The organism is Carboxydothermus ferrireducens DSM 11255 (assembly GCF_000427565.1).
Lineage (GTDB): Bacteria > Bacillota > Z-2901 > Carboxydothermales > Carboxydothermaceae > Carboxydothermus > Carboxydothermus hydrogenoformans.
In genome coordinates, this window is the sequence record NZ_ATYG01000023.1 from 1 (window position 1) to 55389 (window position 55389).

At 43.2% G+C, this 55389-nt stretch carries 62 protein-coding genes, 1 pseudogene and 2 riboswitches; of the genes and pseudogenes, 5 read left to right on the forward strand and 58 right to left on the reverse strand.

Annotated elements, in window-relative coordinates; genetic code table 11:
- Nucleotides 1-585 precede the first annotated feature (585 nt).
- From CARFE_RS0109180 to CARFE_RS0109350, 32 genes are all read right to left on the reverse strand, one after another.
- Entirely contained in the window at nucleotides 586-771 is a 186-nt protein-coding gene (locus CARFE_RS0109180; RefSeq protein ID WP_034541980.1) for an aspartyl-phosphate phosphatase Spo0E family protein, read from the reverse strand.
- Between the two features lie 103 nt (nucleotides 772-874).
- Nucleotides 875-1636: an acyl-[acyl-carrier-protein] thioesterase gene (locus tag CARFE_RS0109185; RefSeq protein WP_028052553.1), complete on the reverse strand. Its 762-nt coding sequence runs from the start codon at nucleotides 1634-1636 to the stop codon at nucleotides 875-877.
- A gap of 46 nt (nucleotides 1637-1682) precedes the next feature.
- Nucleotides 1683-2909, reverse strand: coding sequence for an MFS transporter (locus CARFE_RS0109190; RefSeq protein WP_245570775.1), 1227 nt, complete (start codon nucleotides 2907-2909; stop codon nucleotides 1683-1685).
- Between the two features lie 69 nt (nucleotides 2910-2978).
- Nucleotides 2979-4580 (reverse strand): MDR family MFS transporter, encoded by a 1602-nt coding sequence (locus tag CARFE_RS0109195; protein ID WP_028052555.1) that lies wholly within the window; start codon nucleotides 4578-4580, stop codon nucleotides 2979-2981.
- A gap of 1 nt (nucleotide 4581) precedes the next feature.
- Entirely contained in the window at nucleotides 4582-5040 is a 459-nt protein-coding gene (locus CARFE_RS0109200; protein WP_028052556.1) for a MarR family winged helix-turn-helix transcriptional regulator, read from the reverse strand.
- A gap of 132 nt (nucleotides 5041-5172) precedes the next feature.
- On the reverse strand, nucleotides 5173-5583 hold the full coding sequence (locus tag CARFE_RS0109205; protein ID WP_028052557.1) for a copper chaperone Copz family protein: 411 nt from the start codon (nucleotides 5581-5583) through the stop codon (nucleotides 5173-5175).
- A 368-nt stretch (nucleotides 5584-5951) separates the two neighbouring features.
- Entirely contained in the window at nucleotides 5952-6443 is a 492-nt protein-coding gene (locus tag CARFE_RS14870; RefSeq protein ID WP_257020431.1) for a methylated-DNA--[protein]-cysteine S-methyltransferase, read from the reverse strand.
- Between the two features lie 30 nt (nucleotides 6444-6473).
- A complete protein-coding gene (gene cysK / locus CARFE_RS0109220) occupies nucleotides 6474-7394 on the reverse strand; it encodes a cysteine synthase A (protein WP_011343738.1) in 921 nt (306 codons plus the stop codon).
- 123 nt (nucleotides 7395-7517) lie between these two features.
- Nucleotides 7518-9140: a chaperonin GroEL gene (groL, locus tag CARFE_RS0109225; RefSeq protein ID WP_028052558.1), complete on the reverse strand. Its 1623-nt coding sequence runs from the start codon at nucleotides 9138-9140 to the stop codon at nucleotides 7518-7520.
- A 26-nt stretch (nucleotides 9141-9166) separates the two neighbouring features.
- Nucleotides 9167-9451, reverse strand: a complete 285-nt coding sequence (groES, locus tag CARFE_RS0109230) for a co-chaperone GroES (RefSeq protein WP_028052559.1) — start codon at nucleotides 9449-9451, stop codon at nucleotides 9167-9169.
- Between the two features lie 374 nt (nucleotides 9452-9825).
- Nucleotides 9826-10317 carry a MogA/MoaB family molybdenum cofactor biosynthesis protein gene (locus tag CARFE_RS0109235; RefSeq protein ID WP_028052560.1) on the reverse strand — a complete coding sequence of 164 codons (492 nt, stop codon included), beginning with the start codon at nucleotides 10315-10317 and terminating at the stop codon, nucleotides 9826-9828.
- Entirely contained in the window at nucleotides 10310-10747 is a 438-nt protein-coding gene (locus CARFE_RS0109240) for an MOSC domain-containing protein (protein WP_028052561.1), read from the reverse strand. The genes CARFE_RS0109235 and CARFE_RS0109240 overlap by 8 nt, the downstream gene beginning before the upstream one ends.
- Nucleotides 10748-10749: 2 nt before the next feature.
- A complete protein-coding gene (gene moaC, locus CARFE_RS0109245) occupies nucleotides 10750-11223 on the reverse strand; it encodes a cyclic pyranopterin monophosphate synthase MoaC (protein WP_028052562.1) in 474 nt (157 codons plus the stop codon).
- Between the two features lie 4 nt (nucleotides 11224-11227).
- Nucleotides 11228-12193 (reverse strand): GTP 3',8-cyclase MoaA, encoded by a 966-nt coding sequence (gene moaA / locus CARFE_RS0109250; protein ID WP_028052563.1) that lies wholly within the window; start codon nucleotides 12191-12193, stop codon nucleotides 11228-11230.
- 38 nt (nucleotides 12194-12231) lie between these two features.
- Nucleotides 12232-12351: riboswitch (molybdenum cofactor riboswitch) on the reverse strand.
- Nucleotides 12352-12392: 41 nt separating this feature from the next.
- A complete protein-coding gene (gene fdhD, locus CARFE_RS0109260) occupies nucleotides 12393-13172 on the reverse strand; it encodes a formate dehydrogenase accessory sulfurtransferase FdhD (protein WP_028052565.1) in 780 nt (259 codons plus the stop codon).
- A gap of 4 nt (nucleotides 13173-13176) precedes the next feature.
- Nucleotides 13177-15081, reverse strand: coding sequence for a molybdopterin biosynthesis protein (locus tag CARFE_RS0109265; protein WP_028052566.1), 1905 nt, complete (start codon nucleotides 15079-15081; stop codon nucleotides 13177-13179).
- Between the two features lie 14 nt (nucleotides 15082-15095).
- Entirely contained in the window at nucleotides 15096-16325 is a 1230-nt protein-coding gene (locus CARFE_RS0109270) for a molybdopterin molybdotransferase MoeA (protein WP_028052567.1), read from the reverse strand.
- A gap of 13 nt (nucleotides 16326-16338) precedes the next feature.
- The gene (locus CARFE_RS16375) at nucleotides 16339-16512 is read right to left on the reverse strand and encodes a hypothetical protein (protein ID WP_011343727.1); all 174 of its coding nucleotides are present in this window, start codon (nucleotides 16510-16512) and stop codon (nucleotides 16339-16341) included.
- Between the two features lie 48 nt (nucleotides 16513-16560).
- Nucleotides 16561-17295: a formate dehydrogenase accessory protein FdhE domain-containing protein gene (locus tag CARFE_RS0109280; RefSeq protein WP_028052568.1), complete on the reverse strand. Its 735-nt coding sequence runs from the start codon at nucleotides 17293-17295 to the stop codon at nucleotides 16561-16563.
- Nucleotides 17296-17352: 57 nt separating this feature from the next.
- Nucleotides 17353-18048 (reverse strand): formate dehydrogenase subunit gamma, encoded by a 696-nt coding sequence (locus CARFE_RS0109285; RefSeq protein ID WP_028052569.1) that lies wholly within the window; start codon nucleotides 18046-18048, stop codon nucleotides 17353-17355.
- Nucleotides 18041-18823: a 4Fe-4S dicluster domain-containing protein gene (locus CARFE_RS0109290; RefSeq protein WP_028052570.1), complete on the reverse strand. Its 783-nt coding sequence runs from the start codon at nucleotides 18821-18823 to the stop codon at nucleotides 18041-18043. Before CARFE_RS0109290 ends, CARFE_RS0109285 begins: the two co-directional genes overlap by 8 nt.
- Nucleotides 18823-21831, reverse strand: coding sequence for a formate dehydrogenase-N subunit alpha (fdnG, locus tag CARFE_RS0109295; protein WP_084138894.1), 3009 nt, complete (start codon nucleotides 21829-21831; stop codon nucleotides 18823-18825). The genes CARFE_RS0109290 and fdnG overlap by 1 nt, the downstream gene beginning before the upstream one ends.
- A gap of 367 nt (nucleotides 21832-22198) precedes the next feature.
- Complete coding sequence (locus tag CARFE_RS14875) at nucleotides 22199-23020, reverse strand: HesA/MoeB/ThiF family protein (RefSeq protein ID WP_051250262.1); 822 nt, start codon at nucleotides 23018-23020, stop codon at nucleotides 22199-22201.
- Nucleotides 23021-23245, reverse strand: a complete 225-nt coding sequence (locus CARFE_RS0109310; RefSeq protein ID WP_028052573.1) for a MoaD/ThiS family protein — start codon at nucleotides 23243-23245, stop codon at nucleotides 23021-23023.
- Between the two features lie 16 nt (nucleotides 23246-23261).
- A complete protein-coding gene (locus CARFE_RS0109315; RefSeq protein WP_051250263.1) occupies nucleotides 23262-24359 on the reverse strand; it encodes a tungsten cofactor oxidoreductase radical SAM maturase in 1098 nt (365 codons plus the stop codon).
- Between the two features lie 67 nt (nucleotides 24360-24426).
- Entirely contained in the window at nucleotides 24427-26220 is a 1794-nt protein-coding gene (locus tag CARFE_RS0109320) for an aldehyde ferredoxin oxidoreductase family protein (protein ID WP_028052575.1), read from the reverse strand.
- A 296-nt stretch (nucleotides 26221-26516) separates the two neighbouring features.
- Nucleotides 26517-26654, reverse strand: coding sequence for a helix-turn-helix domain-containing protein (locus CARFE_RS16855; RefSeq protein WP_084138896.1), 138 nt, complete (start codon nucleotides 26652-26654; stop codon nucleotides 26517-26519).
- On the reverse strand, nucleotides 26651-26962 hold the full coding sequence (locus CARFE_RS16745) for a sigma 54-interacting transcriptional regulator (protein WP_028052576.1): 312 nt from the start codon (nucleotides 26960-26962) through the stop codon (nucleotides 26651-26653). The genes CARFE_RS16855 and CARFE_RS16745 overlap by 4 nt, the downstream gene beginning before the upstream one ends.
- A 3-nt stretch (nucleotides 26963-26965) precedes the next feature.
- Nucleotides 26966-27748: a sigma-54-dependent Fis family transcriptional regulator gene (locus CARFE_RS15660; RefSeq protein ID WP_456064303.1), complete on the reverse strand. Its 783-nt coding sequence runs from the start codon at nucleotides 27746-27748 to the stop codon at nucleotides 26966-26968.
- A gap of 302 nt (nucleotides 27749-28050) precedes the next feature.
- Nucleotides 28051-29028: a class II fructose-bisphosphatase gene (glpX, locus tag CARFE_RS0109340; protein ID WP_028052578.1), complete on the reverse strand. Its 978-nt coding sequence runs from the start codon at nucleotides 29026-29028 to the stop codon at nucleotides 28051-28053.
- Nucleotides 29029-29149: 121 nt separating this feature from the next.
- Nucleotides 29150-29329 carry a 4Fe-4S dicluster domain-containing protein gene (locus CARFE_RS0109345; protein WP_028052579.1) on the reverse strand — a complete coding sequence of 60 codons (180 nt, stop codon included), beginning with the start codon at nucleotides 29327-29329 and terminating at the stop codon, nucleotides 29150-29152.
- 141 nt (nucleotides 29330-29470) lie between these two features.
- On the reverse strand, nucleotides 29471-30139 hold the full coding sequence (locus CARFE_RS0109350; RefSeq protein ID WP_011343716.1) for a manganese catalase family protein: 669 nt from the start codon (nucleotides 30137-30139) through the stop codon (nucleotides 29471-29473).
- Between the two features lie 236 nt (nucleotides 30140-30375).
- Here CARFE_RS0109350 and CARFE_RS0109355 point away from each other — a divergent pair, with 236 nt between their 5' ends.
- The 4 genes from CARFE_RS0109355 to CARFE_RS0109370 all read left to right on the forward strand — a co-directional run bounded on the left by CARFE_RS0109355 (nucleotide 30376) and on the right by CARFE_RS0109370 (nucleotide 34183).
- Nucleotides 30376-31239 (forward strand): phosphate ABC transporter substrate-binding protein, encoded by an 864-nt coding sequence (locus tag CARFE_RS0109355; RefSeq protein ID WP_011343715.1) that lies wholly within the window; start codon nucleotides 30376-30378, stop codon nucleotides 31237-31239.
- A gap of 32 nt (nucleotides 31240-31271) precedes the next feature.
- Complete coding sequence (pstC, locus tag CARFE_RS0109360; RefSeq protein WP_028052580.1) at nucleotides 31272-32141, forward strand: phosphate ABC transporter permease subunit PstC; 870 nt, start codon at nucleotides 31272-31274, stop codon at nucleotides 32139-32141.
- Nucleotides 32138-32995 carry a phosphate ABC transporter permease PstA gene (pstA, locus tag CARFE_RS0109365; protein ID WP_028052581.1) on the forward strand — a complete coding sequence of 286 codons (858 nt, stop codon included), beginning with the start codon at nucleotides 32138-32140 and terminating at the stop codon, nucleotides 32993-32995. Before pstC ends, pstA begins: the two co-directional genes overlap by 4 nt.
- Before the next feature lie 171 nt (nucleotides 32996-33166).
- Nucleotides 33167-34183, forward strand: a complete 1017-nt coding sequence (locus CARFE_RS0109370; protein ID WP_028052582.1) for an asparaginase — start codon at nucleotides 33167-33169, stop codon at nucleotides 34181-34183.
- Between the two features lie 18 nt (nucleotides 34184-34201).
- Here the strand turns inward: CARFE_RS0109370 and CARFE_RS0109375 are convergent, their stop codons facing one another.
- The 25 genes from CARFE_RS0109375 to CARFE_RS0109500 form a co-directional block, all read right to left on the reverse strand.
- Nucleotides 34202-34969 carry an adenosylcobinamide-GDP ribazoletransferase gene (locus CARFE_RS0109375; protein WP_028052583.1) on the reverse strand — a complete coding sequence of 256 codons (768 nt, stop codon included), beginning with the start codon at nucleotides 34967-34969 and terminating at the stop codon, nucleotides 34202-34204.
- 7 nt (nucleotides 34970-34976) lie between these two features.
- Nucleotides 34977-35735, reverse strand: coding sequence for a uroporphyrinogen-III C-methyltransferase (gene cobA, locus CARFE_RS0109380; RefSeq protein WP_028052584.1), 759 nt, complete (start codon nucleotides 35733-35735; stop codon nucleotides 34977-34979).
- 10 nt (nucleotides 35736-35745) lie between these two features.
- Nucleotides 35746-36474 (reverse strand): hypothetical protein, encoded by a 729-nt coding sequence (locus CARFE_RS0109385; protein WP_028052585.1) that lies wholly within the window; start codon nucleotides 36472-36474, stop codon nucleotides 35746-35748.
- 2 nt (nucleotides 36475-36476) lie between these two features.
- Nucleotides 36477-36950: an ECF transporter S component gene (locus CARFE_RS0109390; protein ID WP_011343705.1), complete on the reverse strand. Its 474-nt coding sequence runs from the start codon at nucleotides 36948-36950 to the stop codon at nucleotides 36477-36479.
- The gene (locus tag CARFE_RS0109395) at nucleotides 36951-38021 is read right to left on the reverse strand and encodes a pyridoxal phosphate-dependent aminotransferase (protein ID WP_028052586.1); all 1071 of its coding nucleotides are present in this window, start codon (nucleotides 38019-38021) and stop codon (nucleotides 36951-36953) included.
- Nucleotides 38014-38877: a GHMP family kinase ATP-binding protein gene (locus CARFE_RS0109400; RefSeq protein ID WP_028052587.1), complete on the reverse strand. Its 864-nt coding sequence runs from the start codon at nucleotides 38875-38877 to the stop codon at nucleotides 38014-38016. The genes CARFE_RS0109395 and CARFE_RS0109400 overlap by 8 nt, the downstream gene beginning before the upstream one ends.
- Nucleotides 38874-40208, reverse strand: a complete 1335-nt coding sequence (locus CARFE_RS0109405; protein ID WP_028052588.1) for a cobyrinate a,c-diamide synthase — start codon at nucleotides 40206-40208, stop codon at nucleotides 38874-38876. Before CARFE_RS0109405 ends, CARFE_RS0109400 begins: the two co-directional genes overlap by 4 nt.
- Entirely contained in the window at nucleotides 40208-41167 is a 960-nt protein-coding gene (cbiB, locus tag CARFE_RS0109410; protein WP_028052589.1) for an adenosylcobinamide-phosphate synthase CbiB, read from the reverse strand. The genes CARFE_RS0109405 and cbiB overlap by 1 nt, the downstream gene beginning before the upstream one ends.
- A 1-nt stretch (nucleotide 41168) precedes the next feature.
- The gene (locus CARFE_RS0109415; protein WP_028052590.1) at nucleotides 41169-42662 is read right to left on the reverse strand and encodes a cobyric acid synthase; all 1494 of its coding nucleotides are present in this window, start codon (nucleotides 42660-42662) and stop codon (nucleotides 41169-41171) included.
- Nucleotides 42662-43168 carry a bifunctional adenosylcobinamide kinase/adenosylcobinamide-phosphate guanylyltransferase gene (gene cobU, locus CARFE_RS0109420; RefSeq protein WP_011343698.1) on the reverse strand — a complete coding sequence of 169 codons (507 nt, stop codon included), beginning with the start codon at nucleotides 43166-43168 and terminating at the stop codon, nucleotides 42662-42664. Before cobU ends, CARFE_RS0109415 begins: the two co-directional genes overlap by 1 nt.
- Before the next feature lies 1 nt (nucleotide 43169).
- Nucleotides 43170-43784 carry a precorrin-8X methylmutase gene (locus tag CARFE_RS0109425; protein WP_028052591.1) on the reverse strand — a complete coding sequence of 205 codons (615 nt, stop codon included), beginning with the start codon at nucleotides 43782-43784 and terminating at the stop codon, nucleotides 43170-43172.
- Entirely contained in the window at nucleotides 43774-44136 is a 363-nt protein-coding gene (locus CARFE_RS14885; RefSeq protein WP_011343696.1) for a sirohydrochlorin chelatase, read from the reverse strand. Before CARFE_RS14885 ends, CARFE_RS0109425 begins: the two co-directional genes overlap by 11 nt.
- Nucleotides 44121-44897, reverse strand: a complete 777-nt coding sequence (gene cobK, locus CARFE_RS14890) for a precorrin-6A reductase (RefSeq protein ID WP_051250264.1) — start codon at nucleotides 44895-44897, stop codon at nucleotides 44121-44123. Before cobK ends, CARFE_RS14885 begins: the two co-directional genes overlap by 16 nt.
- A complete protein-coding gene (cobJ, locus tag CARFE_RS0109440; RefSeq protein WP_028052592.1) occupies nucleotides 44894-45616 on the reverse strand; it encodes a precorrin-3B C(17)-methyltransferase in 723 nt (240 codons plus the stop codon). Before cobJ ends, cobK begins: the two co-directional genes overlap by 4 nt.
- Nucleotides 45604-46614, reverse strand: a complete 1011-nt coding sequence (locus tag CARFE_RS14895; RefSeq protein ID WP_051250265.1) for a cobalt-precorrin 5A hydrolase — start codon at nucleotides 46612-46614, stop codon at nucleotides 45604-45606. The genes cobJ and CARFE_RS14895 overlap by 13 nt, the downstream gene beginning before the upstream one ends.
- A complete protein-coding gene (gene cobM / locus CARFE_RS0109450) occupies nucleotides 46607-47362 on the reverse strand; it encodes a precorrin-4 C(11)-methyltransferase (RefSeq protein ID WP_028052593.1) in 756 nt (251 codons plus the stop codon). Before cobM ends, CARFE_RS14895 begins: the two co-directional genes overlap by 8 nt.
- Nucleotides 47363-47364: 2 nt before the next feature.
- A complete protein-coding gene (locus CARFE_RS0109455) occupies nucleotides 47365-48024 on the reverse strand; it encodes an SAM-dependent methyltransferase (protein WP_028052594.1) in 660 nt (219 codons plus the stop codon).
- Nucleotides 48017-48592 carry a precorrin-6Y C5,15-methyltransferase (decarboxylating) subunit CbiT gene (gene cbiT / locus CARFE_RS14900; protein WP_051250266.1) on the reverse strand — a complete coding sequence of 192 codons (576 nt, stop codon included), beginning with the start codon at nucleotides 48590-48592 and terminating at the stop codon, nucleotides 48017-48019. The genes CARFE_RS0109455 and cbiT overlap by 8 nt, the downstream gene beginning before the upstream one ends.
- On the reverse strand, nucleotides 48579-49184 hold the full coding sequence (gene cbiE / locus CARFE_RS15665; protein ID WP_051250267.1) for a precorrin-6y C5,15-methyltransferase (decarboxylating) subunit CbiE: 606 nt from the start codon (nucleotides 49182-49184) through the stop codon (nucleotides 48579-48581). Before cbiE ends, cbiT begins: the two co-directional genes overlap by 14 nt.
- Nucleotides 49172-51088, reverse strand: a complete 1917-nt coding sequence (cbiD, locus tag CARFE_RS15670; protein ID WP_051250268.1) for a cobalt-precorrin-5B (C(1))-methyltransferase CbiD — start codon at nucleotides 51086-51088, stop codon at nucleotides 49172-49174. Before cbiD ends, cbiE begins: the two co-directional genes overlap by 13 nt.
- Nucleotides 51073-51816, reverse strand: coding sequence for a cobalt ECF transporter T component CbiQ (cbiQ, locus tag CARFE_RS0109480; protein ID WP_028052595.1), 744 nt, complete (start codon nucleotides 51814-51816; stop codon nucleotides 51073-51075). Before cbiQ ends, cbiD begins: the two co-directional genes overlap by 16 nt.
- On the reverse strand, nucleotides 51770-52090 hold the full coding sequence (locus tag CARFE_RS0109485) for an energy-coupling factor ABC transporter substrate-binding protein (RefSeq protein ID WP_011343686.1): 321 nt from the start codon (nucleotides 52088-52090) through the stop codon (nucleotides 51770-51772). The genes cbiQ and CARFE_RS0109485 overlap by 47 nt, the downstream gene beginning before the upstream one ends.
- A complete protein-coding gene (locus CARFE_RS0109490) occupies nucleotides 52090-52812 on the reverse strand; it encodes an energy-coupling factor ABC transporter permease (RefSeq protein ID WP_028052596.1) in 723 nt (240 codons plus the stop codon). The genes CARFE_RS0109485 and CARFE_RS0109490 overlap by 1 nt, the downstream gene beginning before the upstream one ends.
- Nucleotides 52813-52908: 96 nt before the next feature.
- Nucleotides 52909-53095, reverse strand: a riboswitch (cobalamin riboswitch).
- Between the two features lie 57 nt (nucleotides 53096-53152).
- Nucleotides 53153-53767, reverse strand: a complete 615-nt coding sequence (locus CARFE_RS14915) for a precorrin-2 dehydrogenase/sirohydrochlorin ferrochelatase family protein (protein ID WP_051250269.1) — start codon at nucleotides 53765-53767, stop codon at nucleotides 53153-53155.
- A 12-nt stretch (nucleotides 53768-53779) separates the two neighbouring features.
- Nucleotides 53780-54190 (reverse strand): hypothetical protein, encoded by a 411-nt coding sequence (locus tag CARFE_RS0109500; protein ID WP_028052597.1) that lies wholly within the window; start codon nucleotides 54188-54190, stop codon nucleotides 53780-53782.
- Between the two features lie 180 nt (nucleotides 54191-54370).
- Here CARFE_RS0109500 and CARFE_RS0109505 point away from each other — a divergent pair.
- Nucleotides 54371-54787, forward strand: a pseudogene (locus tag CARFE_RS0109505) (IS1182 family transposase); the annotation flags it as partial.
- Here the strand turns inward: CARFE_RS0109505 and istB are convergent.
- Nucleotides 54703-55332 (reverse strand): IS21-like element helper ATPase IstB, encoded by a 630-nt coding sequence (istB, locus tag CARFE_RS14920; RefSeq protein WP_245570776.1) that lies wholly within the window; start codon nucleotides 55330-55332, stop codon nucleotides 54703-54705. The pseudogene CARFE_RS0109505 and the gene istB overlap by 85 nt on opposite strands.
- Nucleotides 55333-55389: the final 57 nt, after the last annotated feature.

Consider the following 55389-nt stretch of genomic DNA (forward strand, 5'->3'; position numbering starts at 1 on the left):
GTCTTCGGTAAGGGGAGTGTCAGCTCCGTAAACCTTACTCGAAGACTTTTCCTTTTTCTCCTTCTTTAGATTTTTTCTCCAATTATTCGCCATTATCTAAACAAATTCCTTTTCTATTTGGCCACGAAATCTGAGCATTGGACGGTTATTTTATGTGAGTAGAAACATTCATATTTACTCGCATTCCTCCTGCACCAAACACACTAAATTTTTTAATCGAAGGGCTTCCAATTCTTTTATGGTAAGTTTTATTTTATCAATCTACTTTAAAGGAATTCCTGTCGGTTTAAAATACGTTATTTTCAGCATAAACAGCTTTCATCGCCATTTAGATGTTCTTGGTAACTCTTATCTCACCTTTGTTATTTTTGACATATGTTCATAATTATCATCTTTTATTATAATCTTATTATGAACATATGTCAATAATATTAATACTTATTTCCGTCCTCAAGCAGCACCAATACCAGGTATACAAAAAAGCTTCCGGGATTTTACCCGGAAGCCTTTTTTGCGCATACGTTGTGCACCTATTATCCAGAAAAGAATAAAGCTTAAAAAGCCCGGTTAAACCGGGCTTATCTTTTAAGTATTTTCTTTATTCATACTTTTTAGAAGCTTATAATATTCTATTAAAATCCTGTCTAACTCCTGACTTTTCTTTACCACTTCTGGATTGGTTAATTCCGCTGCCTCGTCTACTAATTGAGCCAGTTCTGCCTTTAATAACTCAATTGTTTTTAGTAAAATTTCAATTTTTTTATTTTGCAAAAATACCACCTCCGGGCTTATCCTGCCCAAACGGAGGTGGTTTGATTCCACTTTTTCAGACAAATTTTATGTCCGAAGAAAGTCTTATTAAGCTTGAAGCTCGTTAGCTCAATTTCTCATTTAAAAACCAGACACTTTCCAAAAAGCATAGTTCCGTTTCATCTTCATCTACAATCTTATGGAGAATTACAATGGTTTTCTGTTCAGAAAGAATTCCGGTTAATACTCTTACAGTTTTACCATATGTTACTTCTTTCTCGTATTTAACTTTAAGCCTTTGGAGACTATAATTTGAGATAATTTCCAGAGGCACAGTATCTAAGGCCCATACCACATATTTTACATTATTGACATGACCATTAGAGTCCAGGTCACTGTACCTTACCTCAAACTGCTTTTCAATATCAATACTCAAAAGCTTTTGTGGTTCTTCAATCGGCAGAATATTATTATTATTTTCATAACTCACGCCATATATCCAGTACAGATAGTCGTTAATTTTTACCGGCCTTCTTTTTTCGGTATTAATTAGAAGCCACCGGGAATTGGCCTTGGCAATTTTGATTCCATCTTTATCATATATTTCAAACCATCTATAGGCAAAAAATTTATTGAAAGAATGCGGGGATGTTCTTACTAATACTCTTTCATTAAACCTTGGATATCTATCTACTTTTATATCCCAGTTCATCAGAACCCATCCGAGATTATTTTGCCTTAAATAAGCAATTCCTCCTAAGTTTTCGCTTTGGACGAAGGCTATATCGTTAAAATAATTGATGAGGCTGGTGATTAGGGTTCTCTTTTGATAGTCTACATCGTAATAAGGAATTCGGTATTCAAGCTCAAAGATATTAGAATTCATCTAACGGCTTCACCTTCCTGCTATTACGAATCATTCATATAAATAACTACTCCATAGTTTTCGAACTCCAGGGAAAATACCGTATAAGTATTAAGGCCAGGACAAATCCTCCTACGGCCAGGATGTTTAAAACATGAAATACCGCCGGCACTCCCAGGTGGTCAGCAAGCACCCCAAGTAAAGTTACTCCCACTCCTCCCATGCCTACACCAAAACCCATAGTAAAGCCGCTGGCAAGTCCTTTTCTGTGGGGTATAAGTTGCTGCCCGAGCACCACCGTGGTCGAAAAGGTACTGATTAAAGTTGCCCCAACCAAGGCAAGTAAAACAAAGTAGACAAAACCGTTGTTAGTACGGGAAAAGAAAAAAATTAGCGGAATTAGTAATGCCATAGAACCGGCCATTACCTTCGGCGCCCCTAAAATATCCGTAAGTGGTCCTCCCAGCAATGTACCAATGGCACCAGCAAGTAAAAATACCGAAACAATGTAACCTGCTAAATGGGGATCGCCTTTTAAATAATCGGTATAATACAATGGCACGTACGTATAAAGACCCGCATGCATCCAGGTACGAAAAACAATGAATAAAAGAAGAAGGAAAAAAGCAGCAATGGTTCTTTTTTTACTTTCAGCCTTTATCTCCTGCCCAGACCCCTGACCATTTCCTTTTGCTTTTTTCTCCACCACTTCGTCCCGAAGAGAAGTAAGGTGCGGCCAGGAAAACAAAAACAGGACCGCTATTAAAAGGCTTGGCAGAAGGAAGAAAACCGTTGCCTTTAAGCCCCCTTTGCTTAAAAGCCAGGCCATATATATCGAACCCAAACCAAAACCTAAATTGCCACCCACCGAAAATACAGCCATTCCCCTTCCCTTGCGTACACCGCTGGCCAGGTTGGCTACGCGGGAGCCTTCAGGGTGATAAGCCGCAACACCAACGCTTGCAATTGTAACTACAATTAACAGTAAAGAAAACCAGGGCATACGGCCGGTGACTGCTACACCAACTCCGGCCAGCAAACACCCTAAAGGCAATAACCAGCGGGCGGGACGCCTATCGGCAATGTAACCAAAAAAAGGTTGAATAACGGACGATGCTATATTTGACATTAATACTAAAAGACTGGTTTTAGCATAGTTTAAAGCAAAAGCCTGTTTTAATATTGGTAATAAAGCCGGTAAAGCTCCCTGAGCCATATCGGTAACCAAATGTCCCATAGATAAGAGTAAAAGCACGCCTAAATTTGGTTTCGCCGATTTTACCGCTTTTTCCAACAGTATAACCTCCCCCATTAGATGTTAATAAGCCCCCCGGTTTTGCGGGAGGCTTTTAATCATTTACAGTTATTTTGCTCCACTTTCCACCGGTTTTTCTTTAGAGATAATTCCTCCTGGTTGCTTTTCAACCTTAATATTTTCCATGAAAAAGCTAAGAAAAATGCCAAAAACAATTATAAACATTGCCACCCAAAATACATAATGGATGGATTCAGCTAAAGCATGCTTTAAAGGTGGTACGATAATTTCTTTGAGCTGAGGTGGTATTTTTTCCAGTACTTCCGGCCGAAGTAAGGTATTGAACAACCCCTGGGGATCGGTTTTGGCTTTTTCCAAAAAATTAGCAAAGGGCCCCGTCGCAAGCCCCGGGATTTTTTGAACTACCGGCAAAAAGTCTTTCTTTAAAAGTTCGATGGAGCGGTGATTTAAAACTACCCCGAAAATGGTTACTCCAAAAGTCCCGCCTATACTCCTGAAGAACTGGGTCGCCGACGTTGCAACTCCCCGTTGTTCTAAAGGGAAAGCGTACTGAACGGCAATAGTCAGGGTCGGCATCACCAGTCCCATTCCTAATCCCAGAACTATAATGTACAAAGTTACCACTAACCGGGTGGTGTCAACGGTCATAGTACTTAGTAAGTAAAAGCCTAAAGTCATTAAAGCCATTCCGGTAATCAATAAATTCCTGAAACCGACTTTCGAAACCAATTGTCCGCCCAAAATACTGGTAAAGACCATAGCAAACATCATGGGAATCATTGTATTGCCCGAATTGGTAGCGGAAATCCCCAGAACCCCCTGCATGAATAACGGTAAAAACATAATTGCTCCAAACATGCCAAAGCCCATTAAAAAGCCTACCAGGTTGGCTACGGTAAAAATCCGGTTTTTAAAAAGGTTCAGGCTTAAAATCGGCTCCCTGGCACTCTTCTCCACTCTAAAGAAAATCAATAAAAATACCAGGGAAATAGCAAACAGACTGATAATTTGCCAGGAATTCCAGGGATATTCTTTACCTCCCAAACTTAAGCCGAGTAAAAGAGATGCCACCGCAATAATCAGGGTTAAAGCCCCGGCAAAGTCAATAGGAGCTTCTGCTTTAAGCCGTTTTTCCCCACTTAAGCCAATAAATACGGTAATTGCTGCTAAAATGCCTACCGGCAAATTGATATAAAATACCCAGCGCCAGGAGGTATGGTCAACAATCCAGCCCCCAAGGGAAGGACCTACAATTGATGACAATCCAAATAAGGCCCCCATTACCCCCTGCCATTTGCCCCGTTTATCCGGCGGAAAAACGTCGCCTACAATCGTCATTGCCATGGGCATCAAGATTCCTCCACCAATGCCCTGAAGACCGCGGTAAATAATAAGCTGGGTCATATTTTCACTGGTTCCACACAGCGCGGATCCCAGCATAAAAAGGCCAAGACCGGTAACATACATTATCCGCCGGCCGTAGATATCGGCAAGTTTTCCAGCTATAGGCACAAAGGTGGTAGAACTTAACATGTATGCAGTAGTAACCCAGGCTAAAATATCAAGCCCCCCGAGCTCTCCTATAATCCGCGGCATTGCAGTGCCGACCACCGTTTGGTCCAGTGCTGAAAAAAACATCCCGAGGATTAAACCAATTAGTAAAATGTTTCTTCTGGAATTCTGGTCCATTTTATCTTGCCACCTCTCTAAAGTAATAGCTTGCTTTATTTAAAAGCCTGATTAACTCGCTGGTGTCCTTTTCTCCTAAATATTCCACCAAGCCAGAAAATCTTTTTAGAATCTCCTTTTTCCCCTGTTCTAAAATTTCCTTCCCTTTTGCCGAGGGTCTTACCATGACTATACGCCGGTCTTTTGCGTCGCGAATGCGTTCAATATATCCCCCTTCTTCCAGGGAATTTAACATATGGGTTACCGCTGCCGGAGTGATATTAAGCCGCTGGCTTAAATCAGAAACTTTTACTCCATCAATGCCTTCACCGCACATCTCCCGCATGGTGGCAAGTAAGATTAATTCACTTTTTTTAATCCCAAAACGTTGCCCGTGAAATCCGTCCCCTTTTTTAAACTGAATCACCGTACGCACCAGCTCTTCGGTAAGCTTTTGTTTTAGTTCTTCGTTAATATTCATCAACTCCTTTTTAAGTTTATAAATATTTTACGTTATAAATTATTTACTAAATAAATATTTATGTCAAGCTTTTACTCAGTAAAAACCGGGCAAAAAGGATTTACGTTAAGAAAAGGTTAGCAGGTAATATCCCTAAGCTAAAGTTTTTTTTAATTCTTCCACATATTGCTCTATTACCGAATGACAACAACGGCCAAGGGGGTTTTCGGTGCGGCATTTTCCACCGCCACAGGCTCCCGTTAGGGCCAGAATTGCCTTTAAGTCCGGACCAACCTGCCTGAAAGCTTTCTTGATTTCCCCGCGAGAAACTTTCTTGCAGTAGCATAGATAAACGGCATCGCCCTCATCTTTATACCAGAGAGTAGTTTTTATTAAATCTACCTCAAAAGTCTTTTCCCCGAAATAAGCTACCGGACAAGAAGGATTGGTACAGGCAAAGTATAAACCATCCTGAAACCGTTCTTTTTCTTCATCTTTTAAAAGATTAAACACCGTTTCGGCAAAAACTTTAATACCTTCAGTTCCACACTTCGGACAATTCATTTTTAGGATACCTCCAAAATTAGCATATAACTGATTTCTCCCAGTATTTTTGGCTTGATAAAGCCGCTGGTCAGCAAGCTCAATCAATCCAGATATTTTTATTTTACCACAAGGTAAATTTATCTTTTTGTCGAATGTTTAAAAAAAGAGCCAAAGGAGGCAAAGAAATGTCAAATTCCGGCTGGGATGTCAGGAGAGTTTATTTTTATCTGGTTTCTTGTTGGAACCGCTACGTTTATGAGAAGTTTAGTGGATGGAGTATTACCATTCCCCATTTTTAAGCCCACTATTGTTGATTACAAAATTAGAGTTGCCGACTTGCAAAAATATAACCAGCTAAATTTGGAAAAAGAAAGATAAAAAGCAGGTTATAACGCCTGCTTTTCCATTTTAAGCATTTTTTCTTTTAAGGGTAATCCCCCGGCAAATCCTCCCAGGCCGCCGCCGGCAGCCAGGACTCGATGTCAGGGGATTATTACCGAAATTTTGTTGGTGGCCATGGCCCGTCCTACCGCCCGGACCGCTTTCGGGTTTCCCGAAAGACCTGCTAATTCACCATAGGAAACGGTTGCCCCGTAGGGGATTTTTCGAAGCTTTTCATAGACTTTGCGGGCAAAAGGCGAAGCCCAGCTTATATCAAGGGGCAAGGAAGAAAAATCCACTTTCTCACCGGCATAATAGCGCTTTAATAATTCGGCAGTTCGACAAAATAATTCGGATTTTACAGGATTTACCTCTACGCCAATTTCCTCTAAGGCAGCTTTCGGAGTAGCTTTAGGAAGGGAGACTGCATAAACCCCCTTCTCCGAAACTGCAATGGCTACATAACCGTAATCAGTAGTAATGATATCACACTCCATCTTAGAGCCCCCTCTTTGAAAGCTTGAGGGTTAGCTAAACAGGGGTGTGGACAGGTAACGTTCGCCGGTATCGGGTAAGACAACCACGATAAGTTTCCCTTCATTTTCCGGTCTTTTGGCCACTTCTAACGCTGCCCAGAGAGCCGCACCGGAAGAAATACCCACCAGTACCCCTTCTTCTTTTGCAATTTTTTTAGCCATAGCAAAAGCATCATCACTTTCTACCTGAATAATCTCATCCACCACGTCCCTGTTAAATACTTTAGGTACAAAACCCGCACCAATTCCCTGAATTTTATGAGGTCCGGGTTTACCTCCCGATAATACCGGTGAATCTGCCGGCTCCACCGCTATAATTTTTACTTCCGGTTTTTTGGCTTTAAGAACCTCTCCTACTCCGGTAATGGTACCTCCGGTCCCAACACCACCCACCACAATATCCACCTGACCATCAGTATCTTCCCAGATTTCTATTGCCGTTGTTTTCCGGTGGATTTCCGGATTAGCCGGGTTTTCAAACTGTTGCGGAATAAAAGCTTTGGGAAATTCTTTAGCCAGTTCCAGGGCTTTGTTTACCGCACCGGTCATTCCAAGCTCTCCTGGAGTCAGAACTATTTCCGCCCCGTAAGCTTTTAAAAGCATTCGCCGCTCCACACTCATGGTTTCGGGCATGGTAATAATTAAACGATAACCCCGGGCTGCGGCCACCATCGCAAGGCCGATCCCGGTGTTGCCAGAAGTAGGTTCAATAATGACGGTATCCTTATCTAAAAGCCCCTGTTCTTCAGCAGCTTTAATCATATTAAACGCGATACGGTCCTTAACACTACCTCCAGGGTTAAAATACTCAAGCTTGGCCACAACTGTTGCTTTCACACCTCTGGTAACTCTTTTTAATTTCAATAACGGGGTCTTGCCGATAAGCTGGGTAATATCTTCGTAAATTCGCATTAAAATCACCTCATTTTAGTATTGTCCTTCTAAACCCATTATATTAATTCCTACTAATCCTGTCAACTATTATGTTTTTAATCCATAAAAAAACCGGAGCCTTTACGCTCCGGTTATAAGCTTTTACATCATGTCCATGTTGGGCATGTCTGGGCCTTTCTTTTCTTTTTCCGGCTTTTCAGCCACCAAAGCTTCCGTGGTGAGGAGCATAGCAGCAATGGAGGCAGCGTTTTGTAAAGCACTCCGGGTGACCTTAGCCGGGTCAACAATACCAGCAGCTATCATGTCAACATATTCTTCGGTCAGAGCGTTGAAGCCATGGCCTACCGGTAAGGTCTTAACCTTTTCAACGATGACCGAACCTTCAAGGCCAGCGTTAATAGCAATTTGCTTTAAGGGTTCTTCTAAAGCTTTCCGGACAATGGCGATACCGGTTCTTTCATCGCCGGTAGCGGTCTTTTCAAGCTCTTCTAAAGCCTTAATGATGTGGATGTAGGTTGTGCCACCACCAGCTACAATACCTTCTTCCACCGCTGCCCGTGTAGCGTTCAAAGCGTCTTCAATGCGGAGTTTCTTTTCTTTCATTTCGGTTTCGGTAGCAGCACCCACCTGGATTACCGCTACGCCACCGGCAAGCTTAGCCAGACGCTCCTGTAATTTTTCCCGGTCAAAGTCGGAAGTGGTTTCTTCGATTTGCTTCTTGATTTGAGCAATCCGCTTTTCAATAGCTTCCGGAGAACCTTGACCACCAACAATGATGGTTTCTTCTTTCTTAACCCGGACTTGCTTAGCCCGACCGAGCATCGAAAGGGTAGCATTTTCGAGCTTAAAGCCAAGCTCTTCGCTTACCACCTGGCCGTTGGTGAGGATGGCGATATCTTCAAGCATAGCCTTTCTCCGGTCACCAAAGCCGGGAGCTTTTACAGCGACACAGGTCAAGGTACCGCGCAGTTTGTTCACAACCAGGGTAGCAAGAGCTTCCCCTTCGACATCTTCAGCAATGATTAAAAGGGGCTTACCGGTTTGCACAACTTTTTCTAAAATCGGCAGTAAGTCAGCAATCGCGGAAATCTTCTTATCGGTGATGAGGATGTAAGGATCGTTTAAAATAGCTTCCATCTTATCGGGGTCGGTAATCATGTAAGGAGAAATGTAACCCCGGTCAAAGCTCATACCTTCAACTACTTCTAAGGTAGTGCCAAGACCCTGGGACTCTTCTACGGTGATAACCCCGTCTTTACCCACTTTTTCCATTGCTTCAGCAATTAGCTTACCGATTTCCTCGTCGTTAGCAGAAATTGCAGCAACCTGGGCAATAGCTTCGGAAGTTTCTACCGGCTTGGCAATAGCCTTAATTTCTTCTACCGCTTTGGCAACAGCTTTTTCAATACCTTTCCGTAAAATCATCGGGTTGGCACCGGCAGTAACGTTCTTTAAGCCTTCCCGAATGATAGCCTGAGCCAAAACGGTAGCGGTGGTAGTACCGTCACCGGCTACATCGTTGGTTTTGGTAGCAACTTCTTTTACAAGCTGCGCCCCCATGTTTTCTACAGGGTCAGCAAGCTCAATTTCCCGAGCAATGGAAACACCGTCGTTAATAATTTGCGGTGAACCAAATTTCTTTTCTAAAACAACGTTACGGCCTTTCGGACCAAGAGTAACCTTTACCGCATCCGCAAGAGCGTTTACGCCTCTTTCTAAAGCTCTCCGGGCATCTTCTCTAAATAATATTTGTTTGCCAGCCATTTATACCCCTCCTTTTTTTGTGTTTTTTATTCTAAAATCCCGAGGATATCGCTTTCCCGTAAGATTAAATACTCTTCACCATCAATTTTCACTTCGGTACCGGCATACTTGCTGTAAAATACCCGGTCACCAACTTTTACTTCCATGGGTACCCGCTCGCCGTTTTCTAAAATCCGACCGGAACCCACGGCTTTTACTTCCCCTTGCTGGGGTTTTTCCTTGGCAGTGTCAGGAATTACAATCCCGCTCTTGGTCACCTCTTCGCTGGGAAGTGGTTTTACCAAAACCCTGTCATGAAGCGGTCTGAACACGATAACCCCTCCTTTAAAGTAATTTTTTCTTATGTATTGTTAGCACTCACTTCAATAGAGTGCTAATACCAAGTATTATAATATAAAGAGAACCGGCGAAAAGCAAATTTTTAATTAAGGAATATTTTGGGCATATTCCTTGATTTATGCCAATTTTTCTGGATTATTTTTTCCAATCTTTCGTTTTTTACCCATTATACCTGCTTTTTCAACCGTATATCCTTACGTCAATCTATTAATAAATCTTTTCCCAGGATTACCTGTTTTATACACAATGCCGGTCCCAATTTTAAACGTCCAAACAGCAAAAACAGGGACGGTTCCGATATTTGCGTCTAAACGCCTAAAAAAAGAACCGTCCCTGCAATCGGTGTTCAGGGTTGGCCGCATTCGCCGCCCCGGGCCTGCAGGATTTCCAGGGCATGGGGGATTACCGGTAAGACTACTTCCAGGTTTTCCCGCACTCCTTTGGGACTACCGGGAAGGTTGATGATTAACGTACCACCCCGGGTGCCCGCTACCGCCCGGGTAAGCATGGCCCGGTTGGTTTTGGCCAGTGAAGCCATGCGCATCGCTTCGGGAATTCCCGGCACTTCCCGGGTAATTACGGCTTTAGTAGCTTCTGGAGTCACATCCCGGGGAGATAGACCCGTACCACCGGTGGTCAGGATTAAATCTAACTTTTCTTCGTCGCACCAGGAAATTAAGGTTTTAACGATTAATTCGTACTCATCGGGGATAACTTCATACTTCACCACCACCCCATCAATCTCCCGGACCATTTCCTTGATGACCTGGCCGCTTTTATCTTCCCGCTCTCCCCGAGAACCCTTATCGCTTAAAGTAAGAACGCCCACTTTAATCATGGTCAATTACCTCCACCGGATCCCCAACCTTAACTTCCCCGCCTTTTAATACTTTGACAAAGATGCCTTCTTTGGGCATCACGCAATCACCGGCCTGATAGTAGATAGCACAGCGGGTGTGACAGACTTTACCTATTTGCGTAACTTCCGTTAAGGCCTCGCCAATTTTTACTTTGGTCCCGACAGGAAGACTTAATAAGTCCACCCCTTCGGTAGTGATATTTTCGGCAAAATCCCCGGGATTAACCTTAAGGCCTAAATCCCGCATTTTTTGAATGCTTTCTACGGCCAGCAAACTTACCTGCCGGTGCCAGTCCCCGGCATGGGCATCCCCTTCAATGCCGTGGTTTTCCCTTAAATATGCCCGCTCAATATTTTTTTTGCGCATTCCTTTTTTCTCGCTGATATTAACCGCTACCACTCTGCCCACTTTTATTCCTCCCTTCTATAATCGCCGCTCTTACCACCGGTTTTCTCTAAAAGCCGGATATTTTTTATCACCATGCCTTTTTCTACGGCTTTCACCATATCATAGATAGTAAGAAGGGTCACGGAAACGGCAGTTAACGCTTCCATCTCAACCCCGGTTTTGCCCACACAGGTAACTTTAGCTTTTGCTTCAATGGTATCGGGCATTTTAATAGTAAAACTTATGTCCACTCCGGTTAAGTTTAAAGGGTGGCACATCGGAATTAAATCACCGGTTTTTTTGGCCGCCATTATCCCGGCCACCTGCGCTACCGCCAGCACGTCCCCTTTAGCGACCTTTTTATCTAAAATCAGTTCTAAAGTTTCCGGGCGCATGGTGATTTCTCCGGCAGCTACCGCTGTCCGTACCGTTTCTTGCTTTTCGGTCACCTCCACCATTCGCGCCCGTCCTTCTTCATTAAAGTGGGTAAGTTCCATCGCATTAACCTCCTATGTTGGCCATTGTTCCTAAAAAGTCCTTATCGCCAAACTCATGGGCCCTGGGTTTTCTTAAAATTGCCTCCCGCAAAACTCCGGTCAACTCCTCTTGCGAAATCCCGGACCGTAAAAGGCTTTTTATATCAACTTCCTGGTTTTTGGCCAGACAAAGCCTTAACTTACCGGTAGAGGTAAGCCTGAGGCGATTACAGTATTCACAAAAATGATTGGACAGGGGAGAAATTACCCCAATCGTTCCCAATGCTCCCGGCACTTCATAATAGCGGGCCGGCCCCGCGCCACCCACCGTTTTCCCCGGAATTAGTTTGTATTTGGCTGAGATGATTTCCAAGATTTCTTTCACCGAAACAAATTGCCGCTGCCACTTTTCCCGGTCATTTAATGGCATAAGTTCAATAAACCGCCAGTGCACCGGATAGCGAAAGATAAAATCCACGAAAGCATCGATTTCGTCTAAATTAATACCTCTTAATAAAACCGTATTTATTTTTACCGGAGTAAGGTCCAATTCCAGGGCAAGATTTATGGCTTCCAGCACATTTTTTAACTCGCCGCCGCCGGTAATCGAGCGAAATTTGTCCGGATTCAAGCTATCAAGGCTAAAGTTTACCCGCGAAAGCCCAGCACTTTTTAAATCTTGAGCGTAGCGGGGAAACAAGATACCGTTGGTAGTGAGGGCTAAGTCATCGATACCCGGTAAAGCTGCAATATTTTCTATTAAATATAAAAGATTTTTTCTAACCAATGGCTCGCCGCCGGTAATCCGCACTTTTTTTAAGCCCAAAGGTAAAAAAGCCTGAACCACCTCTAAAATTTCCTCAAAGGTTAAAATATCTCCCGGCGAAAATTCTTGAAAATTTCCGGGTTTACAGTAAAAACAGTTAAGGTTACATCTGTCGGTAACCGAAATCCGCAAATAATTTATTTCCCGGTTAAAAGAATCAAGCATTTCTTTAGCCTCCTAAAATTAAAAGCGCCCCGTTTTAAAAAGGCGCTTTGATAACTCCTTTCCAAAACGGGAGGCACCCCGGTTTCCCTAAGGTACCCTGCGGTATTTTCACCATGGCCTAATGCTTTAGGTGAAAATACTCGGAGCAGCTTATTTTTTTGTAATAATAATTCGACCAAAGACCCCAAATTTCCTCTTTTTATAATAAAATTCTTTCCCTGCCGGTATAAATATTTAAGCGGCCCGCCCGGACAAAACCCACCACGGTTAAATTTAACTCTTCGGCATGCTTAAGAGCCAGTTCCGTTGGGGCCGAGCGGGAAACAATCATCCCGATGCCCATTTTGGCAACTTTTAAAATTATCTCCGAAGAAATGCGGCCGGAGGTAAGAAAGATTTTATCATCTAAATTAATGCCGTTTAAAAAGGCATATCCCATAATTTTATCGGCAGCATTGTGGCGACCTACATCTTCCCGGAACAATAAAATTTTTTCAGCATCGCATAACGCCGCACTGTGCACCCCACCGGTAGTAAGGTACAGTTCGGAACGGCGCTGCATTTCTTTCATTAAAGCAAAAAGTTTTTCTGCAGAAACCCGCACGTTTCCCCGGTACGGTTTTAAAGACACCGGGTCCAAAGCATTGTAAAAAGTAGTTCCCTTACCGCAACCGGTAGTAATGTACCGTTTTAAAAATAGTTCCCCCCGCCGGGCATTTCCCTTATACTCCACGTACACCAGCCCCTGCTCCCGGTCAACGGTAATTTTCTCCAAGTTTTCCCGGCGATTGATTAATCCTTCCGCCGCTAAAAAACCTACGGCCAATTCATCCTGGTATTCCGGAGTACAGAGCAGGGTTACCAGTTCTTCCCCGTTAAAATAAATGGTAAGAGGCGCTTCATCCACCAGTAAATCTTCTTTTTCTTCCAGGCGTCCATCAAAATAACGAATAATGTTTCTTTTTTTTACTATCTCCATAATCCTATCCTTTCCCCACAATTTGTCCTGTTAGCGTAGTTTTATATCCGCCTATTCTTTCTACTTCTTTTTTAAATTCTTCACTGGTTATTACCTCTAACAATTTCTTAACCTGCGGATCTTCCAAAGTATCTTCCCGCAGCAAAAGGTCATACCGTTCTTCTCCTAACGGAATAAAATCCAGGTCAAAGATTTTAGCAGCAGCATAAATTCCCAACCCGCAATCGGCAAGGCCATTTTTTACTTTCGCCGCCACCGCCAGGTGGGTGTATTCTTCCCGATCATATCCGGAAATCTGACGGGGGTTGATGTTTTCTTTATTTAACAGGTAATCCAAAAACACCCGGGTTCCGGAGCCTTTTTGCCGGTTGACAAAGGTAACCCCTGGTTTTACTAAATCGGCAAGACCGGAAATTTTCCTGGGGTTTCCCCGGGCAACGATTAAACCCTGTTCCCGTAAACTTAAATTTATAAGAACATAACCTTTTAGTCTTTTTTCCACATAACTTTGATTATAATCCCCCGTTGCCGGATCTAATAAATGCACCCCGGCAAGCTTAGCGTAATTTTTTTCAATTGCCACAATACCGTTTAAGCTTCCAACATGTGAAGAACTAAGTTTAATTCCGTATTTTTCCCGTAAGAAAGAATCTATAAGGTCCAGTAAAAGATCATGACTTCCGGTAACGGTCAGGTATTGGTCCACTTCCGCCGGTGGTTCTTTAAGGGTTACTTCGATTTCCATTCCCTCTTTATACCCTTCGGAAAAGCGAGGAATCCTGAGTAAAGCATTGGCTTTTAAAAGAGTGGAGCTGACACTGGCTCCGCGAGATAAGGGTGTAAAACAATACCTGCCGGCTACCCGGCTCACTTTTCCCCAGACAAAATCATCTACTCCGGTGGTAGATATTAAAGTTTTAGTTAATGTTGCTTTAATTTTGCCATAGTCGTGAAACTTATTTTTGTAATACTTTTCCGCCAGAGGTTTTAAGATTATTTCACAGACCAAATAAGCCGATAAGGGAAAACCAGGAAGTCCGATTACCGGTTTATTTCCGGCAATTCCTAAAATGGTTGGTTTACCGGGTTTGGTAGCAAGGCCATGGACTAAAACCCGCCCCAAACGTTCAATCACTTTAGCAGCATAATCGTCCCGTCCGGCCGAAGAGCCGGCATTAATAATTATTACGTCGTATTTCTCTAAATTATCCTTTACCGTCTTATACAAAAGCTCCGGGTCATCTTTGACAATAGGATGAATGGAAGTTTCATACCCGTATTCGGCAAGAACAGCTTTAATAAAGGAAGAGTTGGTATCGGGAATTTGCCCGGGCTCTGGCGTTTCTGTAAACGGGATTATTTCATCGCCGGTAGGAATAAAAAGAGCTTTTAATTTTTTTAACACTTTAAGCGTCTTTACTCCGCCCGCCAGAAGGGCCCCAATGTCAGCAGGCTTCACCTTGGCAAAAGCCGGTAGCAAAACTTCCTCCTCATTAAAGTCTTCCCCAAGAAAACGGATATTTGTTCCGGGAGTTACCGGTTTAATTACCGAAATCACTCCAGGTTCTGGATAAAGGACATCTTCCACCATAATTACCGCATCAAATCCTTCGGGGATAAGGTCTCCGGTATCAACCCTTATACATGACTCACCGATTTTTAATAAAATTGGACTTGTCTCCCGGGCATAAAAGGTGTCTTTAGCCTTGACGGCAAAACCATCCACCGCCGAGGCATTGAAATGAGGATTGGAACGCTTGGCCAGAACCGGCTCACAAGTTATCCGTCCCACCGCCAAAACGGTTTCAATTTCTTCTTCCCGGGGATGAAAAAAATTAACATTTAAAAGTTCGCTTTCGAAATTTTCCCATGCCTCTTCAAAAGGTACCTGGTTTAAATAAAAGGCCAATTTCTCTAAACCCCCTAAAACAAAATAACTTCCACTTCTTCCCCGGCATGCAGCCCTTCAATATCTAACGGCACCATTACATAACCATCAGCCCGGGTTAAGGTATTTATTAATCCCGACTTGCCTAAAATTGGAGTGGCTAAATAGCCCTGTTCTTTCTGGATTAACATTACCCGGTATAAATCTTCCTGACCGGTTTTGGAAGGAAGATTTAAAGTTAAGGTGGCTTTTACCCGGGGCTGATAGCTACTTTTTAACCCGGAAAGATAGCGTAAAAAGGGCACACCGATTCGCTCAAAAACCATTAAAGCTGAAGCGGGATGGCCGGGAAGACCAAGAATAGGTTTGCCGTTGATACCTCCGCCTATGGTGGGTTTTCCGGGCTTTATGGCAAGACCATGGAATAAAACCCCGGGAGTCCCCAGGCTATTTATAGCATCCACTACCATATCCTTTACCCCCATGGAAGTACCGCCGGATAAAAGAACGATATCGGTTTCCAGGAGGGCTGCCTGGATTGCTTTAATTAGCTCTTCAAATCTATCGGGGACTATGCCAAAATACACCGGTTGCATCCCTAAATCAAGAATTCTTCCCACCAAAAGATAGGCATTGGTATCCCGAATTTGTCCCGGTTTTAACTTGGTTTCCACCGGAACCAGTTCATCACCGGTAGAAATAATTCCTACTTTTAAAGAATTATAAACGGTAACCTTGCTGTAACCCAGCGCAGCCAAAACCCCAAGTTCCTGAGGACGAATTCTCGTCCCCTTTTCCAAAACCACTTCCCCTTCTTTAAAATCCTCTCCCGCGGCAATAACATTTTCTCCCGGTGCCACCGGTTTTAAAACCGAAACAGTTTCGGAGTCAAACAGTTCGGTATGCTCGACCATCACTACACTATCGGCCCCTTCCGGCAGGGCCCCACCGGTAAAAATCCGCACCGCTTCCCCGGGTCCCAGAGCAAATTCCGGAACCTCCCCCATTCCTATTTCGCCTTTTAGCTTTAATAGTACAGGAAAAGTTTCCGTTGCGCCAAAAGTGTCTTCCGCAAAAACCGCATAACCATCAACCGTAGAGCGAGAAAATGGAGGTATATTTTCCAGGGCTTTTACCGGCTCTGCTAAAATTTTGCCAAAAGCCTGGGAGAGTTCTATTTCAGTAGCTTTTAACGACACTTTAAAATTACTTTTTAAGAGCTTTAATGCTTCTTCCGGAGTAATTAAATTTAAAAGTTCTTTCATATGACGTCACCGTTTATTTAAAACAGCCCAGCTGACAGGCTGAAATTTTTATTTTTAGTTCATTAGCAGCATCACCTATTTTTTTGGGCGGAACATTTAAGCGGTTGGCTAACTCCAAAGCTACTTTGCAGGGAAGCTTTCCGTCTTTAGCCGCCCTGATTACTTCATTTTTGATTTCTTCCTCCATACCAAAACCCCCTTTACTCTTTTATTTTAACAAACTTCCTAAATTTTTTTAATAATTTATTTTCTTTGGGATAAGATAATCGAGAAAAAGGCTTTCCACATCCTCAAGATTGGGATTAATTTTTTCTTCATTACTTTTTAGTTTTTTGGTTTTTAAATAGCTTCCACATTTTTTGCAAACTTCACCAAAGTAAGGGGTTTCTTCTTGGCCTTCGGGATGAATTTCGATGAAATCCTCATGGAACTTATTGCCACACTTTGGGCAGCCTAAGCGATAATAACGCCACTGAGTCTGGCATTCTAAACAAAAAAGAATTCTTTCTCCGGTAGGTGTAATCGCAGCAAAACCCGGTAAAGTACCACAGGTAGGACAGTTTTGGTGATTTGATTGGTTATTTTGTATTGCATTACTTAACTCCCTTAACATTTTTCTTCTTAAAATCAAAAAATGTAAGGCCAGAATTTCTTTTTTTACCTTTTGCTTTAAGGCAAATTGTTCCCAAAACCCTTCCTCCAAATTATCCTTTAAGAGCTTTAGAAAACTTCCTTTATCTTTAAAATTCGTAATTAAGCCTGGAAAATTAATTTTTCGGTTAATAAGCTTCAAAGAAATTAATTCTAAATTTACCCTCTTTAAAAATTCCATTATCTTTTCTTCATTAAACTCCACTTCTACATTATCCGTTACTGGCAACTTTCCATTCCACGAAATATTTAATAAGAGTTTTTCATCAAACCCGGCAATTAACTTTTCCATAGTGCTTACAAGTTTTTTGGCATCCATATTTTCTCCCCCATTTTCTAAAAAGATAAAACCGGGGGCAGTAAATGCCCCCGCTTATCATTTTTCAAGAGAAAGCGCTTTGGTTTTGGTTTTTTCTTTTCCCCTAACCGGTTTTTCCTGTTTTACCTCATTATACCACAAAGGATGGTGATTTTTGGCATATTCTTCATCCACGTAACCGGTAAGCATCCCTTTAAGAGCCGGTCTGGTAACCGGATGGAAGAGGGACAGGTAGACATGGCCAATAACATAAGCCAGGGTAAAGATAAACGCTATATCATGGCCGATTAAGGCGATCATCCCCACTTCGGGCGAAAAGCTTTCAAAACGCCATAGTACTATACCACTGACGATAAATAAAAGCCATCCCAAACTTTGTAAAACAATGTTTAATTTTTCCCCCTGATTGTATTTACCCTGGGGTTCATAATGGGCATGACCCCCAAAGAACTCTTTGATAAACTCGCCAAAAAACTTTAGATCCGATGCTTTCCAGGAGTAGGCATATTTTAAAGTTTCCCAAATTTCTTTGGGATTTAAAAGGAAAGAAATAATCGGCGAAAGGATCAGCCCCACCGCTGCTACCCGGTGAACAATTCTGGCCCCCTGAGCTCCGCCAAAAAGGGGTCTTAACCAATCAAGAAAATCAAAGTATAAAAAAGCTCCGGTAATAGCTAAAAGAAAATAAAAGGTAATATACGACCAGTGAAAAAAACGCATTGTTTTATTAAACCGGAAAACTTTATTACTCACCGTGTCCCTCCTCCCGTTGTTTTTTTACCGAATTAGCAACCGCCGCTATAACGGTAGCCCCAAGCGCTATCCCTGGTACAATTTTCCCTAAAGGTCTCACCACGTCATGCCAGAGGGAAAAGGTAGTTTTTAATTTTGCCTCGGCCGGAAGACCGTAGAACTCCGGCTCGTTAAGTAAAAGATAAAATACCCCGGTTCCTCCCAAAGCATTTTTATCGGAAGGATAAAGATTAGCCTTGGGATACTCTTTTTTAACTTCCGCCAGCCGCTTTTGGGCTGCCTCCCACAGCTCATCCCGGTTGCCGTATTTAATAGCTCCCGGAGAACAAGTCTGGGCACAAGCCGGAATTTCTCCGTTTTCTAACCGGTCAAAACACAAGGTGCATTTATGCATTTTTTTGTTTTGAGTGTCAATCCGCGGGATATTAAAGGGGCACGCCCTCTGGCAGTAATCACAGCCTATACACCGGTCGTAATCCCGCACTACCGCCCCTTCTTTGGTATGATAGATTGCATCTTCCGGACAAGCTTTTTCACAGGCCGCATCACGGCAGTGAAAACACTGCTGTTTAAAAAAGTCAAAACGAATCCGCCCGTTTTCTTCACGTTCATAAAATTTAATCAATGTATAAGTTTTAGGGGTGGTATCGGGCATACTCTGTAAACTTCCGGTAAAAGTCGTTTTTTCCCCGGGTAATTCGTTCCAGCTTTTGCAGGCAGTCATGCAGCCCCGGCAGCCAACACAAAGGGAAGTATCAATAAACATGCCGTTCATTATTTAGCCCTCCTTACGTTGACCAGGAACCCCTTGTATTCGGGAATCATGGTATTGGCATCCCCCAGATAAGGAGTGAGTTTATTGGCAATTTCTCCGGTAACTAAACCTTCAAAACCAAAGTGCCAGGGCAAACCTACCTGATGCCGCTTAACCCCATTTACCATTAAAGGTTTCATCCGTTTGGTAACATAAGCTTTTACCTTGATAGAGCCCCGTTTATTTTCAACGATTACTTCGTCCCCGGATTTTACACCCAGTTCCCGGGCCAGTTCTTCCCCAATTTCCACAAACATTTCCGGAACTAATTCTGCCTGCCAGGGCAGGTTTCTGGTCATCGCCCCGGCCTGCCAGTGCTCGGATACCCTATAAGTAATCGCAATGTATGGATAATTTTGAGCATCACTTTGTTCTTCCGGCCGCCAAATTTTAATTACCGGGTTATTTTGAACCGACGAAAGCAAGTTTTGCACCGGGCTTTCCCAGGGTTCGTAGTGTTCCGGGAACGGTCCGTCTTTTAATTTGCCCTGAGGAACAAAGAGCCAGCCTTTACCATCGGTTTGCATAATAAAGGGATTGACAAAAGCCGGATCATCGGGACCTATTGTCGCTTTAAAATCGGGAACATCATAACCAACCCATTTTTTCTGGTTTTCATCCCACCAGATAACCGCCTTATCCGGATGCCACGGCTTGCCCGATGGATCCGCCGAAGCCCGGTTGTATAAAATCCGCCGGTTTAAAGGCCAGGCATAAGCCCATTTTGGATAAAGCCCAAGACCGCTGGGGTCGTCCTGTTCTCTTCTTTGGGCCAGGTTCCCCGTTTCCGGATAAAAACCAGAATAAATCCAGTTTCCGCAAAGGGTACTGCCATCATCGGCAAGCTTTAAAAAGTTTTCCACCTGTTTTCCGGTGGTAAGATCTATACCATTTATCTCCCGGGCCACACGGTCGATATCACACTCGTTAGTGTTACCGTAATTCCAGTAAAGATTTTTAATAGGCTCATCTTCCGGTCTTTGACTACTGGCATAAAGTTTCTTTAATTCCAAAGCCAGCATGTGAATAATATCAAGGTCAGCCTTTGCCTCTCCAAGAGGTTCGACCGCTTTCCAGCGCCACTGAATCCACCGTCCGGAAGAAGCAATGCTCCCCTGCTTTTCAAAGGAAGCAGCGGCAGGTAAAACAAATACTTCGGTTTGCACTTCTTCCGGTTTACTTCCCGCATCCTCGGTCCAGAAGCGCATAGTTTCGGTCATAAAAAGGTCTACCGCTACCATCCATTTAAGATTTTTTAAAGCTTCCCTTTCCCGGTTGGAATTCGGCCCGCCCACAATGGGGTTTTGGCCAAATAAAAGCATCCCCTCTAATTCGCCTTTAGCTAAGTTTTCAAATAAGCCGATATAAGTGTAGTTTTTCTTCGGATGTCTTTTGGGTAACCACTGATAACCAAATTCGTTATCTTTGGTAGCTTTATCATAATACATTGCTTTTAAATAGCTTATAAAAAACTTCGGCTTATTGCTCCAAAAGCCGGTTTTCGGAGTTTCACTCTCCAAGTAAGCTTTTAAGTCCTTATGTTCTGGCTGAGCAATAGGACTATTAATATAACCTGTAATATTATTACTTAACAAGCCAAAGTCAGTAGAACCTTGAACGTTAGATTCCCCTCTAAGCGCATTCACTCCGCCTCCAGGAACACCCACGTTGCCCAATAAAAGCTGTAAGATGGCATAGCTTCTAACTATTTGGGAACCGCAACTGTGCTGAGTTCCTCCCATAGCATACATAATCGTACCGGACTTACCCTTCTGCGACGTTTCGGCAAAGGTTTTGATGACTTCCAGGTAAATTTCTCTGGGTGTCCCGGTAATTTCGCATACTTTGTCGATAGTGTAGCGGGAAAAATGTTGCTTTAAAAGTTGAAATACCGTCCGCGGATGTTTTAAGGTAGGGTCTTTTTCAATTTCCCCCTTTTCATTTTTCTTATACTCCCAGGTGGAAAAATCATACTTACGCTCCTTGGGGTCGTACCCGCTAAATAAGCCATCGGTAAATTTATAATCATCGTGAACTATAAACGAAGCGTTGGTATAATTTGCAACATAATCGTGGTCGTACAGCTCATTTTCTAAGATATAGTTAATCATGCCGCCAATAAAGGCAATATCGGTCCCCGCTCGCAAAGGAGCATAAATATCTGCCTTCGAAGAAGTTCTGGTAAATCTGGGGTCAACACTTATGATTTTAGCTCCCCGTTTTACCTTGGCTTCCATTAACCACTTGGCTGAAACCGGGTGGTTTTCAAAGGGGTTAGCGCCAATAATTAAGGCACAGTCGGTATTTTTTAAATCTATCCAGTGATTGGTCATAGCTCCACGACCAAAGGTTGGTGCCAGACCGGCAACCGTAGAACTGTGTCAGAGACGGGCCTGATGTTCAATATATACTACCCCAAGTCCGCGCATCAATTTTTGTAAAAGATAGGTTTCTTCGTTATCCAGAGCTGCACCGCCCAAACAAGCAATATGGTCGGTACGCATGACGGTTATTCCGTCTTCCTCTTTTATAAAAGTCCGATCCCTCGTATCTTTAATTCGTTTTGCAATTTCCGAAATTGCCCATTCCCAGGTAACCTCTTTAAACTCTTTGCTCCCCGGAGCCCGATAAAGAGGCTTGGTAAGTCTTTTGGGATTGGGTTTACCGGGCGCAATGTTCCTAATCTGGTATATTGAAGCTCCTTTACTGCAAGCACCGCCGCGGTTTACTGGATGGTCCGGATCCCCGGCCACATAAAGTAATTCTCCCGTTTTGGTATCGGTATAGGCAAGCATACCGCAGCCGGCACTGCAAAAAGGACATAAGGTTGGAGTTTTTTTGGCAGTTTTGATCCGGTACTTTTGGGCCTGCGCATAAGCTTTACTATTATCTAAGCCAAGCTCGGCAGTCATTAATACAGCAGTGGAAAGGGCTGATAGTTTTAAGAATTCTCTTCGGGTAATGGCCAAGTCCAATTCCCTCCTTTATAATGGGCATAATTGCTCTGAACTATTTTTTGCAAAATTCTTGCCAGTGTAAATATTATAGAATATTATAATATTTTTTTACAATATTGTCTATTTTCTAGACAGTATAATAAATTATTATAATCACAAATCGCTTAAATCCGACAAATATCAACAATTTCAGACAACAAAAAAGGAGTGTCTATTTTTTAGACACTCCCAATTATTAAAACCAGCAAAAATCGTTGAAACGCCTCATATCTCCTGCTTAAATCAACTTGTTAACCTGTAAACATCTGTTTACATACTGGTTTTTCAGGAAAAAAAGAAAAAGGTAAATTAAGCAGTCATTGTGATTGGTAATACAATTTTAAAGGCTTATTTTCTCAAACTCCATATTTTTTAAATCAAAAAAGTAAAATACGTTTTCCTTTTCCAACGTTCCCAGAAGCAAATTAATCCCCAAAGCTACCATTAAACTCGCCGCCACCGCCGGAGTAAAAGGAGGGTTCCCCAGGGTTTGTTCTATACCTTTTTTCCGTTCCCGGTAAATCTTGGTTAAAAGGTTGCTTCCGGGCCAAACAATCCCGACCTGGCCGTACCAGCCTCCTATCGCTCCGTGCACCAGGGGCAATCCAAGGTTATTTGTTTTTTCTTCGAGGTAAAAACGACTTTCTATATTATCCAAACAATCAAAGACAAGCTCTACTCCCTGCCAGGCAGTTTCCGGAAGATTTTCGACCTTGCTTACAAAACCGCTTACCACCACCGTTTGATTGATCTCCGCCGCCCTTTTTTTAGCTTTATTGGCTTTTTTCTGCCCAAGATTTTTTTCTGTAGCCAAAAGCTGGCGGTTTAAATTGGTTTCCTCAAAGGCATCGCCATCAACCCCCACTATTTCTCCCACGCCTGCTCGACACAGTTCCTCCAAAACATAGCCACCAAGTCCGCCCAAGCCCACAACCATTACTTTGGAAGCTAAAAGTTTTTTCTGCCCAGCTAAAGTAAAACTTCCGATATTACGGGCATACTTCCGGGGCACAACCCCGTTTTCCAGGGCAAAATATTCAATCGCGCGTAAAGCAATACCGGTTTCCCGGGAAATTCTCTCGGTCGTTTCCAGGGATAATTCCTTAATACCTTCCCGGCGAAAAATATTACCCAGGAGATTTTTTTCTCCTCTACTTAACACTTAACCACCTCCCACCGGTGGGAACAGGGAAATATTGTCACCGTCATTTAATACGCGGTCAGGCTCGGCATCCAAACCATTAACTAAAAGGATGGCTATTTCTTCCGGTTTAATCCCTAAACGGTTTAAAACATCGATTACTTTTGTTCCTTCGGGAAGGTCCCAAACTTCTTTTTTAAAGCGCCCTTCCCTGAAAGTTGCAAAAAGCCGGATCTCAATTTTCATTCGCTTCACCTCCTCTTTACGGGCAAAAAATTAATCCCCTGGCCCAAAGGCAATCGGCACAGGACGGTTTATTACCCCAGCAGTCTTCTTCAATATTCCAGACCATATCGCAGCCGTCAACCCATTCGCAGTCAGGACAGGAAGGGTAGTGGTTCATATGTTCCAAAAAGCGAAATTTAACAAAAGCCTCTTTCGTCCAGATCTCCGCCAGGCTCTCTTTATTAACATTCCCAAAACTTACCGCCCGAATTTCCTTTTCCCGGCCAAAAACGTATTCCCGGGAATCGTGTAAAAACCGGTAGCAAGGAGATACTTCACCGTCAAACCGCACCACTACTTTTTTTCCTTCCACAAACCGGCAGGAACGGTGGGTATTAAGACCCATCTCCGGTAAGAGGACTTTTACCCCGGAATACATGGAAGCCCGGGCTACCAAAGTTCGCCACTCTAAAAGCTTCTCATCGGGATACTTCCGGTAAAAAATGTCTTCTATTTTTTCTTTTACTACCGGCATAAGCTGGCTAACATACAAAACTTTAATATTATACTCTAAAAGCCTGGGAATAAGTTTAAAAATCTCCTGGGAGTTTCTCTTATTTACCACCATCTCCGCTAATATTTCCGGCTGGCTGCTTTTATTTTGCTGCTTTATTAAATTAAGTTGCTTTAAATTACTCCATAAGTTACCTATATCTGCCCCCCGGTTTTCCGCAAAAGTTTCCGGCAAAAACCCATCAATGGAAACAATGATTTCGTCAACCCCTAAGTTTACAAAATCTTGAGCCATCTCTTTAGACAAGAGGAAACCATTGGTAGTTATACTTATTTTAAGCCCCATCTTTTTTATTTCGGCAATTATTTCCTTGATTTCCGGATGAAGTAGCGGTTCGCCAATACCCCCTAAAACAATCCGCGAAAGTAAAGGTAAAGCTTTTGCTTCTTCCAAAACTTTCTCCCAGGTTTTCCTTTCCATCAGTCCACCTTTGTAACTCCAGCTATTGCGATAGCAATGGCGGCAGTTTAAATTACACAAACTTGATAATTCAAGATATATTTCCTGGATATCCGGCTGGGGTTCGAGAACTATTTGGTAGTCCTTAAATTGTAAAATCATATTTTTTTGTTCTCTCCTTTATTAAGAAAGCAGGGACTCCGTTTGGGAAGTCCCTGCTTTTAGTTGTTTATAAACCTAAAGCTTGCAACTTTTCGGCGGTTGGTACCCCTTTTTCGTCCCAACCCCGCACCTTGTAATACTCCGGTAAAAGTTCTGCCAGGCGGTGTTTGTGCCCTTTGGACGGTCCATCGGGTACAGGTTCTTCTAAAAGCCGCTTGGGTAAGGTATCCTGCGAAGCATCGATTCCCGCTTTTAAGTTAAAGACCCGCTCTAAATTCCAGATTCGCTCGCCGGCAGTTAAAATATCTTCCGTAGTGTAATTTTCCCCAACGATATAGTTAAAGAGTTCCCGGTAGTCATCGGCATTTAAGGCAAAGGAGGTGAAGAGGCAAAGACCAAGGGAGTCAATAACCGCCGTTAAGTCCTGGAAGAGCTTGGCCCAGTTGGCTTTTCCTTCTAAGGCAAAGCGGTCAATTTTTTCCGGAGAGCCGAGAATTTCCGGAGAAATCAGGTAACCCCGGACGTGACAGCCTCCCCGGTTGGAAGTAGCATACTGCAGACCATGGCCCTGAACACCACGGGGGTCATAAGCCGGTAATTCCTGTTTCTTCACCGACATCGAAAGTTCCGGAACACCGTAAGATTCGGCTAACCGATACGACCCAAGGGCCAGTTTGGCTCCAAAACCTTCGCCCGCCCCCATCTTCCTGGTCCATTCAATGACAGCTTCGGCAGAACCAAACTTTAACTCCGGACCGTCTAATTCTTCTTTCTTAATATAGCCTTTTTCGTAAAGCTCCATAGCGCAGGCAATGGTAGCTCCTGCGGAAATCGTATCTAAGCCGTATTCGTTGCACAGGTTATTGGCTTTAATTATGGCAGCTAAATCGTCAACGCCGCAATCGGCACCAAAGGCCCAGATAGTTTCGTACTCCGGCCCGCCACCTTCTTCATCGTCAACTTTGCAGTAACGGCCGCACGCAATCGGACAACGGTAGCAGGGGTCTTTTTTCACTAAATATTTTTCGGATAAAGTTTCCCCGGAAATCTCATCGGCAGTTGGGAAGTAAGATTTTTGGAAGTTGTTGGTGGGTAAAATACCGTTTTCATTGATAATATTTACCAGAACCGCGGTCCCATAATTGGGCAAGCCCTGACCGGTAACCCCATCTTCCCGAATTTTCTTTAAGAGTCTGGATAAGAGTTCCTTGGTTTTTTCCGGCTCCGCCGGTTCAATTTTTCCGGACCCTCTTACCACAATCGCTTTTAAGTTTTTGCTGCCCATTACCGCTCCTACACCGGAACGACCTGCTGCCCGGTATTTTTCGTTCATAACGGCAGCTATGGGCGAAAGCCTTTCCCCGGCAGGACCAATGGTCAAGACCCGGGCTTTGGGATCTCCCACTTCTTTTTGTAAAAGCTCGGTGGTTTCAGATACTAATTTCCCCCAGTAATTCTGCGCATCCCGGATTTCAACGGTGTCATCATTAATATATATGTAGCTTGGTTTTGCCGCTTTTCCTTCTACAATGATTAAATCATAGCCGGCAAATTTTAATTCAGCCCCCCAGAAGCCTCCGGAGTTGGAACTGGCAATAGTACCGGTAAGCGGAGATTTAGTTACCACCATGTAGCGTCCGGAGGTCGGCGCCGATGATCCGGTCAATGGACCGGTAGCAAAAATAATTTTGTTTTCCGGAGATAGCGGATCCACAGCAGGGTCGATTTCTTTGGATAAAATATAACTTCCCAAACCCCGACCACCTAAAAACTTCTTGGCCACCTCCATATCCAGCGGTTCCTTTTTAATTTCACCGGTGGAGAGGTTAACCCTCAATACTTTCCCGCAATAGCCGGCCATAAAAACCCTCCTTGTAAAATAAAATACTTTCTACTCTAACTATAATTGACCATAAAGTTAAGTTCAAGATTTTTTTAAAAAAAAGATTTTTTTAAAAAATTATTACTAATTTGAGAAGTTTCTCCCGAGACTCTCATTCCTCCTCTCCAAAATTTTTGTGGTTGTGTTAGCAACTTAGTATAATTGCAAAATCTATGCCAATTTTCAGATATTTATAAAGTATAAAAATTTACAGCTTTCCGAAAATACAAAATAAAATGTTCCATTCTAAAACATTTTGTCCCAACAAACTGTTTCTATTTGAGCAGGTTATATTTTTTCAGCTTGCGGTACAGTGTGGTCCGCCCCATTCCCAACAACCGAGCAGCCGGAGCAATTTTCCCATTTGTTTGTTTTAACGCTTCCAATATCGCAAGCTTGGTCTTTTGCTTCACGTACCACCATTAGCAAGTTCAAACTTCCCGGGCTGTCCACCTTTTTTAGCACCTGCAAAAGCTCCTTCAACATAACCGAAAAGTTCGTTTTCAATTAAATTAGGCAGCAAAGCAGCACAATTTATGGCAATAAACGGCCCATTCTTCCTGTCGCTAAGCTGATGAATATAGCGGGCAATTACCTCTTTTCCGGTACCGCTCTCTTCCTGTAACAGCACCGACAAATTAACTGCAGCTGCTTTTGCTACTATTTCTAACGCCTGTTTCGATTTGGTACTGTTGCCGACCCATCTATATTGTTCATTCACATTTTACCCAGCCCGGTTCAGTGCATAAACGGTATCAAACCTCTTGTCACCAATTTTCTCCCCAAGCCCAGCATTAATTTGGAACTTTTCTTCCTTTGGGTTAAGCGAAAAGCTTTTAGCACCACCAAAAACATCACTTATCAAATTACCTATAACTTCCTCTCGCCGTTTGCCCAAAATCTGGGCGCCCTTTTGGTTTATCTCGGTAATTATCCCTTGGTTATCAATAACAATAACCCCTTCTTGCAGCATCTTACCTGCCAGTTGAAGCCCTTGCTGGCTAATAACAACCTTTTTCTGCAATTCTTGCAATAAGAGATTTTGCTCAATTATTTTGGCCCCCATGAGGGCAATTTCTAAAAGGCGGTTGTCACTCCTTCCGCTTTCACCGGATATGTCCAACACCCCTACAATCTTTCCTTCAGAATTGTACACCGGTGCAGCCCAGCAATTTAAAAAATGGTTTTCCTGGACATAATGTTCGCAGCCCAAAACTTTAACAGCCGTACCTTCAGAAATAGAAGTACCAATGGCGTTGGTTCCTTTAATATCTTCCCGCCAGTTAGCCCCGGACGATAAGTACACTTTCTGAGCTTTATTCAGAAACGGGGGATCGCCTATTGCTTTTAAAATATATCCCTCAGAATCGCAAAGTATAACCATATAGTTTTGGCCCTGCAGTAAGCGGTAGACATGGGACAATACCTGTTCTGCTGCTTTCAGTAATTCTTCCTGCTTTTGCCAGCGTTCTCGTAAAAGCGGTGCTGAAAGTATATCGTTATTAATAACTCTTTGTTAATCAACTACTTTTTCTCTACACCTCTTCCAGGAACGCAAGATTAGCGGATCTACGCTGCTTACAGGGTCTTCCCCTGAAATAAAACGCCGCCATTGCTCATTCATTCATCCATACTCCCCCGCTTGTAATATTTTTTACTCTCCTTTACAAAAAGCAGGGACTTCGCTTAAAAAGCCCCTGCTTTTATTTGCTCGGCGTAAACCTTATAAAGCTTATTCAAGAAAGCTGCTTTTAAAAATTTAAAATTTTATTTTTTATTATTTAAACATTCAAATTTATTTTTTATTATTTAAACATTCAAACCTATTAAATTATATATTGGCTTCTTATCGAAACGGTGCAAGGCTTCAATAAACCTAACGGTACCGGTTTTCCCCCGAACAACTAACGTATGAGTGGCCGCTCCATTGGCCGTAAACCGCACGCCTTTTAAAAGGTTACTGTTGGTGATTCCGGTAGCCGCAAAAATGACATCATCGCTCTTTACCAAATCATCTAACGTTAAAATTTGCCGGGGATCAGCAAGACCCATTTTCCGGCACCGTTCCATCTGCTCATCATCTTCTGGCACAAGCCTCCCCATCAGCTCTCCGCCCAGACATTTTAAAGCAGCGGCAGCTAAAACTCCCTCCGGGGCTCCACCAATACCAATCATCAGATCAACCCCGGAATCCTCAAAAGCACAGGCTATAGCCGGTGAAACATCTCCATCGGAGATTAGCATTATTCTGGCTCCCGCCTCCCGCACTTCTTTAATTATTTTTTCGTGGCGGGGGCGATCCAAAATCACCACCGTTAAATCGGCTACCGATTTTTTCAGACTTTCGGCAACTATCCTCAGGTTATCTTTAACGGGAGCATCAAGGTGGATTTTACCCGCTGCTGCCGGACCAACGGCAATTTTTTCCATATACATATCGGGAGCGTTTAAAAGACACCCTTTGGGAGCAGCAGCCACCACCGCAATGGCGCCATTTAAACCTTTGGCAACAAGATTGGTCCCTTCCAGAGGGTCAACGGCAATATCTAAAGCTGGGCCATAACCGGTACCTAATTTTTCCCCGATGTAAAGCATCGGCGCTTCATCCATTTCCCCTTCGCCGATAACCACTTCACCGCGAATATCTATGGTATCAAAAACCGCCCGCATTGCTTCAGTAGCGGCCTGGTCAGCCTTATGCTTATCCCCTCGGCCCATCCAGCGGGCAGAAGCTACCGCCGCCGCTTCCGTTACCCGGGCAAATTCCAAGGATAGCTTTCTCTCCATCTCTATTAAAATCCTCCTTTAAAAATTATGTAACTTTTTTAGGCATCACACATTAATTATTGTATCATATTTACCGCTTTTAGTAAAAAAACCGGGATTTTCTCCCGGTAAAATGTTTAGCTTAATTGCTTTTTACGGCAGGACAAATTTTCAGGCACTCGCCACAATCAAAACAAAACTCTTGGTCGTAAAACACTTGATTTAAATCAGGTTCGTAATACAAAGCTCCAGTGGGACAATGGGGAGCTGCCATACAGCCTTTTTCGCTGCCACAGCTGCAACCATTAAATTTAACACTCATTTTTTCTCCTCCCCCTGCTTTTTTTCTAATTATAAAACACAAGAAATTGTTTGTAAAGTCTAAATTTTCATATTATTTTGTTTAATATTTCATTTTTATAAAATTACTCCCCCCTATTACAGGGAGAGTAGTTTCATTGAATTATTGAGGGCTTTCAAATTTCGGCGGATTTGCCGCATTTAGTGAAAAGTATTTTCCGGGTGTCGATAAATCAAAGTATAATTTTGAATCCTGGGTGACGCCCCAGTCTTTTAAAGAGCCGGTTTCCTGTAATTTATTAAAGGCTTCCCGAAAAAGGGTATTATGGGCTTCCTCGCGATTCAGGAGAAAATCAATCGTTTCCCGCACCTTTTTATCGTTTATCTGTCGATACAGGTACTCATACACTACCTTTGCCCGCTGTTCAGCGGCAATATTTGAAAGAATATCAGCAGCAAGGTCGCCAGTTACATCAACATACGCCGCTGTCCAAAGCTCACCCGAAGCGTTAGTTAGTACAGGATTTAACCCTGATAAAACGTGGGCTTCAATCGTGCCAACGGTAGCATTACTGGCATTTAACTCATGACCATTTAAAAGATTAATGGTAGCTGCCACCATTTCCATGTGACTTAACTCCTCAGCAGCGATGTCTAAGAACAGATCTTTCAGGGCCGGATCTTTGATCCTGAAGCTTTGAGAAAGGTATTGCATGGCCGCTTTTAGTTCCCCGTGAGGACCCCCTAATTGTTCTTGAAGCATGGCCGCATAATTGGGGTTTGGTCTTTCAACTCCCACTTCATGTAATAAAGCTTTTTCGTGTTTAAACATTTTTTCTTCCCCTTTCCCAATTTAATTTTTATACCAAGCTTATATTATGTAATGGGTTAAAAATTATGTATCATTAAAGAAAAAGCTCTAAATCTATGGCTTCAGGAAATTACTCTGGACCGCTAAACATACCTTTAACCTTTTTTTAACTTTTGTTAACTTTCCTGCTCGAAAAAAAATAACATTTACCGGTTATATTAAAGACAAGAAAATTTTAAAACCAGGGAGGAAAAAAGATGAAAAAGTATGGAATTGTAGCGATTATCAGCATCCTGGTGGTAGCTTTGCTTTTTGCTGGAGGTTGTGCTAAAAAAAATGAGCAAGCTACCCCGCAAAACGGGCAAACTACCAAGGAAGGTAAGATCACCCTTGCCGGTTCTACCGCCCTTTTGCCTTTAGCCAAACAAGCAGCTACCTTGTACATGGAGAAAAATCCCAAAGTTACCGTGAATGTTTCTGGAGGAGGCTCTTTTACAGGACTCAGACAGGTAATTGCAGGTGCGGTAGATATCGGCAATAGCGATGTCGATGCCGAAAAAGACCCTGAAACTGCGGGTAAAGGTTTAGTTGACCATCAAGTTGCGGTTGCTCCTTTCGTGATCATCGTCAATCCTGATGTTAAGGTGGATAACCTTTCTAAAGAACAGTTAGCAGACATCTTTACCGGTAAAATTACCAACTGGAAAGAAGTTGGCGGCAATGACGCCAAAATCACCATTATTCACCGGGCAAAATCTTCCGGTTCGCGCAAAGTAATCACCGACCTCGTCTTAGATGGCAAAGAATTTACCGATAAAGCAATAATTCAGGACTCCAACGGAGCGGTGCGGAAAGCAATTTCTCAAACCCCCGGTTCAATTGGCTATATTGATGCAGCATATATCGATAATTCCGTAAAAGTGTTAAAATATAATGGAGTAGAGTACACTCCCGAAAACGTTTATAACAAAAAGTATACCTTATACGCCTATGAACACATGTATACGAAAGGTGAGCCTACCGGTGTGGTAAAAGATTTCCTGGACTTTGTTTTAAGCGATGAATTTCAAAATAACTACGTGGAAAAATTGGGCTTCTTATCGATAAGTAAAATGAAATAAACCGTATTAACATAGAAAGGCGGTTTATAGTAGTGCTTAGAAAAAAGCAAGAGCTTTTAATTCAATATATCTTTTTTCTAACTGCTATGGTAGTTTGTTTTACCATAGCAGCTATTGTTGTTTTTGTAGGTAAACAGGGGTTAAAAACTTTTTTAGCCGTCAGTCCTTTGGAGTTTTTCGGCAGTACAAAATGGGCTCCCGACCAAAACCAGTTTGGAGCTCTTACGTTTATCAGCAGTTCCTTTTTCGTAACCCTCTTAGCTCTTCTGCTGGGTGGGCCTTTAGGTATAGCCGGTGCTATGTTTTCGGCGAAAATAGTTCCTTCCTGGCTGACGGGATATTTGCGCACAGTAGTAGATTTACTGGCAGGTATTCCTTCAGTAGTCTACGGTTGGGTTGGCCTTACAATTATTGTTCCAGCAATTCGCCAAATCTCACCCAACCAAAACGGCTTTGGGTTGCTGGCAGCCGGAATTATTTTAGCTATAATGATTTTACCCACGGTTTTATCCCTTGCCGAAGATGCTCTGCGGTCGGTCCCCCGGTCGTTAGAAGAAGCTTCTTATGCCCTGGGGGCAACCCGCTGGCAGACCATCTGGCATGTTCTCCTGCCGGCAGCAGCGCCGGGAATTATCACCGGATTAGTTTTAGGAATGGCAAGGGCTATCGGGGAAACAATGGCCGTGCAAATGGTTATTGGCAATACACCTCTTTTCCCCCGTTCCCTGTTTCAACCTACTGCCACCCTGACTTCGGAAATTGTGATGGAAATGGGAAATACGGCCTTTAATTCCACAGGGAATAATGCTCTCTTTTTAATGGCCTTTGTGTTGCTACTTATTGCGTTAGGTTTAATTTTATTAGTGCGAAAATTTACCGCATCCAAGGAGGAAGGCCATTGAAAAAAAATAAATTTATCGATAAGCTGGCTACTACTTTATTAACATTGGCGGGCCTCACCATTCTTGGTATTCTTATAGCCTTTATTTTTTACATTTTAAAACGCGGATTGCCGGTTTTAACTCCTTCCTTTATTCTCGGCCCTCCCTCCGAGATGGAAGCAGGGGGAGGTGTGGGGCCTGAACTATTTAACACCTTTTATATTTTAGTGCTTTCTCTTGCTTTTTCTTTGCCCGTAGGCCTGGGAGCAGGCATCTGGCTGGCCGAATATGCTAAGCCTGGAAGGATAGTTAATATTATCCGAACCAGTACTGAAATGTTAGCGACCGTCCCTTCCATCGTCTTTGGACTTTTTGGCATGATCATTTTTGTGAATTTCCTGGGACTTGGATTTACAATTATCGGTGGCGCTTTAACTTTATCCCTTTTAAATTTACCGGTACTAATAAGGGTTACCGAAGAAGCTGTACGCGCAGTTCCCAAATCATACCGCATGGCAAGCCTGGCCCTGGGCGCAACAAAAAGTCAAACCCTTTTCCGGGTCGTGCTCCCTGCAGCCTTACCCCGCATCATTACCGGGGTAACTCTGGTAGCCGGAAGGGCCATTGGCGAGTCAGCTATTTTGATTTTTACTGCGGGTACCACCGTTTCCCGCTTCATGTTCGACTTAAACCCCTTTGCTTCCGGTGAAACTCTGGCCGTCCACCTCTGGTATGTTAATTCCGAAGGACTAATTCCCGATGCCACCCGTATTGCCGATGGCAGCGCCGCTTTGCTCTTAATTTTGGTACTGATTTTTAACCTTTTGCTGGTAATTCCAACAAAACGGTATGAAAAAAAGGTAAAGTTAAATTAGGAAAGAGGCCGTAGGCAAAAGCTTACGGCCTCTTTCGTTCCCGGCATAAGTATTTCCTTCATAGCGGTAAATTCCCCCAACTTTTCTACCAGGGTATCTTTTTCCGGTAAAACGCCAGACAAGAGAGCGGCAAAATGTTATAATGGTAGCAGGTAAAAACGAGGTGATGTTATGGCTTGGGCAACAGATTACACTCTTTTGGCAGAAGTTACCCGGGGTGATATCGTCGAAAGTGTCCACTTTGGTTCCATTGCCGTAGTCGATTACACCGGCAAGATTGTAGCCTCTGCCGGAAACCCGGAGCTCGTTACTTTCTTAAGGTCTTCCGCCAAACCTATTCAGGTTTTACCTCTTCTGGTAAAAGATTTACCCTATGATTTTAGCGCCAAAGAAATTGCTGTAATGTGCGCTTCCCACAGCGGAACCGTAGAGCATACCCAAACGGTAGCAGGAATTTTACAAAAAATCGGGCTTGACGAGGGTTATCTAAGCTGCGGCACCCATGAACCTTTTGACCGGCAAACCGCCTTATGGCTTAAACAGGAGGGATTAGAGCCATCACCCCTCTATAACAACTGTTCGGGAAAACATGCTGGTATGTTAGCTTTGGCCAAAGTTTCCGGCTACCCTTTAACGGGATACGAAAAAATAGACCATCCGGTCCAGCAGGAAATTTTAAAGTTTATTGCTGACTTTACCGAAGTTTCTCCAGAAAATATAAAGATCGGCATTGACGGCTGCGGGGTGCCGGTTTTTGCCGTACCCCTGAAAAATGGAGCTTTAGCCTTTGCGAAACTCTCACGGCCCGACCTGTTTTCCGGGAAATTAAAAGAAGCGGTAAAAACAGTAGTACACAGCATGAATGCCTATCCGGTAATGGTCGCAGGAACCGGCCGTTTTGATACCGATTTAATGGGAAGTTTTCCCGGTAGGTTTGTCTCAAAGATAGGGGCAGAAGCGGTGCAAATTGTAGGTATTCTTAACAAAGGCATTGCCGTAGCGGTAAAAGTGGCCGATGGTAACGCCCGGGCCCTGGGGGCTATTACTTTAGAAGCCCTGCGCCAGCTTGGATTTATCGGTGACGAGGAACTTAAAAAATTAGCTACCCACTACCGTCCGGTTATTAAAAATCACAAAAAAGAAATGGTCGGAGAAATAAAAGCAAATTTTACCTTAACAATCCATTAAAAGCTAAAAGGGGTGGTATCACACCACCCCAATATTATTGATAAGTAAAACCGCCAACGGCACAAAAAGGCCGGTTAATTCCATAATTCCGCCGTAATTATCTCCCGTTAGTCCCCCAAAAAACTGCTGCCAGCGAGCTGCCACCACAAACGCAAAAAGATAAGCTAAAAGCAAAATTATTAAAATTTTAGTTAGAGAAAAACTAAAAAACGCCGCTGCTCCCAGGGTAAAAAGTAAGGTTTGCCCCAGGGTAAAGATTAACCCGGCAGTTGAAGCATTATCTTTAAAACCCCGTCCCAGGGAAGAACCCACATAGGGGAAGGAATAAATCACCAGGTAGCCCGTTCCCCGCAGGATAATTTCGGAAATCAGCACCGTAAAGGCCTGCATTTTCGGAGTAAAGGAAGCATAACTTCCATATTTTAGAATTAAAAACGCTCCAAAAAACGCCACAGCCATCGAGCCTACCCGGGAGTCCTTTAAAATTTCCAGCCTTTTTTCCCGGTCGCGGTTGGAGTAAATTGCATCAAGGCTATCCAGTAACCCATCGATATGCAGGGCTCCCGATAAATAAATTTGCCCGGCTATTATAACTCCGGCCCAGAAAAAGCCTGGAAAGGACCTTCCGAATAATTCAATTATTAAGGCTAAGATACCACCGGTAACTAAACCATAAGCGGGAAGAAAGATAGGAGCCCTGTTAAATTTTTCTTCGGAAAAATTAAGTTTTTTCGGCACCGGAATCCTGGTGAAAAAGGTAAGGCCTAAAAGAAAGGTAGTTAACATTTTAAGCTCACTCCGTTAATGCTGATGGGGAATACCAGCCAAGCTCCCCTTGTAATTTTACCACATCACCCACCACAATTACCGCCGGATGCTTGATTCCCGCCGCCAATACCTTTTCTACAATGTCTTCCAGGGTCCCGGTGACAATTTTCTGGCTGGGGGTAGTTCCCCGGTAAATTACCGCCACCGGTGTGGTGGCAGGCAAATATTTTAAAAGTTCACCTTTTATAAACGGAAGGTTACTTAATCCCATTAAAATGACAATGGTACCCCCGACCCGGGCAATTTTTTCCCAGTCTACCTCCCGCTCTTCTTTATTTTCCGTTTCATTGCCGGTAACTACCGTAAAACTTGAAGCAATCCGGCGGTGAGTTACCGGAATACCCGCATACGCCGGTACCGCTACCGCCGAAGTAACTCCCGGAACCACCTCAAAGGGAATCCCGGCCCGGGTTAAAGCCAAAGCTTCTTCCCCTCCCCGGCCAAAAACAAAAGGATCTCCCCCTTTAAGCCGTACCACCATTTTTCCTTCCCGGGCTTTTTTTACTAAAAGCTCGTTTATCTCCTCCTGATTTAAACTGTGTCGGCCAGGAGCTTTTCCGGCATAGTAAAGTTCAGCAGAAGGATTTACATATTTTAGAAGCTCGGGGCTTATCAGCCGGTCGTAAACAACCACCTGAGCCTCTTTTAAAAGTTTTATCCCTTTTACCGTAATGAGCTCCGGGTCTCCCGGTCCCGCCCCTACTAAATATACCTTGCCGTTCATTGCAAACCTCCTAAGCTTTTTTGACTTTTGTGGCTTTACCCAGATAATGCACCGGAATCTCCGATTTAAGCTCAATACCCTCTTTTACCGCCACCAGCAGTGAAGTTCCCGGTCCTGCCGATTTTTCCAGGGAAAAGGGAGGGGCTATAACGCTCTCTATTTCAAATCCCTGATTTTTAAGCCACATTAGTTCCGCCCCAACTCCGCCGGACCCACAGGGGATTATTTCCAGTACATCATTATTTTGGCTCAATTCATAAACCAGATGAGGTGTAGCCTGCAGTTCCGGAAATTTTAACACTTCTTCCCCTACCAGAGGTACGCCTACGATATATAAGTCCGAAGTTTCGCAAATCCTGTTTACTAAAAGCTCGTCTCCCAGACCCACCGCCGTAAAACCGGCTCCCGTGGTATTTGTAGTAAAATTCTTTTCACTGCTTCCGGTAATTTCAATGGCAAAAGGCAGGTTTTTTACTTCCGCCAACACCCCCTGATAAATCTCCTTACCCGTAGGCTCCCATTCACACGAAACGGTACAGGAAATTACCTGCGGCCTGGCCTTTACCGCCAAAAGCTCCATCAATACCACCCGAGCCCCGTAACGACCAACGATTTCTCCGGAAGTTTTTACTATATCCCCGGCTTTCGGACCAACCCCACCAATGCTATCGGCAGCAATTACCATCTTTTCCCGGGATAGAGGTACGATGGTTAAATCCCGGTATTTAAATCCGGCCATACTCATCTCTCCGTTTTCCCGCGAAGAGCCCGGGCAGTTAAACCGGCCAGCAAAATATTAACAAACGATGCCACCAAAAGGGGTACAACCATGGCGGTGAAAAAGGCCATGCCAAATTTGGGCATAATGGCAAAGGAAAGGGGAGCTATGACTCCATTTAATAAGGTAGCCACCACAATACCTACAATAACATTGCGCTTACCTAAAACTCCAAATACCGCAGCAAAAATGGCCATCTCCAGCGCAACTAACAGGTGGAGCGGTAAGGTCAAGGGGAAACCTGCAGTAGCGGCGGAAAGCAAATGGCCCAGAGCAGCCACCAAAGCTCCCAAACCCGGAGACAAATAAAGGGCCGCAAAATAACCGGGTAAACTATCCAAAGCTACGGTTCCGGTAGGACTGGGAATTTTAATAAAGGCGCCAACGGCGCTTAAGGCAATTAAAATTGCTAAAGTAGTAAGGGTTCTGATATTCATTTAAAAAACCTCCTTGAATAAAATATTTTTTAAGGTATTTATAAGCACCCGGTTTTCTTTCCGGGTTTTTACCGCAATCCGCACCGCTTCCCGTTTCAAGCCAAAATTTTGAAGCGGTCTTACAGCTATCCGGTATTTTGCCAGTTCAGAAAGAAGCTGTTCTGAGCTGATACTTTCAGGAAGATAAGTCATTAAAAAATTTGCTTTGGACGGTAAAACCTGAAAGCCAAGACGAAAAAGATTTTGGCTTAAATACTCCCTTTCTTTTTTTATTAAAGCTCTGGTTTTTAACAGATAATCCCTCTGGGCAAAAAGTACCGGCCCTATCTCCGCTGCCAGATTATTTATCTCCCACTCGGGTAAAAATTTTTTAAAATCTTTATAATCCTTTTCCGGTAAGATTAAAGCTCCAAGCCTTAAACCGGGAATGGCAAAAATTTTGGTAAGGGAAATTAAGATATAGACATCTTTTAGCTTTCCGGAATTTCGCCAAAAGATTTCCCTCTCATCTTCCATAAAATCGGCAAAACTTTCATCTAAAAGAAGCTTTATCCCTTTTTCCTGACATAAAGCAATTAATTTAAATAATTCACTTACGGGCCAGGCAGAGCCATCAGGGTTGTTTGGCCGGCAAATAAACAATAAATCTCCCTTCCGGCCTTTTTGCAAAAGATAAGCCCTGGCATTACTATACCCTTTCTCCTCTAAAGCACAGTCCAGCTTTTCTACCGGTATCCCGCGATTTCTTAGCGTTTTTTCGTAAAGGTTAAAAGTAGGTCCGATAATTAACCCCCGGGAAGGTTTTAGATAAAAAAGTAAATAGTTTAAAAGTGATGAAGCCCCGTTTCCCAGAACTACTTCTTCCTTTTGAAAATACCCGTAAGCCGCCTTTTCTAACTTCCGGTACCGATAATCGGGATAGGTAGAAATTAACTCCTTTAAGTTTTCCCGCAAAAGCTTAAGAGCGTCTCTGGGTGGACCCAGGGGGTTTAAATTGGCGCTAAAATCGTAACGCGGTAAAACCCCGTATTTTTCGTAAAAAAGTTGCTTATTTCCCCCGTGTTCAAGCATCATGAACCTCCAAAGTAATTCCTCCATCCACCAGGGTTAATACCCGGCATGTATAGGAAGAAAACTCTTTTCTTAAGATTTCTTCTTTTTCCTGTGACCACGAATTATGAAACCAAAGGCCAATCCCGCTGCCGCTATGGGCCACGTTAACCCCCACCGCTCCCAGTTCTTTACCAACCCTGTAAACCCAGAAAAGTTCCTCTTTAGGCAATATTAACTGGTGGGCAAAAGCATCAACGGTCACCCCCCACCCAAAAAGATAGGGATTATCGGTTTTTAAACCCCAGAACACCATTTTGAGCGCCTGACGCACTTTGGGCTCTTTAAGCCGATTTAGCTCCTTTAAGTCCTCCCGCCGGTTAAAGGCAATCGTATCTACCGCTTTGCCGGTATCAATCCAAAATATTTTATAGTTTTTTGCCGCCGCTATCCGGTACCAAAAACTCCCCCGGCGGTGGTCAACGAGAGAAATTCCCGGAAGAAAGCTCCCATCGGTTGGCTCAACCTGGGTTAAGATTTTTAAAAACTCCCCGCGGTTAATTCTAATGCCACTTAGCTTTAACATCCCAGCCAAACTTCCGGCTAAATCCGCCGTGCTGCTGCCCATGCCCCGGCCTTCGGGAAGATTTCTCGTAACTTTTATGGTAAATTTATGTTTAATCGAAAACTTACTATAAAATATTTCCACTAACCGCTTGATTTTGGGTCGATCTTCGGGAATATCAAGTTTTTCGTTAAGAGCAATTTCAACTGTATTCCCTATGTTAACCGGGGCAGTTAATAAAAAATCTTTTCCGCCAATACTTCCCTGAACCAGTTCTCCCGCCGTACCGCAAACATACGCTTTTATTTTCATCCTTTTATTCCACCTACAAGGGTCTTTACTAAATCGGCCTTACCGTAGAAATTAAGATGTAAAAACGAGGCAAAAATATTGTCTCTCGCCACCCCATCAAAGGCTTCCCGTCCGTTTTTCCGTAAGAGATACGCAGGATTGTCCTGCGGCCCTGTATAAGTGGAGTAATGAAATTTATGCCCCCAGATTTCATTTTGAAAATTTTTCCCGAGGTAGCCTCCAACCGGCTTTCCCCGATAATAACCAAGGCCCTGAAGTTTATCGGTTAATTCCATTTCCCCGGGTAATATACCGGTCAAAGGATAAGTTTGCTCCTTAACCTTAACGCCGGAAGTTAAATAAATAAAACCGCCGCATTCCGCATAAACTCTAAGACCACCCTGGATTTTCTTTTTTAAATTCTGGATAAATTTTTGGTTTAAAAATAAGTCCCTGGCAAAAAGCTCGGGATAACCACCCCCCAAAAAAAGTAAGTCTACGGGAGGAAAATCAGAATCGTTTAAGGGACTTACCGCAAAGACTTCGACGTTAGATCTTCTCAAATACTCAATTGCCTCCTGGTAATAAAAATTAAAAGCTTTATCAAAGGCATACGCTACGCGCTTTCCTTGTAAATCGGGGTATTTAATTGCCGGAAGCTTTTTCGGAACAGTTAACTCCGGTAAAGTTGCCAGCAAGTCAGCAAAATTAATTTTTGCCAGCACTTTATCTTTTATTTCTTTAATAATTTCTACGATATTCCGCTCTTCGGTGGCCGGGATAAGGCCTAAATGCCTGGATTTAAGTCTGGGAAGTTCGTTTTGGTAAAACACCCCAAAAACCTTAACCCCTAACGGTTTCAAGGCAGATAAGAGGTGTTCCGCATGGTTTTTCCCCGAAACTTTGTTTAAAATAATCCCGGCAATTTTGATATCTTTTTTAAATTTAAGATAACCGTAAACTTGAGCTGCTACGGTGGTACCAAGATTCTGGGCGTCGACCACTAAAATTACCGGAAGATTTAAAAGCTTGGCCAAACGGTAAGTGCTCCCGGAAAACTGTTCGTCCCGGCCATCAAATAAGCCCATTACCCCCTCCACTACCGCCACGTCCGCTGCCTTAGCTTTTTCGTAAAAAAGACGGCGAACCAATCCCGGAGAAGTCAGGATCTCATCGAGGTTATAGGTAGGCTTAGCAAGCGCTAAACGGTGGTAGGTAGGATCCAGGTAATCAGGCCCAGCCTTAAAGGCCTGCACCTTTAAGCCCAAATGTTTTAAAGCTGCCAGTATACCAACGGTTAGGGTACTCTTACCTGCTCCGGTAGCGGTACCACTTATAATAAACCCTTTCATCATACCCCTCCTACCGCAAAGAGACCGCCAAAAAGTAAAACCATTAAAATTACCGTAAGCCAGAAAAGTTTTAAAGCCCTGTCTATTACTTCCGGAGTTAACGGATTTAGCGGTTCACCTAAATAAGCCCGAAAGCTTTTCTGCCCGTGGTAAATGTTTTCGCCTCCAAGCCTGACCCCAAGACATCCCGCCAGGACGCTTTCGGGAATTCCGCCGTTGGGGCTCGGGTGTTTTCTGGCATCTCTAAGCCAGGTTTTTATTGCCTTTTTCCAGTCATATCTTAAGATAAATGCTGCTAAAACCATTAAAACTCCCGTGATGCGGGCGGGAAGGTAATTTAAAAGATCATCCAATTTTGCCGCAATGCGCCCGAAATAAAGATACCTTTCACTTTTATAGCCCACCATGCTGTCTAAAGTGTTAACCGTCCTGTAAAACCATACTCCAGGAAGTCCTCCAATTAAATACCAGAATATGGGAGCCACTACCCCATCGCCGGTATTTTCGGCAAGGCTCTCCAAACTTCCCCTTACCACTTCCGTCACCGGTAATTCCCTGGTATCACGGCTAACAATCATTCCAAGACTTTTTCGGGCTTCAGCAAGGTTACCATCTTTCAGGTGGTTTTTTATGGTGTTAACCGAAAAAGCCAAACCGGTCGGGGCTATGGCAAAAAACAGCCCGACCCCCTGAAAAACAACCTGGAAAAGAAAAGGTAGCTTCTGGGTAAAATGCTGGTAGATAAAAGCTATGAAACTTACCGGCAATAAGGTCAGCCCTACCAGTAAACCACCGCGAAGGATTAAGGCTTTCTTGGCAGGCTTTTTCGGGTAAAGCTTTTTTTCTATAAAAGCAATATAACGACCAATTAAAGCTACCGGATGATAATCTTGCCCTGGATCCTTAAAGACAATGTCCAGTATCAAGGCAATAACCACGGTAATAAAAATTCCTTTCATCTCAGATCCCCAGAATCTCGTAAATTTTCTTCAAGTTAACGTTTTCCCTGAACACCCGGGCTATTTTATCATAATTTTCCTGGCGCAGGTTTTTTAAGGAAGTCGGGCGGTTTTCAATCCCGTCAAGCCCTTTTTCCCGCCGCAACCGATTTAAAAGGCGATGGCGAAAAAAGTCATTATCAAAAAGCCCGTGCAGGTAGGTACCAAGAACTCTACCACGCGCAAATACCAGCGGATTTTCCGTATTATCCAATACATTACTTCTTTCCCCTGAAAGAAAAGTTCGGCCGTGGTGAATTTCGTAGCCGGAGATTTCTTCCCTCTGGAGAAAGAAATAGCCATCGGCCCTGGTAACCCGGGTACTTGTCCGCCGGGTAATTTTATCCCCGCGAAATTCGGTAACAGTATCGAGGATTCCTAAGGCTTTAACCTCCGTTTCCTTTCCCTCCACCAAATCGGGGTCCAAAATCTTTTCTCCAAGCATCTGGAGGCCACCGCAAATTCCAATCAGGGGTTTTCCTTTCTCTACATAAGCGTAGAGCATTTGGTCAAGGCCTTTTTGTTTTAAATAGTTTAAATCGGCTACGGTGTTTTTACTTCCCGGCAATATCACCAGGTCAAAATCGTCCCGAAAATCCTGAAGAGTTTTGATGTAAATAAGCTCCACGTCCGGTTCATACTGGAATATTTCAAAATCGGTAAAATTGGAAATCCTGGGGTACCACACCACGCCAATTTTTAAATCTTTCTCCCGGTTACTAACAGTTTCTTCCAAACTTACCGAATCTTCTTCGGGTATTAAAAGTTCGGGAATGTAAGGCATTACCCCCAAAACCGGAACACCGGTTTTTTCTTCCAAAAAAGTAAGGGCAGGCTTTAATAATTCCAGGTCTCCCCGGAATTTATTTAAAATAAAGCCGCACACCATTTTCCTTTCCTCGGGCTCTAAAAGTTCCATTGTCCCTACCAGGGAAGCAAGCGCTCCTCCCCGGTCAATATCCGCTACCAGAATAACCGGGGCATTGGCTAAAAAAGCGGTTTTCATATTGGCAATGTCGGAAGCTTTTAAATTCACTTCCGCCGGACTTCCAGCACCTTCAATCACAATAAAATCAAATTCTTGAGCTAAAGTTTCGTAAGCTTTTTTTACCGCTTCCCAAACCATACTGCGCCGCTCAAGATGGTAGCTCTTGGCCGAATAGTGACCAATAGGCTTACCTAAAACTATAACCTGGCTACCTTTATCGGACGAGGGTTTTAACAAAACTGGATTCATTTCTACCCGAGGTTCAAGGCCGCAGGCTTCCGCCTGGGCTACCTGGGCTCTACCCATTTCTCCGCCATCCAGGGTTACGTAGGAATTTAGAGCCATATTTTGCGCTTTAAAGGGGGCAACTTTAAAGCCGTCCTGATAAAGCACCCGTGCTAAAGCTAAAGTCAGCACCGATTTTCCTACATGGCTAGCGGTTCCCTGAAACATTATCGCCCTGGCCATTAGTTCACCCCCTTGATTTTTACCGGTATTCCCGCCACGGTAAGGTAAACTTCATCGCAGTACTTAGCAAAAACTTGGTTGACAAGGCCGGCTACATCCCTAAACTTACGGGCTAACGGGTTATCGGGAACAATTCCTGAACCTACTTCGTTGGTAACAAAGATAAGCGGAACGGTAATCCTGGGAAATATTTCTACTACTTCATAAGCTTTACCAACCACATCTTCTTCTTTAAGAAGTAAATTGGTAACCCAGAGGGTTAGACAATCGACCAGAACCGCATCTCCCCGGGCTGTTAAAAGAACGTCCCGTAAATTTACCGGCTCCTCCACCGTGACCCAGTTAGGGGGACGACGGCTTTGATGTTTGGCAATCCGCTCACGCATCTCTTCATCACCAGCAGTAGCGGTAGCCACATATACCACTTTTTCCCCGAAAGAGGTCGCTAACTTTTCCGCAAAACTACTTTTGCCCGAGCGCACCCCGCCGGTAATTAAAACCTTCACTTTATTTCCCTCCGGTCCTGGATAATTTAATTAAAGCATTAACTATTGCTGCCGCAATGGTACTGCCCCCTTTAGTGCCCAGTAACGTGATATAAGGCACATCACAGTTCAGCAAAAGTTCCTTACTTTCTTTTGCTCCAACAAAGCCCACCGGCACTCCCACCACCAGCGCCGGCTTCACCCCTTCTTTTATAAGTCCAATTACAGCCAACAGAGCGGTCGGGGCATTACCAATTGCTATTACTGCTCCTTCCATTTTATCTTTTAATTCCATCATCGCCTGATACGCCCGGGTAACTTTATTTTCTAAAGCTTTTCTTTTAACCGCTTCCTCGCGAATCGCGCAGACTACCTCGCCGGCATAACCAGTAATTCCCGCACGGACCATTTCCACATCGGTAATAATTAAATTTTTGTTTTTTAAAGCGGCAAGCCCCCGGTCGATAGCCGCGGGATGAAAACGAAAATCCTTTCTAATATCCGGGTCACCCGATGCATGGATTGCCCGTTTAATTACCTGGTCTTCAGGAGTATTACCAAGTCCCGTTAAACTTTCAATAATTGCAAAGCTTTTTTGTTCAATCTCCCGGGGATTAATTAAAAATTCATAATTCATTGGCCAACACCGCCGCTAAAAATTCAATAAATTGTTCTTTTTCACCTAAAGGTTTATAAACCGTAATCTTTAAATCGGGATACTGGGCTTTTAACTGGTCAATTTCTTCCGGAATATCGTGCACTAAATGAAGACCTTCAAATAGAAAAACCGGGAAAACGGCAATTTCCTGGTATCCTTCCTGATACAACCTTAAAAGCGCTTCCTTTAAATTGGGATTAGCCCTTACCATGAACGCCTCCTCGAGCCGGAAGGGAAAGCGCTCCCTTAACTTTCCTACCACTTCGCGAAATTTCTCCACCGCTTGCGCCACGCGGGAACCGTGAGCCAGCAAAACTACTGCTTTTTCCATTTTTCCGCCTCCAATGTTAAAATTTCTTCCAAACGGTTCAAAGTAGATACCGATTGAGGGTAAAAAACCTCAGGACGTTTTATTAAAATTACCGGTAAACTCTGGTTTAAAAAGCTTTCTACCTTTTCCCTTTCTCCTCCTAAACCGCCGCTTTCTTTGGTCAAAAGACCGGTCAGGGAATAAAATTTAATGAGCTGAGAAATAAGCTCCCGGCTTCCCGGACCCCAAAAGGAAAGCCGGTCCTCGGGAGGAATTCCTAAATCATCCAAAAGGGTAAAATTATCCGTTAAGGGCAAAACTTTGACTACCGGCTTTTGCCCTAAAACAGCACTTTTTCTGATGATTTCCGGAAGCATTTTTACTCCCACAGTTATTAATGGCCGCTTACCAAGTTGCGGCAGTTCTCTTAATGCAGCTTCTAAATCAATGGCCTCTATGATAAGGGGATTTTTTAATTCATCCCTGGGGCGCTCAAACCTGATATAGGGTATATTTAATACCTGGGCCGCCCTGATAGCATTTTCACTGGCATTTTTAGCAAAGGGATGGGTAGCATCAATTATTAACTTTATCCCATTTTTCTGAACAAACTCCAGAAGGCCATGAAAATCCAGGACTCCAGCCCGCAAAGGTTTTTCATATTTTTTAAACCGCATCAGGCCCAAATTTGACGCCACCGATAAAATAAAAGGTAAACCTTTTTTTTCGAGCAAATCGGCAATTAAAATACTTTCACTGGTGCCTCCCAGCAATAAAATCACCACTTATACCCCCGAGGTGTAATAATAAAGTTTTCATAAAAATAGCTCTGGCTATTTCCGATAATTATTACCGTGCGCATATCGGCATCCTCTTCGGTAATTTCCGCTAAAGTTTTTAGCTTGATTTCTTCTTCCAATCTTCCGGCCTCCCGAACAATCCCTACTGGAGTTGCGGGATTTTTGTACTCCAGCAAAATTTCAATGGCTTTAGTTAGCTTCTTTCTCCGGTGACTCTGGGGATTGTACAAGGCGATAGCAAAATCTCCTAAAGCTGCATGCCGGAGCCGTTTCTCAATTACCTCCCAGGGAGTTAAGAGGTCTGATAAGCTTATCAAGCAAAAGTCATGGTTTAAAGGTGATCCCAGTAAGCTTGCTGCTTTTAAAGCAGAAGTAATACCCGGAATAATTGTTAAATTTACTTTCCGGGGGGAAATATTTTTCTCCTTTAAAGCCTCTAATACCACCCCGCTCATTCCATAAACTCCAGCATCACCGCCGGATATCACCACTACCCGTTCCCCCGAAAGAGCAAGGTTGATAGCTTCTAAAGCTCGCGCTTGTTCTTCCTTCATACCGTAAGCCACTACTTTTTTCTCACCAATTAAAGATTTAACTAAATCAATATAGGTTTTATAACCAATTATTACCGTACACTGCTGGAGGTAACTTAAGGCTAAAGGAGTCAGTTCTTCCTTTCCTCCCGGTCCTATTCCCACCACCGCAAGGCTTCCGCCAGAGCTACTGACACTTTTGGAAAAATCTTCTTGGGTAATATTAAATTCCCCATCCCTGCCGCTTTGATAGCCGCCGCTTCGCATACATTTCCCACCCCTACTTTTGTTAAAACTTTAGAAGATTGTTGTAAATTTTTTGTATTAATTACTTCCAAAAGTTCCTCCTGCGTAAAAAATTTTGTTTTAAGCCCGTATTTCGCCGCCAGCTCCAGGAGAGCAGTCTCATCTTTTTTAAGATCGATACTGGCTATTCCGGCAACACCTTTTAAAGAAACACCGCCCTCTTGTAGAGCTTTTAAAACTGCCTTTTCCAGCAGGGTAAACTCTACTCCCCGGCGACAGCCTATACCCACCCAAACCGCCGGAGGATAGAGCTGGTATTCATTGGGTTTTAGAGCAATAAGATACGGCGAAATCAATACTTTAATGCCAGAAAACTCCTCTTCAATTTCTGCCCGGTAAGGATAGGGAAAATCTGAAGGCAAAGCTTTAGAAAAAAACTTAACCTCTTCTCCCCGGGCTAAGGCAGCATTTACCCTTTTAAAAACTTCCCGGTCAGCATACCTTAAGCCGTATTTTCTGGCTAAAACATCCAAGCCAACTTTACCCTGAACATCGGTGGCGGTGGTAATTACCGCTTCTCCACCTAAATTTTGGGCCAGGATTTTGGCGATTTCATTGGCACCGCCAAAGTGACCGGATAAAACGCTTATAAAGTATTTACCCGTTTCATCGGCCACAACTACCGCCGGGTCGGAAAACTTATCTTTGATAAACGGAGCAATTAAGCGAACCGCAATTCCTAAGGCTCCGATAAAAAGAAAAGCTGTATCGTTGTTCCAGTTTTTTTTAAGACAGTTTTTAATTTCCGCGCTTTTACCGGAAAAGAGAGTAACGTTCCCCCCAAGCTTTAGGGTTAAAAGGCGCCGGGCCAGAGTTTCGCCGGCTGCGGTAAAGTAAAAAATTATTAAATTCTTAATCACTTTCTCTTCTCCCACCATGAGTAAAATCGGGAGCATATAATTTTGAGCGAGTAGGGGGCGGATTTAAAAACTCCCCTACAAAGATAAGGGCGGTTTTGTTAATCTTTTCTTCTTTTACTTTCTGAGCAATATCCGCTAAAGTGCCAATAACAATTTTTTCTTCGGGAAAAGTAGCTTTATAAACTACCGCTACCGGAGTATCAAGAGCTCTTACCCGGGAAATTTGGGCGACAACTTCATCAATTTTATCCACACTTAAAAAGAGCACAAGGGTTGACCCAATTTTAGCCAATTCCTCTAAGTTTTCTTTTTCCGGCACCGGTGTTCTTCCGGCAACCCTGCTTAAAATTACCGTCTGGGTACCGTCTGGAACGGTTAATTCGTAACCCAGGCGGGCAGCCGCACCAAGAAAAGAGCTAACTCCCGGCACCCATTCCAGCTCAATTCCATAGGCTTTTAAAGCTCTTTTTTGTTCCTCTACTGCCCCATAGAGGGCTGGGTCTCCGGTCTGCAAGCGTACTACAATTTTTCCGGCTCGAGCATACTCGACCATTATCTCCACTATTTCTTCTAAAGTTCTGGGCGCCGAATCAACTTTCACCGCCTCCGGTTTGGCATATTCCAAAAGTCCGGGATTAACCAGGGAGCCTGCATAAACAATTAAATCAGCTTCCTCCAAAAGTTTTTTTCCTTTAACAGTTATTAACTCGGGATCTCCAGGTCCGGCGCCTACTAAATAAACTTTCACGGCTAATTCCCCCTCTTCGCCAAGGCCAGGGAAAAATACCCGGTTTTTTCGGGAAGTTCATTAAAAGAACAGATTTTTTCCTCTTCGGTACCAAGCTCTTTAAAATAATATCCCTGGATCTTTGCTTCCTTTACCAGCTCTAAAAAGCGGTCGTAATAGGAGGAAAGTTTTAAAAAAACATAGGTAGTTTTGGGCTCAAAAGTAAAATCTTCCGGCAAAGTCGATAGGATTTCTACTTTTTCATCTTCAAAAGCCAGGTTAAAGAAAGACTTAGCGGCTGCCAGTGAAAAGGAATTTATCCCCGGAACTATTTCTATATCCCCTGCAAAACCTAACTGTTTTAGCGCCTCCAATAAATATCCAGCGGTACTGTATAAACCCGGGTCTCCCAGGGTAAAAAAAGAAACTTCTTCCCGGTTTAAATACTCTAAAATTTTTTGGGCAAAGGTGTGCGCCGCTTCCCGTTTTTGCCCCTCGTCTTCCACCATGGGAAAATTAAAAAAGAGAATTTCTTTATCATTATCAAGAAAACTTTCCACAACTTTAAAAGCCCTTTTTCCGGGAAAAACTAAAACCCGTACCCCTCGCAAAATCTTCATAGCTTTCACCGTAATAAGCTCGGGGTCCCCCGGACCAACACCCACTACATAAAGTTTAGCCATTTTTTTCCCCCTTTTTCCTTCCGGTAAAGATAAATACGGGATTTTGCGCATTCAGGATATGATAGCTTCCTGCTTTTTTAAACCTGGTAATCGCTATGCTAATCCCGTCAAAATCGGTAAAAGAGCTGTTTTGAAAAAACTCCTGGTAAATAGCTAATGATTCAAGGGTAACTGCCAAACCTGCAAGGACCCCACCATTTTTCAAACAGGCCCCAACCTGCTTTAATACTTCTTTTAAATTAGAACTTCCACCAATTACCACCATATCCGGTGGAGGATAGGCGGATAAATCACAGGGTAAGGCCTGGGGTAGTAAAACCACATTCCTTACCGAAAATCTTCGTAGATTTTCTTTAATTACTTCCAACCTTTGAAGGTCTTTTTCAAAAGCATATACTTTACCCCGGGGAAGGCTTAAAGCCAGCTCCACCGTAATAGTACCCGAGCCTGACCCTACTTCGTAGACCACCTCATCGCCTTTCAGGTTAAGCTTTTTTAAAAGAACTGCCCGGATTTCTTCTTTGGTATAAGGAGTTCCGGGTAGATAAAAATCTTCATCTTTCAGCAATTAATATCCCCCTCCCTGAAAGCTCTGGAGGTAAATCGGCAAAAGAAAGCTTTATAATTTTTTCTTCCGGATAGCTTAAATCATAAAGTAAATAGTAAGTAGCTCCCTCCAGGCCGTGTTTTTGCAAAAGTTGTTTTAGGGAAGAGGTATTGATTTTCTTTCCTAATAAAAATACATGGACCGTAAACTCTTCTTTTAATTTCTCCGGAAGGTTTCTTCCGTGCAGGGAATAAAAAGCAGCCCCATCCCACAATTTTTTCAAGCGGGCAAAAGCTAACTGCACCGAGCTTATCCCCGGTATTACCTCGGTAACAAGTCCTGGATGTTCTCTTTCAATCTTTCTTAATAAACTGTAAAAGCCGGTATCGCCCCGCAAAAGAAGAGCAATATTAAAACTTCTTGATAAATCTTTTATTTGCTTTAAAACCGCGCCAAATTCACCAAAAGATAGATGTTTTTTATCCGGAGCAAAAGTTTTTAAAAGTTCTTCCGCCCCGGCCACATAATCCGCCTCCCCAATTACCCTTTCGCCAATTTTAGTAAGATACTCGGGACTTCCCGGGCCGACCCCCACGACTTTTACCCATCCCACGGCCATCCCTCCTCAAGGCGGTCAAAGGTTGTGGCAATAATCGCCCCCGATATATCGGTAAAAGCCACATCCATGGTAAGACCGCTATAATAGCTCTTTAACTTTTCTTTAACCGCCCGGGCAAGTAAAGGCAGGTAATGGTCTTTCCCGGCGCTCTTCAAAATTTCCAGGGCCTGCTCCACGTTTTTGGTGGAGTAAATTTTATTAATTAACTCCTGACTTTCTCCAAGGGAATATAAAAATAACGCTAAAGCCTCCTTTTGGCCCCGGGCCACCTGGCTGTGAAGGTTTAAAATGCCAAGGTAAGTTTTAATAAGTTTTCCCAGGTACCCTATTATTAAAATTTTCTCTACCCCTTCGTTCTCAGAAATCTTCAGCATATCCCCCAGATAATTACCAGTTTCGACAATAGCTTCAGCAGGAACATTTAACCTCTGGGCTACTCTTTTACTTTTATTGCCTAAAACAAAAACAAGTCTTTTTAAATCCAAATATAACGCCCTTTTTAGCTGGAGTTGCAGGGACTCGATATAAGCTTCCCGGGAGTAAGGTACGACAATACCCCGGGTACCCAGGATGGAAATACCGCCTTTAATCCCCAAAATCGGATTTAATGTTTGTGACGCCAGCTTCTCCCCTTCGGGCACTTCAATAATCACTTCCAACCCCGTTTCCCCGCCCAAAATTAGCGGCTCCAGCGCTTCTTTGATTTGTTGCCGCGGAACCGGATTAATTGCCGCTTCTCCCACCGGTACAGCAAGCCCCGGTTCCGTGACAACTCCCACTCCCCGTCCTCCTTTTATGGTAATCCCCGGGAAGTTTTGCCGACGTACCCGGGCTATGATTAAAGCCTGATCGGTGACATCCGGATCATCTCCTGCCTCTTTTCTAATGCCGCAAACCGCTTCCGTCGCATTTTTCTCTAAAATTTCCGGGGTTAAAGTAAAAGTTATTCCTGCCGGCGTATTAATGGTAATTGCCTTCATTTTTTCCCCCAGCAGCAAGAAACGGGCTGCTCCCAAAGCCGCTGCCGCGGCTACAGTACCGGTAGTTACCCCGTAACGGGGAGTTTTTACCCGGCCAAGTACTTCCCAGAACTTTTTTTCCTCTTTTACCGGATATTCGTGAGCTAAAAGCCGCCCGCTATCTTTTAAAATTTTGCTGCCCCTTAAAAGCCATGGCTCTTCCAGGTTTGCGCTTTCCAAAATCCGGGATTCCAGGAGAATTTCTTCGGGCGGCCCTAAAGCCAAAAGTTTTCCGGCATGTAAAACCGCTACCCTGTCGGCAAAACGGTACGCCAAATCAATTTCATGGGTAGCAGCGACAATCGTAATCCCTTTTTGCCACTGCCGTTCAACAATATTTAAAAAGAGGCGGGTGTGATACCGGTCCAAAAACGCCGTCGGTTCATCCAAAACTAAAAGCTCCGGCTCCATCGCCAAAATTGCTCCCAGGGCGACAAGCTTTTTTTGACCCAGGCTAAGCGAAGCTATCGGCCGGTCTCTCAACTCCCAAATTCCGAGCTCTTTTAAAGTTTCTTCCACCTTTTCCCGCACTTTACTTTCTGAATACCCGAGATTAAAAAGCCCATAAGATAACTCTTCCGCTACCGTACCGGCAAAAAGCTGGGTCTCCGGATCCTGAAACACCACCCCAACTTTTTGCCGAAGTCGTAACAAAAAATCCTTTTTGTACGAAAACTTTTCCCCCCGCCAAAATAGCTCTCCTGCGGTTGGTTTTAAAATCCCGTTTAAGTGGAGAAAAAAAGTGGTTTTTCCGGCGCCATTTTCCCCTAAGACAAAAAGCCGCTCACCTTTTTTAATCTCCAAACTTAAGCTGTCTAAAGCCACATTTCCCGTTGGATATACGTATTTTAATCCTTTTACGGTTAAAAGCTCCTCCAAATAAAAGCACCTCCATAAGTAAAGAGCGCCAGCACAACTACTATACCCAAAAATAGTAAGGGGTAATTTTGATTTTGATAATCCGGTTGTAAAAATACAATTTTATCGTTGTATCCCCGGCTTTCTAAAGAAATGGTCATTTGTCCCACCCGGGCAAATCCTCCTTTAAAAATCCCGGTAGTTAAGAGAGAAAAGGAGTAGATGCCCCGGCGAAAATTCCGGTAGCCCAGCCTTGCTTCCTGGGCTTTAATGATTTCCCCGGCTATTTCGAAGAATATAAAAATAAACCGGTGGATAAAAATAATTATTTCAATTATAAATTGAGGAATACCAAGTCTCGAAAGTCCCGCTATTAAATCCAGGAGGGGAGTAGAAAAAATTAAAAAATACAAACCCAGAATAGAAGTAAGGGCACGACCGCCGGCATTTAAAGCCAAAAACAAATTTTGCCAGTTAACATAAGGAGCTGGCCGGAAGTCAATCATTATCCCGATTAAGCTTGCCAGCAAAAAACCTCCCGGTAAAAGCAAGTACTTAAGAAAAATTTGCCCGGGGATTTTTCCCTTTCTCACCAGAAAAAAGCTTACCACCCCCAGGGTAGGGAGTAATGTAAAAAAAGGATTGGGAGCTGTTAACCCCAGGAATAAAAGCGTAAAGGAAAAAAGAAGTTTATAAACAGGGTCAATTTTCCTTAAAGGACTTTGATAGGCCAACTGTTCCGTTAACATTTTTTCCTTCCTTCTTTCCCTTCAAGTACCCAAGATAAAAACCTACAACCCCGGCTCCCAAAGCCGCCTGCAGGGCAAATAAAAACGACTCTATCTCGCCGCTGGGCGGTTCCCAGACGGGGGAAAACCAGGGCTTATAATTGGGGTCTTGCTTTTCAATCACCCGGGAGGCTAATTCATCGGCGCCGGAAAATTCCCCCTTAACTAAAAACATTGGAACCGCAATTAACGCTATTACCAAAATTAGCAGGATGATATTGGTAAACGTTCTCATTAATGCTCACCCTTTTCTACCCATATTTTGGCATCTTCATAACGGCTCAAGAAATTATAGGTTAAAACCGTTAAAATCCCTTCACTTATAGCTAAAGGAATTTGGGTTAAGGCAAAGATTCCCATAAATTTTAAAGCACTTAAAAAAAGTGAACTTCCCGGAAAGGCTAACGCCAGTTGGACCGAAGTAACGATATAGGTGACCAGGTCTCCCAGCATGGCTGCTAAAAAAATGCTAAAATTGTTATTAATTCCGGCTTTCTGTAACCCTTTATAAACCCCGTAAGCTACCAGTGGTCCGGCAACTGCCATGGAGAAAGTATTAGCACCAAGGGTGGTAAGTCCACCGTGGGCTAAAAGAAGAGCCTGAAAAATCAAAACAATAAAACCTAATACGGTCGTGATAAAGGGCCCAAATAAAATTGCAGCCAACCCCGTTCCGGTAGGATGGGAACAACTGCCCGTTACCGAAGGCATTTTTAGCGCCGATAAAACAAAGATAAACGCTCCGGCAAAAGCTAACATTAGTTTAGCTCCCGGCCCCTGGGTAGCTTCCCTTTGCAAACGGATAAAACCTACCACTATAAAAGGTAAAGTAACAAGATCCCAGAAAATCACCCATTTTACCGGTAAAAACCCTTCCATAATATGCATGGCAAGAACCGGGGTGGGAATTAAAAGAAAAATTAACAGAAACAATAAGCGAAACTTGGTTTTTAACATGCCCTCCACCATCCTTTTTAAAAATTAAAATCCCCTCCTACGCCGGTAGAAGGGGACTTATAACCAAACTCCCGTTCTCCACCTATCCGCGTAGGTTTCGAACCAAACTTTAAGGCAGGTCTCCTGGCTGTAGTTCATCGTTACCCCATCCTTCCCGGTAAAAACCAGTGGAGATATTGGGGTAACTCCCTACTTACAGTGGCGGGACCGCGCCGTTACCCAAAACTTTTGGGCTCGGACTTCCCTTTTAAGCCGTAAAGGCACCTTAAAGTTACAATATTCAATTTTTATTAAGATAATTCGTAAAATTTTTCGTAAATCCTGCTTTGTGAAAATATTTTTATTTAAATTTTTCCAAGATTAATTTTACCGAAGGTTTTTCCCGGCAAAACTTCCGGTAATCATAAATCTTGGCTACTTCTTTTAAAATTTCTTCCCTCCTATTTTTCTCAATATTGCTTTCCTTTAAGGCTTTACGTAATTCCCCCCAAAATTTCAGGTAATCATCCCAGGCAGGATCAATTAACCGGGAAAGCTCTTCTTTTAAAAGGCGGGCCGCCAGGGGAGATAACCCCGAAGTCCCCACAGCTATTTCCCAACCTCCCCGGCGCCAAACCGCTGGAACAATAAAATTGGACTCCTCGGGATTATCGGCTACATTGACCCAAATCCCCAGTCTTTGACAAAGGTTAGCTATTCTTTTATTAAGCTCTGAATTATCGGTGGCAGCAAAGACTAACTTGGGGCCGGATAAATCTTCTTCCTGAAATTCCCGCAGATAAAGTTTAATTTGCCCGCTCTGGGCCAGACTCATTAATTCCGGAAGAGTTTTCGGGGCAACTACGGTAATTTTTGCACCTTCTCGGTGAAGATTTTGCACCTTCCGAAGGGCAACCCGACCACCACCTACGACTAATACGGGGGTCCCAGTTAAATTTAAACTGATAGGATACACGGTAAACTCTCCTTACTTCTTTTTAAAGTATCGTAAAAAAATATAGTAGCCAAAAAGTCCGGCAACCAAAACAAGTCCCAAATAATAGGGAAGATTTTCCTTAAATGTGCGGTTAACCTTTTCTCCGGGAAGACTTACCGCGGTAACCTTTAACCCGGGTTTCATGTAAATACTGTAACCGTCAAAGACGGTCCCTTCCACCACCACTTCCTTTCCCACATAGCTTTGCCAGTTATGTTCGCCGTATAAGACATAATAGGGCTCGGGTTTACTTAAATTTCCGGAATCGGTAACTTTTAATTCATAATGCTTTCCTTCTAAATCCGACTCAACCACAATGCCCTTGACAATAACTTCTCCACCCAGGACTAATTTATTAAAGCCAAAAAGGAGTAAAAAAAGTAACCCCCAAAATCGCTTCATCCTATCACCTCTAACATAATCTTACCGCATTTGTTATTAAAAAAAAACTTCCCGGTTTTGCCGGGAAGTTTCAGACTGTCGACAAAGTAGCTTGTCGACAGTTTTTTTTTGAATATATAGCCAAAAAAGAACATATTTGTTTTAAAATAGAATTAGAAATAATATCTGGGAGAGATGAATATGTTAAGTAAGAAAAATCGTGAAGTGACAAGCCAGATTGAATTTGTAAGTGTTGAAGACTTGGTACCGGAAGATCATCTTTTGCGAGCTGTTGAAAACAGTATTGATTTTGACTTTATTTATGACGAAGTAAAAGACCTATATAGTGAAAATACAGGTAGACCCAGCATCGATCCTGTGGTATTAGTTAAACTGCTTATGCTCCAAGTCCTCTATGGAATCCGTTCAATGCGTCAAACTATTAAAGAAGTAGAGGTTAATGTAGCTTATCGTTGGTTTTTAGGTTACGGCTTGCAGGAAAAAATACCTCATTTTTCAACCTTCGGCAAGAACTATGAAAGACGGTTTAAAGAAAGTGACCTTTTTGATGCGATTTTTGAACGGGTATTAACAGAAGCTATAGAATGCGGTTTTATGTGAATAAGGCGGTCTATCGCGGCTGCTGCCAGCCGATTATCAAGAAAAACGGTGTTCCAGTTACTAAATTCCAGGTTTGATGTAATTATGATGCTGTTTTTCTCGTAATAGTCTGATATTACATTGAATAGTAGCTCGGCACCATCTTTATGAATTGGGGTGAAACCTAATTCATCGAGAATTAATAAATCGTTTTGCCTCACCTCCCGTAAAAAGGTCCGTAAATTCATTTTCTTGAGGTTTTCGGTTAAAAGGTTTACCAGGTCTACTACCCGGTAAAATTTGACCTTATATTCAAGGCTACAGGCCTTAATTCCTAAAGCTATAGCTAAATGGGTTTTGCCTGTANCCACTTCCCCAAGCATGATTATGTTTTGCTGCTTTTCAATAAAGGTAAGCTCGGTGAGCTCTTCGATGCTTATTGTTTGGGGAAAATTTATATTGCTAAAGCTGTAATTTTCCAGGGTTTTTATATTGGGAAAACCGGCTTTTTTGATAAGTCGTTTTATTTTACTTTGTTTTCTGCCAGAAAGCTCTATTTGCAAAAGCTCGGCTAAGTATTGTTCCGGCGTGGTAAACTGGACTTTATGATAGTTATTTGC

What these genes read in the sequence shown, in the direction of transcription:
- cysK (WP_011343738.1), bottom strand. Translation starts at nt 7,394, where the DNA reads ATGCGAATTTACGAAGATATTACCCAGCTTATCGGCAAGACCCCGTTA.
- fdhD (WP_028052565.1), bottom strand. Translation starts at nt 13,172, where the DNA reads ATGGAGATAGTAAAAAAAAGAAACATTATTCGTTATTTTGATGGACGC.
- groL (WP_028052558.1), bottom strand. Translation starts at nt 9,140, where the DNA reads ATGGCTGGCAAACAAATATTATTTAGAGAAGATGCCCGGAGAGCTTTA.
- CARFE_RS0109425 (WP_028052591.1), bottom strand. Translation starts at nt 43,784, where the DNA reads ATGAATTATGAATTTTTAATTAATCCCCGGGAGATTGAACAAAAAAGC.
- CARFE_RS0109390 (WP_011343705.1), bottom strand. Translation starts at nt 36,950, where the DNA reads ATGAATATCAGAACCCTTACTACTTTAGCAATTTTAATTGCCTTAAGC.
- CARFE_RS16375 (WP_011343727.1), bottom strand. Translation starts at nt 16,512, where the DNA reads ATGGAGGAAGAAATCAAAAATGAAGTAATCAGGGCGGCTAAAGACGGA.
- CARFE_RS0109375 (WP_028052583.1), bottom strand. Translation starts at nt 34,969, where the DNA reads ATGTTAACTACCTTTCTTTTAGGCCTTACCTTTTTCACCAGGATTCCG.
- CARFE_RS0109385 (WP_028052585.1), bottom strand. Translation starts at nt 36,474, where the DNA reads ATGGCCGGATTTAAATACCGGGATTTAACCATCGTACCTCTATCCCGG.
- CARFE_RS0109485 (WP_011343686.1), bottom strand. Translation starts at nt 52,090, where the DNA reads ATGAGAACGTTTACCAATATCATCCTGCTAATTTTGGTAATAGCGTTA.
- CARFE_RS0109500 (WP_028052597.1), bottom strand. Translation starts at nt 54,190, where the DNA reads ATGAAGCGATTTTGGGGGTTACTTTTTTTACTCCTTTTTGGCTTTAAT.
- CARFE_RS0109195 (WP_028052555.1), bottom strand. Translation starts at nt 4,580, where the DNA reads ATGGACCAGAATTCCAGAAGAAACATTTTACTAATTGGTTTAATCCTC.
- cbiB (WP_028052589.1), bottom strand. Translation starts at nt 41,167, where the DNA reads ATGAAAGGAATTTTTATTACCGTGGTTATTGCCTTGATACTGGACATT.
- cobA (WP_028052584.1), bottom strand. Translation starts at nt 35,735, where the DNA reads ATGAACGGCAAGGTATATTTAGTAGGGGCGGGACCGGGAGACCCGGAG.
- CARFE_RS0109290 (WP_028052570.1), bottom strand. Translation starts at nt 18,823, where the DNA reads ATGAACGGCATGTTTATTGATACTTCCCTTTGTGTTGGCTGCCGGGGC.
- CARFE_RS0109320 (WP_028052575.1), bottom strand. Translation starts at nt 26,220, where the DNA reads ATGGCCGGCTATTGCGGGAAAGTATTGAGGGTTAACCTCTCCACCGGT.
- CARFE_RS0109400 (WP_028052587.1), bottom strand. Translation starts at nt 38,877, where the DNA reads ATGAAAATAAAAGCGTATGTTTGCGGTACGGCGGGAGAACTGGTTCAG.
- CARFE_RS0109355 (WP_011343715.1), top strand. Translation starts at nt 30,376, where the DNA reads ATGAAAAAGTATGGAATTGTAGCGATTATCAGCATCCTGGTGGTAGCT.
- CARFE_RS0109490 (WP_028052596.1), bottom strand. Translation starts at nt 52,812, where the DNA reads ATGTTAAAAACCAAGTTTCGCTTATTGTTTCTGTTAATTTTTCTTTTA.
- CARFE_RS0109205 (WP_028052557.1), bottom strand. Translation starts at nt 5,583, where the DNA reads ATGAATTGTCCGAAGTGTGGAACTGAAGGTATTAAAGTTTTTGCCGAA.
- CARFE_RS0109270 (WP_028052567.1), bottom strand. Translation starts at nt 16,325, where the DNA reads ATGAAAGAACTTTTAAATTTAATTACTCCGGAAGAAGCATTAAAGCTC.
- CARFE_RS0109280 (WP_028052568.1), bottom strand. Translation starts at nt 17,295, where the DNA reads ATGGATGCCAAAAAACTTGTAAGCACTATGGAAAAGTTAATTGCCGGG.
- moaC (WP_028052562.1), bottom strand. Translation starts at nt 11,223, where the DNA reads ATGGAACTTACCCACTTTAATGAAGAAGGACGGGCGCGAATGGTGGAG.
- moaA (WP_028052563.1), bottom strand. Translation starts at nt 12,193, where the DNA reads ATGCTTGATTCTTTTAACCGGGAAATAAATTATTTGCGGATTTCGGTT.
- CARFE_RS0109370 (WP_028052582.1), top strand. Translation starts at nt 33,167, where the DNA reads ATGGCTTGGGCAACAGATTACACTCTTTTGGCAGAAGTTACCCGGGGT.
- glpX (WP_028052578.1), bottom strand. Translation starts at nt 29,028, where the DNA reads ATGGAGAGAAAGCTATCCTTGGAATTTGCCCGGGTAACGGAAGCGGCG.
- CARFE_RS0109315 (WP_051250263.1), bottom strand. Translation starts at nt 24,359, where the DNA reads ATGATTTTACAATTTAAGGACTACCAAATAGTTCTCGAACCCCAGCCG.
- CARFE_RS0109200 (WP_028052556.1), bottom strand. Translation starts at nt 5,040, where the DNA reads ATGAATATTAACGAAGAACTAAAACAAAAGCTTACCGAAGAGCTGGTG.
- CARFE_RS0109350 (WP_011343716.1), bottom strand. Translation starts at nt 30,139, where the DNA reads ATGTTTAAACACGAAAAAGCTTTATTACATGAAGTGGGAGTTGAAAGA.
- CARFE_RS0109310 (WP_028052573.1), bottom strand. Translation starts at nt 23,245, where the DNA reads ATGAAAATTGAGATCCGGCTTTTTGCAACTTTCAGGGAAGGGCGCTTT.
- CARFE_RS0109395 (WP_028052586.1), bottom strand. Translation starts at nt 38,021, where the DNA reads ATGCTTGAACACGGGGGAAATAAGCAACTTTTTTACGAAAAATACGGG.
- CARFE_RS0109415 (WP_028052590.1), bottom strand. Translation starts at nt 42,662, where the DNA reads ATGGCCAGGGCGATAATGTTTCAGGGAACCGCTAGCCATGTAGGAAAA.
- CARFE_RS0109455 (WP_028052594.1), bottom strand. Translation starts at nt 48,024, where the DNA reads ATGGCTAAACTTTATGTAGTGGGTGTTGGTCCGGGGGACCCCGAGCTT.
- CARFE_RS0109235 (WP_028052560.1), bottom strand. Translation starts at nt 10,317, where the DNA reads ATGATTAAAGTGGGCGTTCTTACTTTAAGCGATAAGGGTTCTCGGGGA.
- cbiQ (WP_028052595.1), bottom strand. Translation starts at nt 51,816, where the DNA reads ATGTTAACGGAACAGTTGGCCTATCAAAGTCCTTTAAGGAAAATTGAC.
- CARFE_RS0109345 (WP_028052579.1), bottom strand. Translation starts at nt 29,329, where the DNA reads ATGAGTGTTAAATTTAATGGTTGCAGCTGTGGCAGCGAAAAAGGCTGT.
- CARFE_RS0109405 (WP_028052588.1), bottom strand. Translation starts at nt 40,208, where the DNA reads ATGAAAGGGTTTATTATAAGTGGTACCGCTACCGGAGCAGGTAAGAGT.
- CARFE_RS0109185 (WP_028052553.1), bottom strand. Translation starts at nt 1,636, where the DNA reads ATGAATTCTAATATCTTTGAGCTTGAATACCGAATTCCTTATTACGAT.
- CARFE_RS14885 (WP_011343696.1), bottom strand. Translation starts at nt 44,136, where the DNA reads ATGGAAAAAGCAGTAGTTTTGCTGGCTCACGGTTCCCGCGTGGCGCAA.